58 protein-coding genes are annotated in these 54,452 nt (G+C 67.5%); 36 read left to right on the forward strand and 22 right to left on the reverse strand.

What is annotated here, in order from left to right; genetic code table 11:
* Positions 1-139: 139 nt before the first annotated feature.
* Entirely contained in the window at positions 140-961 is an 822-nt protein-coding gene (ppsR, locus tag AB7E83_RS18640; RefSeq protein ID WP_428572129.1) for a posphoenolpyruvate synthetase regulatory kinase/phosphorylase PpsR, read from the reverse strand.
* A 182-nt stretch (positions 962-1,143) separates the two neighbouring features.
* Between ppsR and ppsA the strand changes: the two genes are divergently transcribed.
* Entirely contained in the window at positions 1,144-3,537 is a 2,394-nt protein-coding gene (ppsA, locus tag AB7E83_RS18645; RefSeq protein WP_428572131.1) for a phosphoenolpyruvate synthase, read from the forward strand.
* Positions 3,538-3,646: 109 nt separating this feature from the next.
* Positions 3,647-5,722 (forward strand): VC_2705 family sodium/solute symporter, encoded by a 2,076-nt coding sequence (locus AB7E83_RS18650; protein ID WP_428572132.1) that lies wholly within the window; start codon positions 3,647-3,649, stop codon positions 5,720-5,722.
* A 24-nt stretch (positions 5,723-5,746) separates the two neighbouring features.
* Here AB7E83_RS18650 and AB7E83_RS18655 read toward each other — a convergent pair whose 3' ends face one another.
* Entirely contained in the window at positions 5,747-6,265 is a 519-nt protein-coding gene (locus AB7E83_RS18655; RefSeq protein ID WP_428572134.1) for a hypothetical protein, read from the reverse strand.
* Between the two features lie 164 nt (positions 6,266-6,429).
* On the opposite strand from AB7E83_RS18655, the gene AB7E83_RS18660 reads away from it, so the two are divergent.
* The 4 genes from AB7E83_RS18660 to AB7E83_RS18675 all read left to right on the forward strand — a co-directional run bounded on the left by AB7E83_RS18660 (position 6,430) and on the right by AB7E83_RS18675 (position 9,788).
* Positions 6,430-6,726: a hypothetical protein gene (locus AB7E83_RS18660; protein WP_428572136.1), complete on the forward strand. Its 297-nt coding sequence runs from the start codon at positions 6,430-6,432 to the stop codon at positions 6,724-6,726.
* Positions 6,717-7,301, forward strand: a complete 585-nt coding sequence (locus AB7E83_RS18665) for a tetratricopeptide repeat protein (protein WP_428572138.1) — start codon at positions 6,717-6,719, stop codon at positions 7,299-7,301. The genes AB7E83_RS18660 and AB7E83_RS18665 overlap by 10 nt, the downstream gene beginning before the upstream one ends.
* Before the next feature lie 96 nt (positions 7,302-7,397).
* The gene (locus AB7E83_RS18670) at positions 7,398-7,655 is read left to right on the forward strand and encodes a DUF4212 domain-containing protein (RefSeq protein ID WP_428572140.1); all 258 of its coding nucleotides are present in this window, start codon (positions 7,398-7,400) and stop codon (positions 7,653-7,655) included.
* A 3-nt stretch (positions 7,656-7,658) separates the two neighbouring features.
* Positions 7,659-9,788 (forward strand): sodium:solute symporter family protein, encoded by a 2,130-nt coding sequence (locus tag AB7E83_RS18675; protein WP_428572141.1) that lies wholly within the window; start codon positions 7,659-7,661, stop codon positions 9,786-9,788.
* An 81-nt stretch (positions 9,789-9,869) separates the two neighbouring features.
* On the opposite strand, the gene AB7E83_RS18680 is transcribed toward AB7E83_RS18675, so the two are convergent.
* On the reverse strand, positions 9,870-10,247 hold the full coding sequence (locus AB7E83_RS18680) for a hypothetical protein (protein ID WP_428572143.1): 378 nt from the start codon (positions 10,245-10,247) through the stop codon (positions 9,870-9,872).
* A gap of 120 nt (positions 10,248-10,367) precedes the next feature.
* On the opposite strand from AB7E83_RS18680, the gene rpsF reads away from it, so the two are divergent.
* From rpsF to AB7E83_RS18710, 6 genes are all read left to right on the forward strand, one after another.
* The gene (gene rpsF, locus AB7E83_RS18685) at positions 10,368-10,733 is read left to right on the forward strand and encodes a 30S ribosomal protein S6 (protein ID WP_428572145.1); all 366 of its coding nucleotides are present in this window, start codon (positions 10,368-10,370) and stop codon (positions 10,731-10,733) included.
* An 8-nt stretch (positions 10,734-10,741) separates the two neighbouring features.
* Positions 10,742-11,026 carry a primosomal replication protein N gene (priB, locus tag AB7E83_RS18690; protein WP_428572146.1) on the forward strand — a complete coding sequence of 95 codons (285 nt, stop codon included), beginning with the start codon at positions 10,742-10,744 and terminating at the stop codon, positions 11,024-11,026.
* Between the two features lie 21 nt (positions 11,027-11,047).
* Positions 11,048-11,329, forward strand: a complete 282-nt coding sequence (gene rpsR, locus AB7E83_RS18695; RefSeq protein ID WP_428572148.1) for a 30S ribosomal protein S18 — start codon at positions 11,048-11,050, stop codon at positions 11,327-11,329.
* 13 nt (positions 11,330-11,342) lie between these two features.
* Positions 11,343-11,795: a 50S ribosomal protein L9 gene (rplI, locus tag AB7E83_RS18700; protein ID WP_428572150.1), complete on the forward strand. Its 453-nt coding sequence runs from the start codon at positions 11,343-11,345 to the stop codon at positions 11,793-11,795.
* Positions 11,796-11,940: 145 nt separating this feature from the next.
* Positions 11,941-13,341, forward strand: coding sequence for a replicative DNA helicase (dnaB, locus tag AB7E83_RS18705; protein WP_428572152.1), 1,401 nt, complete (start codon positions 11,941-11,943; stop codon positions 13,339-13,341).
* Between the two features lie 85 nt (positions 13,342-13,426).
* A complete protein-coding gene (locus AB7E83_RS18710; RefSeq protein ID WP_428572154.1) occupies positions 13,427-13,828 on the forward strand; it encodes a hypothetical protein in 402 nt (133 codons plus the stop codon).
* A 14-nt stretch (positions 13,829-13,842) separates the two neighbouring features.
* Here the strand turns inward: AB7E83_RS18710 and AB7E83_RS18715 are convergent, their stop codons facing one another.
* From AB7E83_RS18715 to AB7E83_RS18725, 3 genes are all read right to left on the reverse strand, one after another.
* A complete protein-coding gene (locus tag AB7E83_RS18715; RefSeq protein ID WP_428572156.1) occupies positions 13,843-15,555 on the reverse strand; it encodes a PhoH family protein in 1,713 nt (570 codons plus the stop codon).
* A 198-nt stretch (positions 15,556-15,753) separates the two neighbouring features.
* On the reverse strand, positions 15,754-16,230 hold the full coding sequence (locus AB7E83_RS18720; RefSeq protein ID WP_428572158.1) for a peroxiredoxin: 477 nt from the start codon (positions 16,228-16,230) through the stop codon (positions 15,754-15,756).
* A gap of 124 nt (positions 16,231-16,354) precedes the next feature.
* The gene (locus AB7E83_RS18725) at positions 16,355-16,729 is read right to left on the reverse strand and encodes an Mth938-like domain-containing protein (RefSeq protein ID WP_428572160.1); all 375 of its coding nucleotides are present in this window, start codon (positions 16,727-16,729) and stop codon (positions 16,355-16,357) included.
* 112 nt (positions 16,730-16,841) lie between these two features.
* Between AB7E83_RS18725 and AB7E83_RS18730 the strand changes: the two genes are divergently transcribed.
* The 7 genes from AB7E83_RS18730 to moaE all read left to right on the forward strand — a co-directional run bounded on the left by AB7E83_RS18730 (position 16,842) and on the right by moaE (position 23,412).
* Complete coding sequence (locus AB7E83_RS18730) at positions 16,842-18,068, forward strand: pyridoxal phosphate-dependent aminotransferase (protein ID WP_428572162.1); 1,227 nt, start codon at positions 16,842-16,844, stop codon at positions 18,066-18,068.
* 5 nt (positions 18,069-18,073) lie between these two features.
* The gene (locus tag AB7E83_RS18735) at positions 18,074-19,384 is read left to right on the forward strand and encodes a homoserine dehydrogenase (protein WP_428572250.1); all 1,311 of its coding nucleotides are present in this window, start codon (positions 18,074-18,076) and stop codon (positions 19,382-19,384) included.
* Entirely contained in the window at positions 19,384-20,820 is a 1,437-nt protein-coding gene (thrC, locus tag AB7E83_RS18740; protein ID WP_428572164.1) for a threonine synthase, read from the forward strand. Before AB7E83_RS18735 ends, thrC begins: the two co-directional genes overlap by 1 nt.
* A 38-nt stretch (positions 20,821-20,858) precedes the next feature.
* Positions 20,859-21,392, forward strand: a complete 534-nt coding sequence (gene mobB, locus AB7E83_RS18745) for a molybdopterin-guanine dinucleotide biosynthesis protein B (protein WP_428572166.1) — start codon at positions 20,859-20,861, stop codon at positions 21,390-21,392.
* Positions 21,393-21,453: 61 nt separating this feature from the next.
* Positions 21,454-22,683, forward strand: coding sequence for a molybdopterin molybdotransferase MoeA (locus AB7E83_RS18750; protein WP_428572169.1), 1,230 nt, complete (start codon positions 21,454-21,456; stop codon positions 22,681-22,683).
* A complete protein-coding gene (moaD, locus tag AB7E83_RS18755; protein ID WP_428572171.1) occupies positions 22,680-22,931 on the forward strand; it encodes a molybdopterin converting factor subunit 1 in 252 nt (83 codons plus the stop codon). The genes AB7E83_RS18750 and moaD overlap by 4 nt, the downstream gene beginning before the upstream one ends.
* A 7-nt stretch (positions 22,932-22,938) precedes the next feature.
* Positions 22,939-23,412 (forward strand): molybdopterin synthase catalytic subunit MoaE, encoded by a 474-nt coding sequence (gene moaE, locus AB7E83_RS18760; RefSeq protein WP_428572173.1) that lies wholly within the window; start codon positions 22,939-22,941, stop codon positions 23,410-23,412.
* Positions 23,413-23,424: 12 nt separating this feature from the next.
* Here the strand turns inward: moaE and AB7E83_RS18765 are convergent, their stop codons facing one another.
* Positions 23,425-24,672 (reverse strand): class I SAM-dependent methyltransferase, encoded by a 1,248-nt coding sequence (locus AB7E83_RS18765; RefSeq protein ID WP_428572175.1) that lies wholly within the window; start codon positions 24,670-24,672, stop codon positions 23,425-23,427.
* A gap of 84 nt (positions 24,673-24,756) precedes the next feature.
* Positions 24,757-25,341 carry a hypothetical protein gene (locus AB7E83_RS18770; RefSeq protein ID WP_428572177.1) on the reverse strand — a complete coding sequence of 195 codons (585 nt, stop codon included), beginning with the start codon at positions 25,339-25,341 and terminating at the stop codon, positions 24,757-24,759.
* A gap of 85 nt (positions 25,342-25,426) precedes the next feature.
* On the opposite strand from AB7E83_RS18770, the gene clpB reads away from it, so the two are divergent.
* The 3 genes from clpB (at position 25,427) to AB7E83_RS18785 (ending at position 28,535) form a co-directional block, all read left to right on the forward strand.
* Positions 25,427-28,048 carry an ATP-dependent chaperone ClpB gene (gene clpB, locus AB7E83_RS18775; RefSeq protein ID WP_428572179.1) on the forward strand — a complete coding sequence of 874 codons (2,622 nt, stop codon included), beginning with the start codon at positions 25,427-25,429 and terminating at the stop codon, positions 28,046-28,048.
* 1 nt (position 28,049) lies between these two features.
* Positions 28,050-28,322, forward strand: coding sequence for a hypothetical protein (locus AB7E83_RS18780; protein ID WP_428572181.1), 273 nt, complete (start codon positions 28,050-28,052; stop codon positions 28,320-28,322).
* Between the two features lie 78 nt (positions 28,323-28,400).
* A complete protein-coding gene (locus tag AB7E83_RS18785) occupies positions 28,401-28,535 on the forward strand; it encodes a DUF3096 domain-containing protein (RefSeq protein WP_428572183.1) in 135 nt (44 codons plus the stop codon).
* On the opposite strand, the gene AB7E83_RS18790 is transcribed toward AB7E83_RS18785, so the two are convergent.
* Positions 28,516-29,310 carry an SDR family oxidoreductase gene (locus tag AB7E83_RS18790; protein ID WP_428572185.1) on the reverse strand — a complete coding sequence of 265 codons (795 nt, stop codon included), beginning with the start codon at positions 29,308-29,310 and terminating at the stop codon, positions 28,516-28,518. The two genes, AB7E83_RS18785 and AB7E83_RS18790, sit on opposite strands and share 20 nt — an antisense overlap.
* Positions 29,311-29,538: 228 nt before the next feature.
* Here AB7E83_RS18790 and AB7E83_RS18795 point away from each other — a divergent pair, with 228 nt between their 5' ends.
* The gene (locus tag AB7E83_RS18795) at positions 29,539-29,880 is read left to right on the forward strand and encodes a hypothetical protein (RefSeq protein ID WP_428572187.1); all 342 of its coding nucleotides are present in this window, start codon (positions 29,539-29,541) and stop codon (positions 29,878-29,880) included.
* A 99-nt stretch (positions 29,881-29,979) separates the two neighbouring features.
* Here the strand turns inward: AB7E83_RS18795 and AB7E83_RS18800 are convergent, their stop codons facing one another.
* The 4 genes from AB7E83_RS18800 to AB7E83_RS18815 all read right to left on the reverse strand — a co-directional run bounded on the left by AB7E83_RS18800 (position 29,980) and on the right by AB7E83_RS18815 (position 32,108).
* The gene (locus tag AB7E83_RS18800) at positions 29,980-30,168 is read right to left on the reverse strand and encodes a hypothetical protein (RefSeq protein ID WP_428572189.1); all 189 of its coding nucleotides are present in this window, start codon (positions 30,166-30,168) and stop codon (positions 29,980-29,982) included.
* Positions 30,165-30,359, reverse strand: a complete 195-nt coding sequence (locus AB7E83_RS18805; protein WP_428572191.1) for a hypothetical protein — start codon at positions 30,357-30,359, stop codon at positions 30,165-30,167. The genes AB7E83_RS18800 and AB7E83_RS18805 overlap by 4 nt, the downstream gene beginning before the upstream one ends.
* A 171-nt stretch (positions 30,360-30,530) precedes the next feature.
* Positions 30,531-31,187 carry a peroxiredoxin gene (locus AB7E83_RS18810; RefSeq protein ID WP_428572193.1) on the reverse strand — a complete coding sequence of 219 codons (657 nt, stop codon included), beginning with the start codon at positions 31,185-31,187 and terminating at the stop codon, positions 30,531-30,533.
* Between the two features lie 75 nt (positions 31,188-31,262).
* On the reverse strand, positions 31,263-32,108 hold the full coding sequence (locus AB7E83_RS18815; RefSeq protein WP_428572195.1) for an AraC family transcriptional regulator: 846 nt from the start codon (positions 32,106-32,108) through the stop codon (positions 31,263-31,265).
* A gap of 94 nt (positions 32,109-32,202) precedes the next feature.
* Between AB7E83_RS18815 and AB7E83_RS18820 the strand changes: the two genes are divergently transcribed.
* From AB7E83_RS18820 to AB7E83_RS18835, 4 genes are all read left to right on the forward strand, one after another.
* A complete protein-coding gene (locus AB7E83_RS18820; protein WP_428572198.1) occupies positions 32,203-33,444 on the forward strand; it encodes an MFS transporter in 1,242 nt (413 codons plus the stop codon).
* Between the two features lie 128 nt (positions 33,445-33,572).
* Complete coding sequence (locus AB7E83_RS18825; RefSeq protein WP_428572200.1) at positions 33,573-35,183, forward strand: ExeA family protein; 1,611 nt, start codon at positions 33,573-33,575, stop codon at positions 35,181-35,183.
* Positions 35,183-36,055 carry a general secretion pathway protein GspB gene (locus tag AB7E83_RS18830; protein WP_428572202.1) on the forward strand — a complete coding sequence of 291 codons (873 nt, stop codon included), beginning with the start codon at positions 35,183-35,185 and terminating at the stop codon, positions 36,053-36,055. Before AB7E83_RS18825 ends, AB7E83_RS18830 begins: the two co-directional genes overlap by 1 nt.
* Before the next feature lie 144 nt (positions 36,056-36,199).
* Entirely contained in the window at positions 36,200-36,754 is a 555-nt protein-coding gene (locus AB7E83_RS18835) for a bactofilin family protein (protein WP_428572204.1), read from the forward strand.
* Positions 36,755-36,788: 34 nt separating this feature from the next.
* On the opposite strand, the gene AB7E83_RS18840 is transcribed toward AB7E83_RS18835, so the two are convergent.
* From AB7E83_RS18840 to AB7E83_RS18865, 6 genes are all read right to left on the reverse strand, one after another.
* Positions 36,789-37,340 carry a hypothetical protein gene (locus AB7E83_RS18840; protein WP_428572206.1) on the reverse strand — a complete coding sequence of 184 codons (552 nt, stop codon included), beginning with the start codon at positions 37,338-37,340 and terminating at the stop codon, positions 36,789-36,791.
* Between the two features lie 103 nt (positions 37,341-37,443).
* The gene (locus AB7E83_RS18845; protein ID WP_428572208.1) at positions 37,444-38,322 is read right to left on the reverse strand and encodes a sugar phosphate isomerase/epimerase family protein; all 879 of its coding nucleotides are present in this window, start codon (positions 38,320-38,322) and stop codon (positions 37,444-37,446) included.
* Positions 38,322-39,545 carry a dihydrodipicolinate synthase family protein gene (locus AB7E83_RS18850; protein WP_428572210.1) on the reverse strand — a complete coding sequence of 408 codons (1,224 nt, stop codon included), beginning with the start codon at positions 39,543-39,545 and terminating at the stop codon, positions 38,322-38,324. Before AB7E83_RS18850 ends, AB7E83_RS18845 begins: the two co-directional genes overlap by 1 nt.
* A gap of 2 nt (positions 39,546-39,547) precedes the next feature.
* Complete coding sequence (locus AB7E83_RS18855) at positions 39,548-40,711, reverse strand: Gfo/Idh/MocA family protein (protein ID WP_428572212.1); 1,164 nt, start codon at positions 40,709-40,711, stop codon at positions 39,548-39,550.
* Positions 40,711-41,688, reverse strand: coding sequence for a tripartite tricarboxylate transporter substrate binding protein (locus tag AB7E83_RS18860; protein ID WP_428572214.1), 978 nt, complete (start codon positions 41,686-41,688; stop codon positions 40,711-40,713). The genes AB7E83_RS18855 and AB7E83_RS18860 overlap by 1 nt, the downstream gene beginning before the upstream one ends.
* A gap of 102 nt (positions 41,689-41,790) precedes the next feature.
* Positions 41,791-42,441, reverse strand: a complete 651-nt coding sequence (locus AB7E83_RS18865; RefSeq protein ID WP_428572216.1) for a TetR/AcrR family transcriptional regulator — start codon at positions 42,439-42,441, stop codon at positions 41,791-41,793.
* Between the two features lie 39 nt (positions 42,442-42,480).
* On the opposite strand from AB7E83_RS18865, the gene AB7E83_RS18870 reads away from it, so the two are divergent.
* The gene (locus tag AB7E83_RS18870; protein ID WP_428572218.1) at positions 42,481-44,190 is read left to right on the forward strand and encodes a thiamine pyrophosphate-binding protein; all 1,710 of its coding nucleotides are present in this window, start codon (positions 42,481-42,483) and stop codon (positions 44,188-44,190) included.
* 84 nt (positions 44,191-44,274) lie between these two features.
* Here the strand turns inward: AB7E83_RS18870 and AB7E83_RS18875 are convergent, their stop codons facing one another.
* The gene (locus tag AB7E83_RS18875) at positions 44,275-44,727 is read right to left on the reverse strand and encodes an SWIB/MDM2 domain-containing protein (protein WP_428572220.1); all 453 of its coding nucleotides are present in this window, start codon (positions 44,725-44,727) and stop codon (positions 44,275-44,277) included.
* Positions 44,728-44,987: 260 nt separating this feature from the next.
* Here AB7E83_RS18875 and AB7E83_RS18880 point away from each other — a divergent pair, with 260 nt between their 5' ends.
* Positions 44,988-45,485: an Lrp/AsnC family transcriptional regulator gene (locus AB7E83_RS18880; protein ID WP_428572222.1), complete on the forward strand. Its 498-nt coding sequence runs from the start codon at positions 44,988-44,990 to the stop codon at positions 45,483-45,485.
* Between the two features lie 21 nt (positions 45,486-45,506).
* On the opposite strand, the gene AB7E83_RS18885 is transcribed toward AB7E83_RS18880, so the two are convergent.
* Positions 45,507-46,439, reverse strand: coding sequence for a DMT family transporter (locus tag AB7E83_RS18885; RefSeq protein ID WP_428572224.1), 933 nt, complete (start codon positions 46,437-46,439; stop codon positions 45,507-45,509).
* Positions 46,440-46,686: 247 nt separating this feature from the next.
* On the opposite strand from AB7E83_RS18885, the gene aceA reads away from it, so the two are divergent.
* The 3 genes from aceA to AB7E83_RS18900 all read left to right on the forward strand — a co-directional run bounded on the left by aceA (position 46,687) and on the right by AB7E83_RS18900 (position 50,332).
* Positions 46,687-48,015: an isocitrate lyase gene (gene aceA, locus AB7E83_RS18890; protein WP_428572226.1), complete on the forward strand. Its 1,329-nt coding sequence runs from the start codon at positions 46,687-46,689 to the stop codon at positions 48,013-48,015.
* Positions 48,016-48,082: 67 nt separating this feature from the next.
* Positions 48,083-50,068 carry a hypothetical protein gene (locus tag AB7E83_RS18895; RefSeq protein WP_428572228.1) on the forward strand — a complete coding sequence of 662 codons (1,986 nt, stop codon included), beginning with the start codon at positions 48,083-48,085 and terminating at the stop codon, positions 50,066-50,068.
* Between the two features lie 69 nt (positions 50,069-50,137).
* The gene (locus tag AB7E83_RS18900) at positions 50,138-50,332 is read left to right on the forward strand and encodes a hypothetical protein (protein WP_428572230.1); all 195 of its coding nucleotides are present in this window, start codon (positions 50,138-50,140) and stop codon (positions 50,330-50,332) included.
* Between the two features lie 143 nt (positions 50,333-50,475).
* On the opposite strand, the gene AB7E83_RS18905 is transcribed toward AB7E83_RS18900, so the two are convergent.
* Complete coding sequence (locus tag AB7E83_RS18905) at positions 50,476-50,889, reverse strand: hypothetical protein (RefSeq protein WP_428572232.1); 414 nt, start codon at positions 50,887-50,889, stop codon at positions 50,476-50,478.
* A 301-nt stretch (positions 50,890-51,190) separates the two neighbouring features.
* On the opposite strand from AB7E83_RS18905, the gene thrS reads away from it, so the two are divergent.
* The 4 genes from thrS to rplT all read left to right on the forward strand — a co-directional run bounded on the left by thrS (position 51,191) and on the right by rplT (position 54,445).
* Positions 51,191-53,098 carry a threonine--tRNA ligase gene (gene thrS / locus AB7E83_RS18910; RefSeq protein ID WP_428572234.1) on the forward strand — a complete coding sequence of 636 codons (1,908 nt, stop codon included), beginning with the start codon at positions 51,191-51,193 and terminating at the stop codon, positions 53,096-53,098.
* 12 nt (positions 53,099-53,110) lie between these two features.
* On the forward strand, positions 53,111-53,716 hold the full coding sequence (gene infC / locus AB7E83_RS18915; RefSeq protein WP_428572252.1) for a translation initiation factor IF-3: 606 nt from the start codon (positions 53,111-53,113) through the stop codon (positions 53,714-53,716).
* Between the two features lie 144 nt (positions 53,717-53,860).
* Positions 53,861-54,064: a large ribosomal subunit protein bL35 gene (gene rpmI / locus AB7E83_RS18920; protein WP_428572235.1), complete on the forward strand. Its 204-nt coding sequence runs from the start codon at positions 53,861-53,863 to the stop codon at positions 54,062-54,064.
* Between the two features lie 21 nt (positions 54,065-54,085).
* Positions 54,086-54,445 carry a 50S ribosomal protein L20 gene (gene rplT, locus AB7E83_RS18925; protein WP_428572236.1) on the forward strand — a complete coding sequence of 120 codons (360 nt, stop codon included), beginning with the start codon at positions 54,086-54,088 and terminating at the stop codon, positions 54,443-54,445.
* The last annotated feature ends 7 nt before the right edge of the window (positions 54,446-54,452 follow it).

Here is a 54,452-nt window from a genome sequence, read left to right on the forward strand (position 1 = left end):
TTCGAGGACCGGGATGGGGGTGGCCCCTGCAGCGAAGTAAAGGAGGAGGAGCGCGCACGCGCGCGACGGGGGACATTCGCGGAAGGGGTCGCCCCCGTCCCGGTCCGGGGCGCGCCACTCCCTTCTGTCGCCCACACTCCTAGTAGTCCAGGCGCTCGGGCCGGATCTCCTGCAGGATGGTCGTGGCGATTTCCTCGATCGACTTGGTGGTCGTCGACAGCCACCGGATGCCTTCTCGCCGCATCATCGCCTCGGCTTCGGCGACCTCATGGCGGCAGTTGTCGAGCGCGGCGTACTTCGAGTTCGGTCGCCGCTCGTTTCGAATTTCCGCAAGCCGCTCCGGCTGGATCGTGAGGCCGAAGATCTTCCGGCGGTGCGGCGCCAGCGCGGGCGGCAGTTGCCTGCGCTCGAAGTCGTCGGGAATCAGGGGGTAGTTCGCCGCCTTCAGGCCGTACTGCATGGCCAGGTACAGCGACGTCGGCGTCTTGCCGCTGCGGCTCACGCCGACCAGGATCACGTCGGCGTGCTCCATGTCGCGGTTGGACTGGCCGTCGTCGTGCGCCAGGCTGTAGTTGATCGCTTCGATGCGGTCGTGGTATTCCTTGCTCTTGCTCACGTCCGAGAAGCGGCCGACCCGGTGGCTCGACTTCATCTCCAGCTCGATCTCGAGGGGCCGCACGAAGGTGCCGAACATGTCGAGCACCATCGCCTTGCAGCCCTGCTCGATGACCTGGAGCACCTCGACGTTGACGAGCGTGGTGAAGACGACGGGCCGCCGGCCCTCGGCTTCGGCGGTGTGGTTCACCTGGCGAACCACCTGGTGCGCCTTGTCCACGGTGTCGATGAAGGGCAGCCGCACGTGGCGCGGCTTGAATTCAAACTGGGCGAGGATGGCATTGCCGAAGGTTTCGGCCGTGATGCCGGTGCCGTCGGAGATGAAGAAGACCGTGCGCGTGTGCATGAATCGGGACCCGAATCCGTACAATTCAGCCATTATCCGAATTCCGGATACCCCCGAATTCACGGACGCCCCGCCCCCATGCCCCGCCACCGCCCACAAGCACAACCACAAAGCAGGTTGGCCGGCCCGCGTGCGTCCCTGCGCTGCGGCGCCGACCCGGTTTCAACTTCTGGAGCTTTTTCATGTCTGCCCTCTTCGCACCGGCCGCCCTGGTCGTACCCTTTGAGAACCTGAGAATGACCGACGTCGAGGCGGTCGGCGGCAAGAACGCCAGCCTCGGCGAGATGATCTCCCAGCTGCCCCAGGGCGTGCGCGTGCCCACCGGCTTCGCGACCACCGCCCACGCCTTCCGCCAGTTCCTCGCCCACGACGGTCTCGCCGACCGGATCAACGCCAAGCTCGACGCGCTCGACACCGAGGACGTCCGCGCGCTCGCCGCCGCCGGCGCCGAGATTCGCGGCTGGGTCGAGGCGCAGCCCTTTCCGAAGGACCTGGAAGAGGCGATCCGTTCGGCCTTCGCGACGCTGAGCGCGGGCGACCCCCGGGCGAGCTTCGCCGTCCGTTCCTCGGCCACCGCCGAGGACCTGCCCGACGCATCGTTCGCCGGCCAGCAGGAGACCTTCCTCAACGTGACCGGCATCGACGAGGTGCTGCACAAGATGAAGGAAGTCTTCGCGTCGCTCTACAACGACCGCGCGATCAGCTACCGCGTCCACAAGAACTTCGCGCATGCGGACGTCGCCCTGTCGGCGGGCGTGCAGCGCATGGTGCGCTCCGACCTCGGCACGGCCGGCGTCATGTTCACGATCGACACCGAGTCCGGCTTCGAGGACGTCGTCTTCCTCACCGCGAGCTACGGCCTGGGCGAGACCGTCGTGCAGGGCGCGGTGAACCCGGACGAGTACTACGTCCACAAGCCGATGCTGCGCGCCGGCAAGCGCGCGGTGATCCGCCGCAACCTCGGCTCGAAGCTCGAGCAGATGGTGTTCGCCTCGGCCGAGGAAAAGGCCGCCGGCGGCAAGCTGGTGAAGACCATCGACGTGCCGCTCGAACAGCGCAACCGCTACTGCCTGTCCCAGGACGACGTGGAACAGCTCGCGCGCTATGCCCTCGTGATCGAGGAGCATTACGGCCGCCCGATGGACATCGAGTGGGGCAAGGACGGCGTGGACGGCAAGCTCTACATCCTGCAGGCGCGGCCCGAGACGGTGAAGAGCCAGCAGCAGGGCAAGGCCGAGACGCGCTACAAGCTCAAGGGGCGCGGCGCGGTGCTCGCCGAGGGCCGCGCCATCGGCCAGAAGATCGGCACGGGTCCCGTGCGCCTGGTCCACAGCCTGAACGAAATGGACAAGGTGCAGGCCGGCGACGTGCTCGTCACCGACATGACCGATCCCAACTGGGAGCCCGTGATGAAGCGCGCGAGCGCCATCGTCACCAACCGGGGCGGGCGCACCTGCCACGCGGCCATCATCGCGCGCGAGCTCGGCATTCCGGCGGTGGTGGGCTGCGGCGACGCGACCGAGCGGCTGAAGGACGGCACGCTCGTCACCGTGAGTTGCGCCGAGGGCGACACCGGCTTCATCTACGACGGCCTGCTCGAGACCGAGATCACCGAAGTGCAGCGCGGCGAAATGCCGCCCATCGCGGTGAAGATCTGCATGAACATCGGCAACCCGCAGCTCGCCTTCGACTTCGCGCAGCTGCCCAACGAAGGCGTGGGCCTCGCGCGCCTCGAGTTCATCATCAACAACAACATCGGCGTCCACCCGAAGGCGATCCTCGAGTACCCGAACATCGACGTCGACCTCAAGAAGGCCGTGGAGTCGGTGGCGCGCGGCCATGCGTCGCCGCGCGCGTTCTACGTCGACAAGGTCGCCGAGGGCGTGGCGACGATCGCCGCGGCGTTCTGGCCGAAGCCGGTGATCGTGCGACTGTCCGACTTCAAGAGCAACGAATACCGCAAGTTGATCGGCGGCAGCCGCTACGAGCCGGAAGAAGAGAACCCGATGCTCGGCTTCCGCGGCGCGGCGCGCTATGTGAGCGAGGATTTCCGCGAGGCATTCGCCATGGAGTGCGAGGCGCTCAGGCGCGTGCGCGGCGAGATGGGCCTCGTGAACGTGCAGGTCATGGTGCCCTTCGTGCGTACGCTCGGCCAGGCCGACCGCGTGACGAAACTGCTGGCCGGGCAGGGCCTGGAGCGCGGCAAGGACGACCTGAAGCTCATCATGATGTGCGAGGTGCCGAGCAACGCGATCCTCGCCGACGAATTCCTCGAATACTTCGACGGGTTCTCCATCGGCTCGAACGACCTCACCCAGCTCACGCTGGGCCTCGACCGCGATTCCGGGCTCGAATTGCTCGCGGCCGACTTCGACGAGCGCGACCCGGCCGTGAAGGCGATGCTCTCGCGCGCCATCGCCGCGTGCCGCAAGCAGGGCAAGTATGTCGGCATCTGCGGCCAGGGGCCCAGCGACCATCCCGATTTCGCGGCCTGGCTGGCCGACGAGGGCATCGGCTCGATCTCGCTGAATCCCGACAGCGTGATCGCCACCTGGCAGCAGCTGGCGTCGCGCTAGTTCTTGTCCCTCTCCCGCGCCGCGGGAGAGGGCTGCCTCGCGGATAACCCTCTGCCGCCCAGACGCCCCCCGGTGCGATGATGTCGCCCGAGGAGCGCAACAGCAGAGGATGGCCCCACCCGGAGACTACGCGGCTTACAAGCGACGCCTCGCGCGCATCCTGGCCCGGTATGTCATGGGCCTGTGCATCGTGCTCGGCTGCCTCGCCTGGGCCGAGCAGCTGGGTCTCTCGCGCCAGTGGCTCGGCCCCTTCTTCCTGTTCGCGACGGTGATGATGTACGCGGCCATTGGCATCCATAGCCGCACCAGCGACGCCGAGGAGTACTACGTCGCCGGCCGGCGCATCCCGCCCCTGTTCAACGGCATGGCCACGGCGGCCGACTGGATGAGCGCGGCCTCGTTCATCAGCCTCGCGGGCGGGCTCTACCTCCAGGGCTTCTCCGGCACGCCCACGCAGCCGGGCGGGCTCGCGTACGTGCTCGGATGGACGGGCGGGTTCTGCCTCGTCGCGCTGCTCGTCGCGCCCTACCTGCGCGCGATGGGCCTGTACACGGTGCCGGACTATTTCGAAGCGCGTTTCGGCGGCCACTGGCCCCGTCTGATCGCGGCCTTCGCGGCGATCCTCTGCTCGTTCACCTATGTCGTCGCGCAGATCTACGGCATTGGCCTGATCGCCTCGCGCCTCACCGGGGTGCAGTTCGAGATCGGCATCCTGCTGGGGCTCGGCGGCGTGCTGCTGTGCTCCTTTCTCGGCGGCATGCGCGCAATCACATGGACGCAGGTGGCGCAGTACGTGGTGATGCTGCTGGCCTTCCTCATCCCCGTGTCCTGGCTCGCCTACAAGCAACTGGGCAATCCGTTGGCGCCGCTCGTGTATGGCGAGCAGTTGCGCAAGATCGAACAGCTCGAGAAGGCGTTCATCGATTCGCCGGAAGAAAAGCAGGTGCAGGCCGAGTTCCGCCGCCGCGCCGCGGTGTACCAGTCGTGGCTGTCCGAGGCCGAGGCCGCGCTCCAGCGCGAACGTGCCGCCGCGCAGGAGCGTATCCGCATGCTCAAGCAGCAGGACGCGGATTCGGCACGGGTCGTCGCCGCGTACAAGGAACTCGCCGCGCTGCCGAAGGACGCGGATGGGGCGCGCGAGCTCTGGACGCGCCTGATGAACGAGAGCCTGGAGCGCGCGCGGCCGCTCGGCGGCCTGCCGCCCCACGGCCAGCCCTTCGCGGGCCGCCAGGACGGCACGCCCGAGGAACAACAGGCCTTCTCCCGGTCCCGCCTGAATTTCCTGGCGCTCGTCTTCGTGCTCATGCTCGGGACTGCGGGGTTGCCGCACCTGCTCACGCGCTTCTACACCACGCCCTCGGTGTCCGAGACGCGCTACTCCGTGGGCTGGGCGCTCTTCTTCATCGGCCTGCTGTACCTGAGCGTGCCCGCGCTTGCGGTGCTCGTGAAGTACGAGGTGATGTCGCAGCTCGTGGGCAGCAGCTTCGACAACCTGCCCGCATGGATCGTGCAGTGGGCGAAGGTGGACCCTTCGCTGATCTCGGTCACCGACGTCAACGGCGACGGCCGGCTGCAGTTCGGCGAAATCCGGCTGGGCGCCGACATCATCATGCTCGCGACGCCGGAGATCGGCGGCTTGCCTTATGTGGTCTCCGGCCTGGTCGCCGCGGGCGGGCTCGCGGCCGCGCTGTCGACCGCCGACGGCCTGCTGCTCACGATCAGCAATGCGCTCGTGCGCGACATCTATGGCCGCGAGATCGCGCAGCACACGACGGACGAGCAGCGCGTGATCCTCTCCAAGTTCGCGCTGCTGGCGGTGGCGCTGGTCGCGGCGCTCGTCGCGACGCTCAAGCCGGCGGAGATCCTCTCGCTCGTCTCGGCCTCGTTCTCGCTCGCCGCCGCAGGCTTCGTGCCGGCGATGGTGCTCGGGATCTTCTGGCGGGGCGCCACGGGCACGGGCGCGGTCTGCGCGATGCTGTGCGGCCTTGCGGTCACCGTGTACTACATGCTGGCCAATGCGCCGTCGGTCCGCGCGCTGCTGCGAATGCCGGAGCCGAGCCTGTGGTTCGGGATCCTGCCCGCGTCGGCCGGCGTCTTCGGTGTGGCCGCGGGCCTGGTGGCGGGCATTGTGGGCAGTCTCGTCTCGAGCCGAGTCGCGGCGCATCGCGCGCGGGCGATGCGCTGAGCGTCGTGCCGGACGTCCCGCGCGTCAACCCGGTCGGCGGGTCTCGAGTTCGCGCAGGAATTCGTCGGCCGCCGCATCACCCTTGAAGCCGCGCATCAGTCGCTGCGCCTGCTCGATCGCCGCCCCGAAGTCCGCGGCGTTTCGCGCGGACTCGATCTTCATGCACACCGTCTCCGCCCCCGGTCCGAGCGCATCGATCAGGCGGCGCACGGCGAATCGCTGGGCTTCGCGCAGCGGCACGACGGGGCTGGAAGGAGGTGCCACGGAAGTTGCCGGTGGTGCCGGCGGCGGCAGCGGTGATGCTCCGGCGGCCGGCGAGGGCGCGTTCGCGCCGACCTGCTCGACATAGCCGTTGTCTTCGAGGAAGGCGAGACTCTTCTCGTCGCCGAGGGCCAGGGCGAACTTGTGGAGTTCCTCCGCGGACTTGCGGCCGTCGACCACGATGAGCAGCGATCGCGCGCGCGGCGGAATCGCCGCATCGCGCGTGGCGATGGCCTGCTGTCCTCTGGCCGTCTTCCGATAAATCGCGGTCGATTCCGGCATGGTCGCGGCTCAGTGTACGTGGGGCGGGGCACCCGCCGGCCCGAGGGTAATCCCCAGCAGGGTTTGCGCCGAGAAGCAGAGGCCGGTCAGCGGCGGGTCAGTTCTCCGTAAGTTTTCGTTAAGACCATGCCCGCAGGCACGGAGTTGCCGCAGAGGAGACGAGGGTGCTGCTCGCTGTCGAGATCGTGAAGACGCTCGCCGAGATCGCCTTGATGGCGCTCGCGGGGCAATGGGTGCTCGGCCTGCTCGCGGGGGCCAAGCGCGAAGGCAACCTCGTCTACCAGCTCTTCGGCGTGCTGACGCGGCCGCTCGTGACCGGCGCGCGGCTCATCTCGCCCAAGGTGGTGCTCGACCGGCATCTGCCCCTCGTGGCCTTCCTCGTGCTCGTCTTCGTGTGGCTCGCGGCCACCATCGCGAAGATCGACATTTGCGTTCGCATCGGAGTGCATCTGTGCAAGTGACGCAGCGCCTGCGCTGGGCCGGCTTCAAGTGGCGCGCCGTGCTGCAGTTGCTGCTCGGGCGCGAGACCGCCGCGCTGGCGGTCTTCGATGCGATGCTGCGCGAGTTCCCCGGCGACGCCCATGCGATGGCGAGCCGCGCCCACGTGCTCGCGCAGCTCGGTCGCCCCGACGAGGCGCTGGCCGCGCACCGCGCGCTGGTCGAGTCCTGGCCGGGAGTCGGCGCGCACTGGTTCAACCTCGGCTATCTGCTGGAGGCCCGCGAGGACCATGCCGGCGCCGAAGCGGCGTTTCGCCGCGCAACCGAACTGAGCCCCGAGCTCGACCGGGCCTGGTACGGCCTCGGGCTCGTCCTGATCCGCTTCGGCCGCCTCGACGAGGCGATCGACGCGCTGAAGCGCAACACGAAATTGCAGCCCATGAGCCCGTACGGCTGGTACCAGCTGGCGCGGGTCCATGCGAACCGGCAGGAGCCCGAGGAGGCGCGGAAGATCATCCGCCACCTCCAGCGGTTCGAGCCGAAGGTGGCCGCGCAGCTGGAACGCGAGACGGGCATCGCCGTGTCGCGTGGCGGCTGAGCGGCACGACAGCGGCCTGCTTGCAAGCCGGCGACACGCCGGCGGGCCGATCGGAGTGAGGGTGGGGCGCGAGCCCCGACAACAGGAGACAACGGCATGCAACTGACCGAACGGCATCGAGAGTACTGGCAGAAGAACCTCAGGATCACCGGCGTTCTGCTCGCGATCTGGTTCCTCGTGACCTACGGCGTGGGCTACTTCGCCCGCGACCTCAGCTTCAACTTCATGGGCTGGCCCTTCAGCTTCTGGGTCGGCGCCCAGGGGGCGCTCGTCGTGTACGTGGCGATCATCTGGTACTACGCCCGGTACATGAACCGGCTGGACCAGGAATACGGCGTCGCCGAGGAGGAATAAACGATGTTCGCAACCACCACCGGCGGCTCGGCCGCCGCGCAGTCGAGCGCATTCCGCAAGCAGCTGACCAAGGTCTACGGCTTCTACACGGGCGGCTTCCTCGCGTTCGTGGTCGTGCTCGCCATCTGCGAGCAGCTCGGCATGAACCGCGACTGGATCGGCTTCGTCTTCCTGCTCGCGACCATCGGCCTGTATGCCGGCATCGGCATCATGAGCCGCACCACCGACGCGGCCGAATACTACGTCGCCGGCCGGCGCGTGCCCGCGATCTACAACGGCATGGCGACCGGAGCCGACTGGATGTCGGCCGCGTCGTTCATCGGCATGGCGGGCACGCTGTACCTCTCCGGCTACAGCGGGCTGGCCTTCATCATGGGCTGGACGGGCGGCTATGTGCTGGTCGCGCTGTTCCTCGCGCCCTACCTGCGGAAGTTCGGGCAGTTCACCATTCCCGACTTCCTGGGCGAGCGCTACGGCGGCAACCTGCCGCGCTTCATCGGCATCGTGGCGGCCATCCTCTGCTCCTTCACCTACGTGGTGGCGCAGATCTACGGCGTGGGCATCATCACGACGCGCCTGACCGGCGTGGCGTTCGAGATCGGCATCTTCCTGGGCCTGGGCGGCATCCTCGTGTGCTCCTTCCTCGGCGGCATGCGCGCGGTTACCTGGACGCAGGTCGCGCAGTACATCATCCTGATCATCGCGTACCTGATCCCGGTCGTCTGGCTGGGCATCAAGCAGGTCGGCAACCCCGTGCCGCAGCTGTCGTACGGCTTCCAGCTCGAGAAGGTCACGGCGCTCGAGACCAAGCTGATCAGCGATCCGAAGGAGCTCGAGGTCCGCAAGGTCTTCGCCGACCAGGCGAAGGCGCTCGGCGAGAAGATCAAGGATCCGAAGACCGGCCTGGCGGCCGATCGCGCGGCCGCGGAGAAGAAGGTCGCGGACCTCAAGGGCGCCAACGCGGTGCCGGCGCAGGTGGCGGCGGCGGAGAAGGAACTCGCGGCACTGCCGAAGGACGAGGCCGCGGCGGTGAAGGCGTGGACGGCGGCGAAGACGGCCGCGGAAGCGCGCGACAAGCCACTGGCCGGCATGCCGAGGCACGGCGCCATCTATTCGGGCAATCCGAACGGAACGCCCGCGGAGGTGAAGACGTACAACGAGTCGCGGCGAAACTTCCTCGCGCTCATCTTCTGCCTGATGGTGGGCACCGCCGCCTTGCCGCACATCCTGATGCGCTACTACACGACGCCGAGCGTCAAGGAGGCGCGGCAGTCGGTGTTCTGGTCGCTGTTCTTCATCTTCCTGCTCTACTTCACCGCGCCGACGCTCGCGGTGCTCGTGAAGTACGAGATGTTCAGCGGCGTGGTCGGCTCCTCGTTCGACAAGCTGCCATTCTGGATACAGGCCTGGAACAAGGTGGACGCCTCGCTGCTCTCGGTGGTGGACATCAACAAGGACGGCATCCTGCAGCTGGGCGAGCTGCGCATCGGCGGGGACATCGTGGTGCTGGCGACGCCGGCCATCGGCGGCCTGCCCTACGTCATCTCGGGCCTCGTCGCGGCGGGCGGCCTCGCGGCCGCGCTCTCGACGGCGGACGGCCTGCTGCTGACGATCGCCAACGCGCTGTCGCACGACCTCTACTACAAGATGATCGACCCCAACGCGCCCACGGCGCGCCGCGTGATGCTGTCGAAGATCCTGCTGCTCGTCGTGGCCCTCGCGGCCGCGGCGGTGGCGGCGCAGAAACCGGCGGACATCCTGTTCCTCGTCTCGGCGGCGTTCTCGTTCGCGGCGGCGTCGTTCTTCCCGGCGCTGGTGCTCGGCATCTTCTGGAAGCGCGCGACCGGCATCGCCGCATCGCTGGGCATGGCTTCGGGTCTGGGGATCACGCTGTACTACATGGCGACCACCCAGCCGTGGCTGCGCGGCGTGTTCGGCGTGACGAGCCCGGTGGCGGACAACATCTGGTTCGGCATTCAGCCGATCTCGGCCGGCGTGTTCGGCGTGCCGCTCGGCTTCGCGGTGATCATCATCGTGAGCCTGCTGACCAAGGCGCCGGACAAGAAGACGCAGGAGCTCGTGGAGCACGTGCGCTATCCGGAACTCAAGGGTGCGGCGGCCCGCATGGCCTGATCGTTCCCCGGACCCCTCGAGCCCCGGCCCTGCCGGGGCTTTTTTTTCTTGTGCGCGTCGGCCGGCGCCCCGGCGCGGGGCTCAGTCGCCCTGGATCGACCAGCCCTTGTCGCACTTGCGGCAGCAGACGTCGAGCCGGCCGCCGCCTTCGGCAACGACGCGGAAGCGCCCGTATTCGCCGCAGTGGGGACAGTTCGCCTGGTTCGCCGCTTCCTCCGCACGCAGCAGGATGGCCGAATAGCGGTTCATCGCCCAGGCCCCGATCGACGCGCAGGCGAGAATGAGCAGCGTCAGCAGGGCGGGATCGGACTCGTGGCGGCTGAAATCCTCCACGCTGCCGACCACGCCGATGGCCGCGAGGAAACCCAGCACGAGGTGGCCGTGGCTCTTCAGCAGCTGGCGCTCGTACCACTTCCGGAATCCGATGCGGGACACGCTGCGCGCGAGGCTGCTTGGCATGGGAAGCCCTTTCGACGGTTCCCCGTATAATGCCGGGTTTTGCCTTGCCGCACCTGCCTGACGCGCGGGGCGGCTGAAACCCAGGTCGCCCCGCATGGCGGCCGATCCACAAGGAGTCGTATGCGTCACTATGAAATCATCCTGCTGATCCACCCGGACCAGAGCGAACAGGTTCCGGCCATGCTGGAGCGCTACAAGGGCATGATCACCGCCGGCGGCGGCAAGATCCACCGCGTGGAAGACTGGGGCCGCCGCCAGCTGGCCTACCAGATCAACAAGCTCGGCAAGGCGCACTTCCTGTGCATCAACATCGAGGCCGACCAGGCCGTGATGAGCGAGCTGGAGCATGCATTCCGCTTCAACGACGCCGTGCTGCGCCACCTCACCGTGGTGAAGAAGAAGGCCGACACCGGCCCGTCGTCGATGATGAAGACCGTCGAGCGCGAAGAGGCCCGCAAGGCCCAGCAGGCGGAGTTCCAGTCGTAAACCAGGTCGTGCTCGGCGCCCGCATCGCGGAGGCTTCGGCCCTGCGACACACGCCCGCCGGACTGCCCGCCCTCGACCTGCTGCTCGAACACGAGTCGCAGATTGCGGAAGCAGGCGGTACGAGGCAGGTGAAGCTGGCGTTGAAGGCGGTGGCTTTCGGCACGAATGCCGAAACGCTGGCGCGGCAGGCGGTCGGTGCCGGATTCCGTTTCGAAGGATTCCTGGCCGCGCCCCGCAACGGCAAGCACCCCGTGCTGCACATCCGGTCATTCCAGCAAGATCAAAGTTCATAAGATTCACGAGAGGCTCACACCATGGCCACGTTCAAGAAGTTCAACAAGGACAAGCGTCCGAAGCGCAACACCCAGTCGCTGCTGTTCAAGCGCAAGCGCTTCTGCCGCTTCACCGTCGCGGGCGTCGAGGAAATCGACTACAAGGACATCGACACCCTGCGCGATTTCGTCTCCGAGAACGGCAAGATCATCCCGGCGCGCCTCACGGGCACCCGCGCGATCTACCAGCGCCAGCTGAACACCGCGATCAAGCGCGCGCGTTTCCTGGCCCTGCTGCCGTATTCCGACCAGCACAAGATCTGAGGAGCAAAGACAAATGCAAGTCATCCTGCTCGAGAAAGTCGTTAACCTCGGTAACCTCGGCGAAATCGTCAAGGTCAAGGACGGTTACGCCCGCAATTTCCTGATCCCGCAAAAGCGCGCCCGCCGTGCGACCGAAGCCGCCAAGGCCGAGTTCGAGGCCAAGCGCGTCGAGCTCGAGAAGGCCGCCGCCGCCAAGCTCGCCGAGTCGCAGAAGCAGGGCGAAAAGCTCGCCGGCACGACGGTCAAGCTGTCCCAGAAGGCCGGCGTCGATGGCCGCCTGTTCGGTTCGGTCACCAACTTCGACATCGCCGAGGAACTGGGCAAGCAGGGCTACCCGGTCGCCAAGGCGCAGGTGCGCATGCCCAACGGCCCGATCAAGGTCGTGGGCGAGAGCACGGTGCAGGTCGCGCTGCACACGGACGTGGTGGTCGACATCAACGTCCAGGTGCTGGGCGAGACGGCCTGATCGGCCTTTCACCTCTCCTGCCACCGCGCTGTCGGTAGAAGCCGCCTTAGGGCGGCTTTTCCTTTTCTGCGCACCGGATTTCCACAGGTTTCACCCAGCTTTCAGGCTGGCATTTTCCCGGTCCGCACGTCAATATCCCGAGTTCATGGCCGCAGTACTCTCCCCGATCGACGACGACTTCCCCCGCGACAAGCAGGTCGCGCAACTGCGCATCCCGCCGCACTCCATCGAAGCAGAAGCCAGCGTGCTCGGCGGCCTGCTCCTGGACAACGGCGCCTGGGACCGCGTCGGCGACCTGCTGACCGACGGCGACTTCTACCGCTACGAACATCGCCTGATCTACGCAGCCGTCGGCGCGCTGATCAATGCGACGAAGCCTGCGGACGTCGTGACGGTCTACGAGCACCTGCAGGCGCTCGGCAAGGCCGACGAGGTTGGCGGCATCGCATATCTCAACTCGCTCGCGCAGTACGTGCCGAGCGCGGGCAACATCCGGCGCTACGGTGAAATCGTCCGCGAGCGCTCGATCCTGCGCAAGCTGGTCGGCGCCTCGGACGAAATCGCCACGAGCGCCTTCAACACGCAGGGCCGCCCGGTCGACCAGATCCTCGACGAGGCCGAGCAGAAGGTCTTCAACATCGGCGAGGAAGGCTCGCGGATGAAGCAGGGCTTCCAGAGCATGGACAGCCTGGTGGTCTCGCTGCTGGACCGCGTGCAGGAGATGGCGGACAACCCGAACGACATCACGGGCGTGCCCACCGGCTTCTACGACCTCGACCGGATGATGTCGGGGATGCAGGCGGGGGACCTGATCATCCTCGCGGCGCGGCCGAGCATGGGAAAAACGTCCCTGGCGATCAACATCGCGGAACACGTCGCGTTGCACGAAGGCCTGCCCGTCGCCGTCTTCTCGATGGAAATGAGCGCCAGCCAGCTCGCGGTGCGTATAGTCGGCTCCATCGGCCGCATCGACCAGGGGCACCTGCGCACCGGTCGGCTGTCCGACGAGGAATGGCCTCGGCTCACGGAGGCCATCGAGAAGCTGCGCACCATCTCGCTCCACATCGACGAAACGCCCGGCCTCACGGCGAGCGAGCTGCGCGCCAACGCGCGGCGGCTGGCGCGTACCTGCGGCAAGCTCGGACTGATCGTCGTCGACTACCTGCAGCTGATGAGCGCCTCTTCCGGCATGAGCGACGAGAACCGCGCGACTGCCGTCGGCGAGATCTCGCGCGGCCTGAAGATGCTCGCCAAGGAATTGCAGTGCCCCGTGATCGCGCTGTCCCAGTTGTCGCGCGGCGTCGAGTCGCGCACGGACAAGCGGCCGATGATGAGCGACCTGCGCGAATCGGGCGCGATCGAGCAGGATGCGGACGTCATCATGTTCATCTACCGCGACGACTACTACAACAAGGATTCCAAGGAGCCCGGCGTCGCCGAGGTCATCATCAGCAAGCAGCGCAACGGGCCGACCGGAACGGCCAAGCTCGCGTTCATCAAGCCGCTCACGAAGTTCGAGAGCCTGGCCTCGGGCGGCGATTTCTGAGCTCGCGTCGCTGAGTTCTCCTACGGGACGCGCCCGCCCCCGGAGCGATGCTCCAGCCATCCACTCATGGGTGCGGAGTCAAGCGATGGAAAAAACAATGGAGCGGGCCGACGCGTCCGCGGAGTCCGAAGACAAGCCTGCGGTCGTCGAGGCCGTGAACGATGCGGTCGCAGTCGTCGGGGACAAGGTGGGCGACGCGGCCCAGGCCGTCGGCGACAAGGTCGAGGACATCGCCGAAGCGGACGAGCGCCGCGAAGGCTTTCCCGGCGAGCACTGGCTCGTGCTCGCCCTCGGCATCGCGCTGTGGCAGGACACGCGGCGCAACCGCCACTGGGCCGTGCGCACGGCCGGCTCGCTCGGCGCGAGCGTGCTCGTGGCGCGTGCCGCGAGCGGCCGCAAGGGGCTTGCAAAAATCCTGAAATACACCCCGTGGGGCAGTCGCATCCAGAACTGCCCGCCGTGCGAGGTGAAGGCTTCGGGCCGCTGACGACCCAGGACGCCTCAGAGCACGTCGCTCGCGAAGTCAGCCAGCCGCGAACGCTCGCCGCGCGCCAGCGTGATGTGCCCGCTGTGCGGCCAGCCCTTGAACTTGTCGACGGCGAAGGTAAGGCCGGACGAGCCCTCGGTCAGGTAGGGCGTGTCGATCTGCGCCAGGTTGCCCATGCAGATGATCTTCGTGCCGGGACCGGCGCGCGTGATCAGCGTCTTCATCTGCTTGGGCGTCAGGTTCTGCGCCTCGTCGATGATCACGTACTTGTTGAGGAAGGTGCGGCCGCGCATGAAGTTCATGCTCTTGATCTTGATGCGGCTGCGGATCAGGTCGTTGGTGGCCGCGCGGCCCCACTCGCCGGCGCCGCCCTCGGTCTTGCCAAGCACTTCGAGGTTGTCGTCGAGCGCGCCCATCCACGGACCCATCTTTTCCTCTTCCGTGCCGGGAAGGAAGCCGATGTCCTCGCCCACGCTCACGGTCGCGCGGGTCATGATGATCTCGGTGTAGCGCCGGTCGTCGAGCACCTGCGTGAGGCCGGCCGCCAGCGCCAGCAAGGTCTTGCCGGTGCCCGCCGTGCCGGTGAGCGTCACGAAGTCGACCTCGGGATCCATCAGCAGGTTCATCGCGAAGTTCTGCTCGCGGTTGCGCGTGGTCACGCCCCACACCGCGTTCTTGAGGTGGCCGAAGTCCTTGAGCGTCTTGAGCACCGCCGTCTTGCCGCGGATCTCGGTCACGCGCGCATAGAGGCTCGGCTCGCCGGGCGCCTCGAAGTAGACGAACTGGTTGATCAGCAAGCTCGGCACGATGGGGCCGCTGATGCGATAGAACGTATGGCTGCCCGACTGCCAGCTCTCCACCGTCTTGCCGTGCTTCGCCCAGAAGTCGGACGGCAGCGCGAGCGAGCCGGGGTACAGCAGGTCGAGGTCGTCGAGCGTCTTGTCGTTCTGGTAGTCGTCGGTCGCGAGGCCGAGCGCGCGCGCCTTCACGCGCATGTTGATGTCCTTGGACACCAGCACCACTTCGCGCGGCGCGTGCTTGTCGCGCAGGGCCGCGACCACGCCCAGGATCTGGTTGTCCGCCTTGCCGGGCGGCAAGGTGTTCGGCAGCTTGTTCTCGAGCGGCGCGGTCTGGAAGAACAGGCAGCCGCCCGCTTCGACGTGGCCCGTGCTGTCGAGGTTCAGGCCCTGGGCGATGTCGGCGCCCTGGTGACCCGCGAGCGCGTCGAGGGTGCGGCTCGCCTGCCGCGCGTTGCGCGCGACTTCGGTCATGCCCTTCTTGTGGCCGTCGAGTTCCTCCAGCACGATCATCGGCAGGAAGATGTCGTGCTCCTCGAAGCGGAAGAGGCTCATCGGGTCGTGCATCAGCACGTTGGTGTCGAGCACGAAGAGCTTCTTGGGACCGTTCGACTTCTTGCGCTTGGCGGGCACCGGCGCGGCCGAGGCGCGCTTGCGGGCCGCGGGCGCCGGCATGGCGGGCGCGTCGACCTCGGCGTCCTCGACAAACAGGTCCTCGGTGTCCTCCGCCGCGTAGACGGTGGACGGCAGGCCGCCGCCCGCGCGCGGATCGAACTCGTCGGATGCCTGCGGGCCCTCAGGGCGCGGTCCGGCCTCCGCCTGCACGGCCGCCGATTTTCGCGCCGCCTTCTGCGTGGAGCGGGCCGGGGCGTCGTACGCCTGCGGCGAAAGCATGGCGGCGCGCTTGGTAGGGGCGGGGGGAAGAGGCATGGAGGAACGTGCTCGCGGACAGGGGAATCTGGAAACGAAAAAGCCGCAGGGCGGGCCCGGCGGCTTCTGGGAGTCTGACGGTGATGACGCTTGGCGTCGGGGTCAACGGCATGAATTCATTATGCACAGCGACCGTGACGGAACAACGTCGGCCGTCGCCATGTTGTTGCCAAACGTCAGCCGCCGGGCCGGGCTGTGTCAGGCGGCCTTCTTCAGCAGCTTGACGGCCTTGAGGACATCGTCGACGTGGCCGGGCACCTTGAGGCCGCGCCACTCCTGCTTGAGGATGCCGTCGGCGCCCACGAGGAAGGTGCTGCGCTCGATGCCCTTGACCTTCTTGCCGTACATGATCTTGTTCTTGACCACGCCGAACATGTGGCACATCTTTTCTTCGGTGTCGGCGATGAGCTCGAAGGGGAGTTCGAGCTTGGCCTTGAAGTCGTCGTGCGACTTCATGTTGTCGCGCGACACGCCGAACACCACGGCGCCCGCCTTCACGAAATCCTTGTACTTGTCCCGAAACTGCATCGCTTCGGTCGTGCAGCCGGGCGTGTTGTCCTTCGGGTAGAAGTAAAGCACCACAATCTGGCCGACATGCGAGCCATTGGTGACCTTGACGCCGCCGGTGGCGTTCGCTTCGAATTCGGGGAGGGGTTTGTTGACAACGATCGCCATGGGGTCGAATACTCGTCTCTGATTCTGGGTGACGTGGAGATAGCCAGCGTTGCTGCACAGGCACCGCGCGGCCCCCGTAGCAATCCGAGATTTTATCGCGAAACGTCGTTCCGCGCTGTCCCCCTCAGGACGGCTGTTCGAGGAGCAGGGCCACCGCGACGTCCCGGCCCTCCTGCGCGAGGATGTTGTAGGTGCGGCAGGCCGCGGGCGTGTCCATCGTCTCGATGCCGATGCCCGCTTCCACGAGCGGCCGAATCCAGGCCGGCTTGGGAAAGCGCAGGCGCGGACCGCTGCCGAAGATCACCACCTCGACCTTCATGTCGGCCAGCATCGCAAAGTGTTCGGGGCCCAGCGCTTCGAACCCGCCCGCCCACTCCACGCGCTGGCCGCGCGAGCCGATCACCACGTTGTGCGTGATCTTTTCGGAGGCGACGCCGACCCAGCCGGGGCCGTGGGCGCTGATGGTCTGGGCGTCGGAGCGATCGGGCTGCAGCCGCATGGGATGCGAGGGCGGTGGCGTGGAAAGTGAATCGTGCCGCGACGCGGGAGGCCGCGTCGAACTATGGTCAAATTATACGTTTCCGCTACGTGCAACCGCCCACGGAGGGGCTTTGAAAAACGTCCAGAAATCGACCAAGCTGGCCAATGTCCTTTACGACATCCGCGGCCCCATCATGGATGCCGCGCGCCAGATGGAGGAAGAGGGCCACAAGGTCATCAAGCTGAACATCGGCAACCTCGCCGTGTTCGGCTTCGACGCGCCCGAAGAGATCCAGCAGGACATGATCCACAACCTGCCCAATGCGGCGGGATATTCGGACAGCAAGGGCATCTTTCCCGCCCGCCGCGCCGTGGCCCACTACACGCAGCAGCAGGGCATCAAGGGCGTCACGATCGACGACATCTACCTCGGCAACGGCGCGAGCGAGCTCATCGCGATGTCGCTCAACGCCCTGCTCAACGACGGCGACGAGTTGCTGCTGCCCTCGCCCGACTATCCGCTGTGGACCGCGTCGGCCACGCTGTCGGGCGGCACGCCCGTGCATTACATGTGCGACGAGGCAAGCGGCTGGATGCCCGACCTCGACGACATCCGCCGCAAGATCACGCCGGCCACCAAGGGCATCGTCGTCATCAATCCCAACAACCCGACGGGCGCGCTGTATCCCGACGCCGTGCTGCTCGAGATCATCGCCATCGCCCGCAAGCACGGGCTCGTGATCCTCGCGGACGAGGTGTACGACAAGGTGCTGTTCGATGGCGTGAAGCACACCGCCATGGGCAGCCTGTCGACCGACGTGCTCACGTTGACCTTCAACTCGCTGTCGAAGAGCTATCGCTCGTGCGGCTATCGCGCGGGCTGGCTGGTGGTGTCGGGCGACAAGAAGCCGGCGGCCGACTACATCGAGGGCCTCACGATGCTCTCGAACATGCGCCTGTGCGCCAACGTGCCGGGGCAGTTCGCGATCCAGACGGCGCTCGGCGGCTACCAGAGCATCAACGAGCTCATCGAGCCCGGCGGGCGCCTGCGCCGGCAGCGGGACGTGGCCTACGAGCTGATCACCGCCATTCCGGGCGTGTCGTGCGTGAAGCCGCAGGCGGCGCTCTACATGTTCCCCAAGCTCGATCCGGCGATGTACCCGATCGCCGACGACCGCCAGTTCTTCCTGGAACTGCTGCAGGCCACGCGCGTCATGCTCGTGCAGGGCTCGGGCTTCAACTATCCCGACAACCAGCATTTCCGCATCGTCTTCCTGCCGCACGAGGACGACCTGCGCGAGGCCATCGGCCGCATCGCGCGCTTCCTAGAGTCCTATCGCAAGCGTCATTCCTCATGAGCAATCTGAACCCCATCAAGGTGGGCCTGCTGGGCATCGGCACCGTGGGCAGCGGCGTCTTCAACGTCCTGAAGCGCAACCAGGAAGAGATCAAGCGGCGCGCCGGCCGCGGCATCGAGATCGCGGTGGTCGCCGATCTCGACCTCGAGCGTGCGCGCGCCGTCGTCGGCGAGGGCGTGAAGGTCGTGAAGGATGCGCGCGAAGTCATCGCCGACCCGGAGATTGACATCGTGGTCGAGCTGATCGGCGGCTACGGCATCGCGCGCGAACTGATGATGTCGGCCATCGCGGCGGGCAAGCATGTCGTCACGGCCAACAAGGCGCTGCTCGCGGTGCATGGCACCGAGATCTTCGCCGCGGCGCATGCCAAGGGCGTGATGGTCGCGTTCGAGGCGGCGGTGGCCGGCGGCATCCCCATCATCAAGGCGCTGCGCGAAGGCCTCACGGCCAACAGCATCCAGTGGATCGCGGGGATCATCAACGGCACGACGAACTTCATCCTGTCCGAGATGCGCGACAAGGGCCTCGACTTCGACTCGGTGCTGAAGGAAGCGCAGCGCCTCGGCTATGCCGAAGCCGACCCGACCTTCGACATCGAGGGCGTGGACGCCGCGCACAAGGCGACGATCATGTCGGCCATCGCCTTCGGCATCCCGGTGCAGTTCGACAAGGCCTACGTCGAGGGCATCACCAAGCTCGCGGGCCAGGACATCCGCTACGCCGAGAAGCTCGGCTACCGGATCAAGCTGCTGGGCATCGCGCGCCGCATGGACAAGGGCATCGAGCTGCGCGTGCATCCCGCGCTCGTGCCGGCCAGCCGCCTCATTGCCAACGTCGAGGGCGCGATGAACGCGGTCATGGTGCAGGGCGACGCCGTCGGCACGACGCTCTACTACGGCAAGGGGGCCGGCAGCGAGCCCACCGCCAGCGCCGTGATCGCGGACCTCGTGGACATCACGCGCCTGCATACGGCCGACGCCGCGCACCGCGTGCCGCACCTCGCGTTCCAGCCGGACCGGATGAGCGATGCGCCCGTGCTGCCGATGAGCGAGATCGTCACGAGCTATTACCTGCGCCTGCGCGTCGCCGACGAGGCGGGCGTGCTCGCGAAGGTGACGGGCATCCTGGCCGCGGCCGGCATCAGCATCGACGCGATGCTGCAGCGCGAAGCGGGCGAGGGCGAGCGCCAGACCGACCTCATCCTGCTCACGCACAACGTGCGCGAAGGCACGATGAACGAGGCGCTCGCGCAGATGCAGGGCCTGCCGACCGTGCTGGCGCCCATCATCCGCATCCGCAAGGAAGAGTTGGCCTGATGCGCTACGTGTCCACGCGCGGCCATGCCGACCGCAAGCGCTTCTGCGAAATCCTGCTCGAAGGCCTTGCGCCCGACGGCGGCCTGTACCTGCCCGAGTCGTATCCGCGCATCGACGCGGCGACGCTCGCGACATGGCGCGGCCTGCCCTACGCGGAGCTCGCCTTCGAGATCCTCTCGCTCTACATCGACGACATTCCCGCGGACGATCTGCGGGCGATCTGCCGCAAGACGTACACGCGGGAGGTCTTCGGGACCGACGCGATCGTTCCGCTGAAAGCCCTGGATTCCCGCGTTCGCGGGGATGGCGGGGATGTCTACCTCGAAGCCCTGTCCAACGGCCCCACGCTCGCCTTCAAGGACATGGCGATGCAGCTGCTCGGCAACCTGTTCGAGTACGAGCTCGCGCGGCGCGGCGAGGAGTTGAACATTCTCGGCGCGACCTCCGGCGACACGGGCAGCGCCGCGGAGTACGCGATGAAGGGCAAGCGGGGCGTGCGCGTCTTCATGACCTCGCCGCACGGCCGCATGAGCCCGTTCCAGCAGGCGCAGATGTTCAGCCTGCAGGACGCGAACATCCACAACCTCGCGGTCGAGGGCGTGTTCGACGATTGCCAGGACATCGTGAAGGCGGTGTCCAACGACCTCGCGTTCAAGCGCAAGTACCGCATCGGCACGGTGAACTCGATCAACTGGGCACGGCTCGTCGCGCAGGTTGTCTATTACTTCGCCGGATACTTCCAGGCGACGCGCGCCAACGACGAGGCGGTGAGCTTCACCGTGCCCTCCGGGAACTTCGGCAACATCTGCGCCGGCCACGTCGCGCGGATGATGGGATTGCCCATTGCACGGCTCGTGCTCGCCACCAACGAGAACGACGTGCTCGACGAGTTCTTCCGCACGGGCGTCTACCGTGTGCGCGGCAGCGCCGACACGCACGAGACCTCGAGCCCGTCGATGGACATTTCCAAGGCGAGCAACTTCGAGCGCTTCGTGTTCGACCTGCTCGGCCGCGATGCCGCGCGCCTGAAGCAACTGTTCGGCAACGAACTCTCGCGCAATGGCCGCTTCGACCTGAGCAAGGATCCCGCCTTCGCGCGCGCGAAAAGCGAGTTCGGCTTCGTCTCCGGCAAGAGCACGCATGCGGACCGCCTGGCGACCATCCGCGACACGCATGCGCGCTTCGGCATCACGATCGACACGCACACCGCCGACGGCCTGAAGGTCGCGCGCGAACACATGCAGCCCGGCGTGCCGATGATCGTGCTCGAGACCGCGCTGCCCATCAAGTTCGCGGCGACCATCGTCGAGGCGCTGGGCCAGGAGCCGCCGCGCCCGGCGAAGTTCGCTGGCATCGAGGCGCTGCCCAAGCGCGTGACGGTCGTCGCGGCCGATGCTGCGAAGATCAAGGAATTCATCGCCGCGCACTGCGGCTAGCGGCAACACGCAACAGCACTGACGAAAGTAAACCCGGCATGAAGGCAGTTGGATTCGCCGGTTTCTCCGGATCGGGCAAGACGACGCTCGTCGAGCGGCTCATTCCCGCGCTCAGGATGCGCGGCCTGCGCGTCTCGGTGGTGAAGCACGCCCACCACCGCTTCGACATCGACCATGCGGGCAAGGACACCTACCGCCACCGCGAAGCGGGCGCGTTCGAGGTCGTCGCCGCGTCCAGCCGCCGTCTCGCGCTGATGCGCGAGTTCGAGCAGGAGGCCGAGCTCACCGTCCACCAGCTCATCGCGCAGTTGTGGGAGGGCGTCGACTGGGTGCTCGTCGAAGGCTTCAAGCAGAGCGACCTGCTCAAGGTCGAGGTGTGGCGCGGCGATGCCGGCAAGCCCGCGCGCTATCCCGACGACGATTTCATCGTGGCCATCGCCACCGACACACCCGAGCGCCTGCCCGTGCCCACCCAGCGGCCGGTGCTGGACCTGAACGACGCCGACGGCATGGCGCAGTGGCTGGTCGACCAGGGCCACCGCTTCGACTACGACCCCGAAAGGTACTCGTGATCCCCACGTTCGTCACATCGCGGCCGGCGCTGCCGCTGCGGGCCCTTCGCGGAGCCCGGACATGAACGCGACCCGGCCGCCGCTCAGGCCCCTGGACCAGGCACTGGCGGAGCTGCTGTCGCATGCGCAGCTGCTCGCGGGCACCGAATCGGTCTCGACCTTCGATGCCGGCCGCCGCGTGCTCGCGCGCGACCTCGTCTCGCCGCTGCAGGTGCCGCCGAACGACAACAGTTCGATGGACGGCTATGCGGTGCGTTGCGCCGACGTCGCGGCCAACGGCGAAGCCTTGCGCGTGAGCCAGCGAATTCCCGCGGGCGCCTCGCCGGAGCCGCTCGAGCCCGGCACGGTCGCGCGCATCTTCACGGGCGCCCCGGTGCCGGCCGGCGCCGATGCGATCGTGATGCAGGAGGACACCGAGCCGGCGGGCGAGCACGTGGTGCGCTTCCTGCGAACGCCGCAGCCGGGCGAATGGATTCGCCGCAGCGGCGAGGACGTGCGTGCGGGCTCCGTCGTGCTCGCACGCGGCGAGCGCCTGTCGTCCGCCGCGCTCGGGCTCGCCGCGAGCATCGGCATGGGCGAACTGGAGGTCGTGCGCCGCCCACGTGTCGCGCTGTTCTCGACCGGCGACGAACTCGTCATGCCCGGCGAGGTCGCGCCCGCCGACATGAAGCCGGGGGCGATCTACAACTCCAACCGTTTCTTCCTGAGCGAGCTGCTGCGCAATCTCGAATGCGAGGTGAGCGACTACGGCATCGTGCCGGACGACCGCGAGGCGACGGTGGGCGCGCTCGCCCATGCGTCGCGGTCCAGCGACCTCATTCTCACGAGCGGCGGCGTGTCGGTGGGCGAGGAAGATCATGTGAAGCCCGCCGTGCAGCAGCTGGGCTCGCTCGATCTCTGGCAGATCGCGATCAAGCCCGGCAAGCCCTTCGCGTATGGGCGCATCGGCGATGCGCATTTCATGGGCCTGCCCGGCAACCCCGTGTCGAGCTTCGTGACCTTCCTGCTGCTCGTGCGGCCGTTCCTGCTGAAGCTGCAGGGCGCGACGCAGCTCGCGCCGCGCGCGGTGGACATGCCCGCGCACTTCGAGTGGCCGCGCGCCGACCGGCGCCGCGAGTTCCTGCGCGTGCGGCGCAACGGCAACGGCGCGCTGGAGCTGTTCCCGAACCAGAGCTCGGGCGTGCTGACGTCCGTGGCGTGGGCCGACGGCCTCGTGGACAATCCCGCCGGCCGCACCATCGCGCTGGGCGACACCGTGTCCTTCATTCCGCTTGCGGAGCTCCTCGCGTGAGAGTCACCGTTCGCTACTTCGCATCGATCCGCGAGGCCGTGGGGCAGGGCGCGGAGGCGTTCGAGACGCAGGCGGCCACGGCCGGCGCGTTGCGCGACGAGCTCATCGCCCGCGGCGGCGCGTACGCGGCGACGCTGGCGCGCGGGAAATCCGTGCGCATCGCCCTCGACCAGACGATGGCGCAGGAGTCCGCCGAACTGCGCGAAGGCAGCGAGGTCGCTTTCTTTCCGCCCGTGACCGGGGGATAGTCGCCCGATGACCCCGCGCGTTTCCATCCGCAACGAAGACTTCGATATCGGCGCCGAAGTCGCCGCGCTGCGCGCTGGCGACGGCGGCGTGGGTGCGGTCTGTGTCTTCGTCGGCACCGTGCGCGACCGCAATGACGGCAGCAGCGTCCGTTCGATGGAGCTGGAGCACTATCCCGGCATGACGGAGAAGTCGATCGAGGGCATGGTCGACGAGGCCGTCCGGCGGTTCGACCTGCGCGGCGTGCGTGTCATCCATCGCGTCGGTCTGCTGCAACCGCAGGACCAGATCGTGCTGGTGGCCGTCACCTCATCGCACCGGGGCGAGAGCTTTCGCGCCTGCGAGTTCCTGATGGACTACCTGAAGACGCATGCGCCCTTCTGGAAGAAGGAGCAGACGCCCGAGGGCGAACGCTGGGTCGATGCGCGAGTGGCGGACGACGAGGCGCTGAAGCGTTGGGGGCTGCCAAGCGGAAACGCCTGAGCGCGAGCGTCCTCAGCAGATGGCGGGAACGGCCAGAAGCGGCATCGCCCAGGCGCCCGCGGCGATGAGCTGCCGGCGCGATTGCATTTTGCGGCCGAAGGCCAGGAAGAGCGTGCCGATCACCAGCGCCTGCAGCCCCAGGTAGGCGGCAAGTCCTTCGGAGGGGCCGAACTGCATGGCGGGCACGACGTTGTCGAGGAGCACTTCCTCGGCGGCCACCGCGAGCGCATAAGCCGCCAGCAGCCAGCCCCATGTGTGTTGTCGTGTCCCGGCTGGCGGGGAGGTGGCGGGATCGCCTTGCGGTGGATACATGGCGTCGAGCAACGCCTTGCCTGTCGTGCCGCGCCTGAGGGCCCAGGTCTCGGACATCCAGCGTGTCAGCCGATCCGCCGCCCGTCGCCACGGGTGGGCCGAGAGCGCATGCGACCACGACGTGTGGGCCTTCACGACGGCCGCGACCTGCGCGTGGTTGCCGGGGATGCGCAACGCCGGCGCCCCGTCCGTGCAGGCAGCCGCCGGCGCGAAGATCATGGTGATGTTTCCGCCGTCGGCGGAGCGCTCGAACGCCACCTGCTCCAGCCCGGCCTTGGCGCCGAGCCGCGCGAGCGTGGCGGCGCAGAAGGTGTAGAGGTGCGCTTCGTGGAAGCTGCTGCGCGGCGACTGGCAGGTGGCCTCGACGTTGGGCACTTCGACGACGAGGCGGCCCTCCGGGCGCAGGGCCGCGCGCAGCTGGCCCAGGACGGCGCCGGGATCTTCCGTGTGCTCCAGCACATGCCAGATCGTGATGACGTCGAAACTTTCCGCGGGCAGGCCGACGTCGCCGACGAAGCCGACGCGGACGTCGAGGCCGTATTCCTCGCGCGAATGTTCGGCATAACCGCGGTTGGGCTCCACGCCCGTCACGTCGTGGCCGAGACGCTTCAGCAGGTAGGCGAACTCGCCGCCGCCACTGCCCACATCGAGCACGCGCCGGGCCGGACCCAGCACGCGGGCGCATTTCTCGAGCCGGTCGAGCGCCACCCGGCCGGCGCGCAGGACGTGCCGGGCGCGGGGCCTGTACGTCCCCTTGTACGCGAGCCGGTAGTCGTGTTCGTAGAACTTCCTCGCTTCATGGGGGCGGGGGTCGGACCAGACCAGGCCGCAGCCGGTACAAGCCACCGAACGCAGGGGCTGGCCACTGCGGCTGCGAGTCGAAAGCACGGTCACCGTGTCGGTGCCGCAGAGATTGCAGGGCAGGGCGGCCAGTTCGACGAGGGTCATCGCTGTACATCGGGTGGAAAGCTCGGCAGTTTACAGATGGACATGCGAACGGACCATCGGGCGCAACCGCCCGGCCGGCGCGGGTCAGTTCAGATAGCGCGGCTTGCGCAGGCCGGTGCTCTGATCGTCCTCGGTCACCGAGGGCTCGCCCGCCGGCGCCGCGGCCGGCGAGAACGCGTCCCGCCATCCCGACTGATTGAGCGACTGCTCCAGCAAGTGCATCAGCCCCTGCATGAGCTTGGCTTCGAGTTCCATCTGGAAGCTGCGCGGCGAGCCGTTCGCCGGGCGCTCGTTGAACGACAGCCGCAAGGGCCCGTTGGGCAGCGGGGTCGCGTCCACGTCGGTGATGAGGAGGGGCTCCTCGCCCAGGGGGAGCTTCGAGCGGGTCTCGTTGTACGGGGTCTCGAAGTCGGCGCTGCGCAGGAATTCCTCCTTGCGGAATTCGGCCAGCATCTTCCTGAGCTCGTCGTCCGCCGTCTGCAGGGACGCGCCCGCGGACTCGAGCTTGAGCAGATGGTCGGTCAGCATGCGCGACAGGAGCGGCCACAGGCCCATCATCAGGCGCCGCGTCAGCCACAGTCGCATCTCCTCGGCATCGGTGGTGTTGATGCGCATGAGGATGCGGTCCTGCTCCGGCAGGTAGGTCACCGACATCTGGTGGATGTGCATGCGCCGATTCTAAGTCGCGCCATCGAAACAACCCTTGAATTCGTCGGGTCAATGCCTACCTTCGGTGCAACGGAGAAACAGAAACATGCGTCTCGACAAACTCACCACCAAGTTCCAGGAAGCCCTGGCCGAGGGCCAGACCCTTGCGCTCGGCAACGACCACGCCTACATCGAACCCGAGCACGTGCTCGTCGCCATGCTGCGGCAGGAGGACGGCCCCCGCGCGCTCCTGCAGCGCGCCGGCGTCAACGTGCCCGGCCTGCTGGCCGCCGCCGAAGGCGCGATGCACAAGCGCGCCCAGGTCCAGGGCCAGGAGCAGGTCCAGGTCGGGCGCGACCTCGGCATCCTGCTTCAGGCCGCCGAGAAGGAAGGCCTCAAGCGCAACGACCAGTTCATCGCGAGCGAGCTCTTCCTGCTCGCCGTGGCCGACACCAAGCAGGACATCGGCCGCATCGCCCGCGAGAACGGGCTCACCCGCAAGTCGCTCGAGTCCGCCATCGACGCCGTGCGCGGCGGCCAGGCGGTCGACAGCGCCGATGCGGAAGCCAACCGCGAATCGCTGAAGAAATACACGATCGACCTCACCGAGCGCGCGCGCAAGGGCAAGCTCGATCCCGTGATCGGCCGCGACGAGGAGATCCGCCGCGCGATCCAGGTGCTGCAGCGCCGCACCAAGAACAACCCAGTGCTCATCGGCGAGCCGGGCGTCGGCAAGACAGCCATCGTCGAAGGCCTGGCGCAGCGGATCGTGGCCGAGGAAGTGCCCGAGTCGCTCAAGGGCAAGCGCGTGCTGTCGCTCGACATGGCCGCGCTGCTCGCGGGCGCCAAGTACCGCGGCGAGTTCGAGGAACGCCTGAAGAACGTGCTGAAGGAACTCGCGCAGGACGAGGGCCAGACCATCGTTTTCATCGACGAGCTGCACACGATGGTGGGCGCGGGCAAGGCCGAAGGCGCGATGGACGCGGGCAACATGCTCAAGCCCGCGCTGGCGCGCGGCGAGCTGCATTGCGTGGGCGCGACCACGCTCGACGAATACCGCAAGTACATCGAGAAGGACGCCGCGCTCGAGCGCCGCTTCCAGAAGATCCTGGTGGGTGAGCCGACGGTGGAGGCCACCATCGCCATCCTGCGCGGCCTGCAGGAAAAATACGAGGTTCACCACGGCGTCGAGATCACCGACCCGGCCATCGTCGCCGCGGCCGAGCTCTCGCACCGCTACATCACCGACCGCTTCCTGCCGGACAAGGCCATCGACCTGATCGACGAGGCCGCGTCGAAGATCAAGATCGAGATCGATTCCAAGCCCGAGGTGCTCGACCGGCTCGACCGCCGCATGATCCAGCTGCAGATCGAGCGCGAGGCCGTGCGCAAGGAAAAGGACGAGGCGTCGCAAAAGCGCCTGGGCCTGATCGAAGAGGAGATCGCGCGCCTGCAGAAGGAGAGCGCCGACCTCGAGGAGATCTGGAAGTCCGAGAAGGCGCAGGCGCAGGGCAGCGCGCAGATCAAGGAAGAGATCGACCGCCTGCGCCACCAGATCGAGGAGTTCACCCGCAAGGGGGACTTCAACAAGGTGGCCGAGCTGCAATACGGCAAGCTGCCGGGGCTGGAAGCGCAGCTGAAGCAGGCGCAGGACGCCGAATCCGCCAAGGGCAAGAGCGGCAAGCCGCAGCTGCTGCGCACGCAGGTCGGCGCCGAGGAGATCGCCGAAGTGGTGGCGCGCGCGACCGGCATCCCCGTGTCGAAACTCATGCAGGGCGAGCGCGAGAAGCTGCTCATGATGGAGGACAAGCTGCACGAGCGCGTGGTCGGCCAGGACGAATCGATCACCGCGGTGGCCGATGCCATCCGCCGTTCGCGCGCGGGCCTGTCCGACCCGAACCGGCCGACCGGCTCGTTCCTCTTCCTCGGCCCCACCGGGGTGGGCAAGACGGAGCTGTGCAAGGCGCTGGCGGGCTTCCTGTTCGACAGCGAGGAGCATCTCATCCGCGTCGACATGAGCGAGTTCATGGAGAAGCACTCGGTGGCGCGGCTGATCGGCGCGCCTCCCGGCTACGTGGGCTACGAGGAGGGCGGCTTCCTGACCGAAGCCGTGCGCCGCAAGCCCTACAGCGTGATCCTGCTCGACGAGATCGAGAAGGCGCACCACGACGTGTTCAACGTGCTGCTGCAGGTGCTCGACGATGGCCGCCTCACCGATGGCCAGGGCCGCACCGTGGACTTCAAGAACACGGTCATCGTCATGACCTCGAACATCGGCTCGCACATGATCCAGGCGATGGTGGGCCGGCCGTACGCGGACGTGAAGGAAGCCGTGTGGGACGAGTTGAAGAACCACTTCCGCCCGGAGTTCCTCAACCGCATCGACGAGACGGTGGTGTTCCACGGCCTCGACGCCCAGCACATCGCGAAGATCGCCAAGATCCAGCTGCGCGTGCTCGAGCAACGCATGGCGAAGATGGACCTGCACCTGCAGGTCTCGCCGGCAGCCCTGGAGGAACTCGCGAAGGTGGGCTTCGATCCGGTGTTCGGCGCGCGGCCGCTCAAGCGCGCGATCCAGCAGCGCATCGAGAACCCGCTGTCGAAGCTGATCCTCGAAGGGCGCTTCCCGCCGAAGAGCGACATTCCGGTGGAGGTCGATCCGGTGCGAGAGCCGGGCGTCTTCCACTTCGGCGAGAAGACCGCGCGCCGCGTCGAGGCGGCGGGCTGAGGTGGGGGAGTTCCTCGACCTCGTCCAGTGGCCCGCCATGGTCGCCAGCGTGCTGGCGGCCTGGCTCGTGGCCTCCAACAACCCCAGGCGCCGCAACATCGGCTTCTGGGTCTTCCTGTTCAGCAACGTGCTGTGGGTGGCCTGGGGCTTGCACACGAAGGCGTGGGCGCTCATCACGCTGCAGGTGATCCTCGCCGCGATGAACGTTCGCGGAGTGCGGAAGACGGAGAAAGCCGAAAAATCGGAGAAAGCCGGGAACGCGGGGCAGGGCTGAGCGCCCCCGCCCCCGCAGCCACGCTTGCTGTGTTAAACCGTGTGTTCGACGACCTCGCGAACACCGGAGCACAAGCACATGCAGTACGTCCAGCACATCGGCCCCGTCGCCGCGCTCATCTCGGGCATCCTCATCCTCGTGATGCCCAGGCTGCTTAACTACATCGTGGCGCTCTACCTCATCGTGATCGGCGTCACGGGCCTTTTGAAGTAGGTGCCGCGCCCATGTGCTGGGCGTAGAGCTTCTGCATGCCGCCCAGCCAGCGGTCGTAGTCCTGCCCTTTCATGGCGAAGTACTTCGCCACCTCGGGGTGCGGCAGGACGAGGAATTTCTCCTCGCGCATCACGCGCACGATGTCCTCGGCCACCTGCTCCGGCGTGAGCACGCCGTCGTGGCCGGCCGAGCCCGAGCCGTCCTTCGTCATGTCCGTCGCCACGGACTGAGGGCACAGGCACGACACGCGCACGCCCTGGCGGCCGTAGGCGATGCGCAGCCACTCCGCGATGGCGACGGCCGCGTGCTTGGTCACGCCATAGGGTGCGGTCTCCACGATGTTCAGCAGTCCGGCGGCCGAGGCCGTGACGAGGAAATAGCCTTCGCCGCGCTTCGTCATCTCGGGGATCACCGCCCGCGCGGCCCACACGTGCGCCATGCCGTGGACCTGCCACATCTTCTCCCACAGCGCATCCTCGAGGTCGATGCCGCCCATCTTGCCGAGGAAGCCGGCGTTGGAGAAATAGATGTCCACCTGCCCGAAGCGCTCGCGCGCGGCGGCAACGAGCGCCTGGATGTCGGCTTCGCGGCTCACGTCGCATTGCACGGCGATGGCCTGCGTGCCGATGGAACGCGCGACGCCTTGCGCGCGTTCGAGGTTCATGTCCGCGACCACGACGCCGCGCGCGCCCTCGGCCGCGAAACGCTGCGCCGCCGCGGCGCCGATGCCGCTCGCGCCGCCGGTGACGACCGCGACTTTCCCGTGAATGTCCATGAGTGCCTCCAGAGTGCGCCGAGTATCGCGCGCGGCGGGGCGGGCGCAGCCACGCAGGCGACACGCGGGGCCCTGAGCGTGTCGCGGTCAACGGCCGAGTAGCGCGCCGCTGGCGTCGCGTCCTCCCGGATTCCGACACGCGCCGCACGCCGTTGCCTACGGCCCAGCGCAGCGCCCCGCGCCACCATTCGTTCATTCAAGACACGCGAACACTACGGAGCATTCGACATGGCCAAGGAAATGGACTGGGACCTCGACGGTGAAGACACGGTCGTCGTGGAAGCCTACGTGAACCCGCAGGAGCAGGACACGTACTGGCAGCAGGCCCATGCGGGCGAACAGTACTTCCGCCGGGAACTCGGCTACGAGGACTATGCCCCCGCCTACTGCGTGGGCTACATCGGCTATGCGCAGTACGGCGGCAATGGCGGCACCTACGACGATGCCGAGAAGTCGCTTTGCGCGAACTGGGTCCGAATCAAGGGCGATGCGCGCCTGTCGTACGACGAGGCCCGGCTGGCGATGCGCGCAGCCTGGGATCGCGCCGCAGCTCAGGCCGCCGCACGCTGAGGCGACGTTCTAGACGGGAACAGCCGGGCTTCGAGCCCGGCTTTTTCGTGGCGCTGGCGTCGAATGGAATTGCTGTTTTTGGATGGGGGGCGCGAATCGTCAGCGCTTCTCGTCGTCGGCGGGCGGCGCGTTCTCGGGCGCAACCGCGTCGGGCTCCGCGCTCAGCTTGCGTTTGCGGATGAGCGCGAGCAGTGCGGTCTGGGCGCCTTCGCCGGAGCCGGCGGGCTGCTGGGTGTTGGGAAACGGACGCAGCTGGCCGCCCGTCTCATCGGCGTCGGGGGCGCTCATTTCGTCACGCTCCCGGCGCGGTTGGCGCTGTCGTCCTCGCCGGCCTGGTGACGGTGCTGGCGGTTCTGGGATTTCATCGTGGCAAGCGCGCTGGCCGCGCCCTCGCCCGAATGTCCGGATTCGCCGCCGCTGCCCTGGGGCTGTTCCTGCTGCTGCCTTTGCTGCTGGTTGGTGTCGCTCGTACCGCTCATCTCGAAGTCTCCGTGAGAATGATCCACCCACCTTTCAATGGGTAGATTGCATTCTGGGCGAGACCCCAAAGCTCTTCATTGCGGCGATGCCGCGACGCGGTGTAGGACGAATCTGAACGCGAGTCCTCCGCGCCCGCTGCCGAGCTGCCAGGACGGCAGGCCCGTCTCCTGCTACTGCGGCGACTTCGTCACGCGCAGATAGGGCTTGACCGTCTTCCAGCCCTGCGGGAACAGCGTCTTTGCGTCCTCGTCGGAGACCGAGCCCGCGATGATCACGTCGTCGCCGGGCTTCCAGTTGGCCGGCGTCGCGACCTTGAACTTCGCGGTCATCTGCATGGAGTCGAGCACGCGCAGGATCTCGTCGAAATTGCGGCCCGTGGTCATGGGGTAGGTGAGCATCAGCTTGATCTTCTTGTCGGGGCCGACGATGAAGACGGAACGCACGGTCTGGTTGGTCGCGGCCGTGCGGCCGTCGGTCGTGACGTCCTCGGCCGGCAGCATGTTGTACAGCTTGGAGACCTCGAGCTTCGCGTCCGCGATGATCGGGTAGTTGACCTTCGCGCCCTGGGTCTCCTCGATGTCGCCGAGCCAGCGGCTGTGGCTGTCGACCGGGTCGACCGACAGGCCGATCAGCTTTGCATTGCGCTTCGTGAACTCGGGCTCGATCCGGGCCATGTAGCCCAGCTCGGTCGTACACACGGGCGTGAAGTCCTTCGGGTGCGAGAACAGGACGGCCCACTGGTCGCCGATCCACTCGTGGAAGCGGACGGTGCCCTGGGTGGTCTCGGCCGTGAAGTCGGGGGCGATGTCGTTGATGCGAAGGGACATTGTTTTTTCTCCTTGAGGATGCGGGTTCGCCGTCGATGATGCGCCGCGCGCGGAGACCCTGTCAACGCATGAAATTCATGCCGCGTCGCGCGCCGCGCGGCCCGGCTGGAAGCGGCTGGGCGGCGCACCCATCGCCGACTTGAACATCGCAGTGAAGGCGCTGTCGCTGTCGTAGCCCGCCGCCGCGGCCACATGGCTCACGGCCATTCCGCGGGCGAGCAGCGGCAGCGCATGCGCCAGCGCGGCCTGCTGGCGCCACTGCTGGTAGCTCGTGCCGAGTTCGTCGCGGAAGAGCCGCGCCATCGTGCGCTCGCTCGCGCCCGCGTCCGCCGCCCACTCGGCGAGCGTGGCGCGCTGCGAGGGCGAGCGCAGGATGGCCTCGCACAGGCCGCGCAGGCGCTTGTCGCCGTGCTGCGCATCGGGCAGCGGCACGCCGAGCGACTGCGTCGCGGCCCGTGTCAACTCGTCGAGTACGAGACCGGTGAGCAGCGACTCGCGATGTTCCGCCAACGGCGCGTCGAGCGGCGCATCCAGCGCCTGGATCAGTTCGCGCAGCAGGGCCGAGACGACGATGACGCGGCTGCCCGCCCAGCCCGCGGGTGTGACGGACTCATCCATGTAGAGCGTGCGGAACTGCGCGTCCTCCAGCACGTGGATCGAGTGCCGCGCGCCGGGCGCGATCCACACCGCGCGCGACGGCGGCACGATGCAGGTGGCCTGCTCCAGGCTCACCTGCAGGATGCCGCTCGCGCAATACGCGAGCTGCGCCCATCCATGGTGGTGAGGCTCGAAGTGCGTGTCGGCCGGCATGGAGCGCGCCCGCACGCGCACGGGCCGCGCCGCATGGGGACGGAACGGGTCGATGTTCCCGAGCGGCTGGAGCTGGGCGGGGGCGGATGTGGAGGCGGGGGTGCGGCGCATCGGGAGGGAAGGGCAACCGGGTTTGGCCGATTTTCGCCGATTCCTGTCGTTTCATCGCATTTCAGAAAGGGCGCGCAGGCCTACGATCCAGCCCATGAGCAGCATCAGCAGCACGCTTCCCGCCGCCGGGGCGCCGACCTTCCGCCAGGACGCCACCCTCATCGGCCTCGTCGGGGCGGGGCATCTCGTCAGCCACTTCAGCCAGCTCTGGCTCGCGCCGCTGTTTCCGTGGCTGAAGGACGAGTTCAACGTGAGCTACACCCAGCTCGGCCTGCTGCTCACCGTCTTCTTCGTGGTCTCCTGCCTGGTGCAGGCCGCCTCCGGCTTCCTGGTCGACAGGCACGGGCCGCGCCCGGTGCTGTTCGGCGGACTCGCGCTGCTCGCGGTTGCGGGCTTCGGCTACGCGATCAGCACGAGCTACTGGGGCCTGATGGCCTTCTCGGTCGTGGCGGGGCTGGGCAACGGCGTGTTCCATCCGGTCGACTACACGCTGCTGAACAAGAAGGTGAGCACGCCGCGCCTCGGCCACGCGTACAGCCTTCACGGCGTGACCGGCAGCCTGGGCTGGGCGCTTGCGCCCGCGATGCTGGTGCCGCTCACGATCGCATTCTCGTGGCGCGTGGCCGTGGCCTGCGCGGCCGGCGTCGCGGTCTTCGTGCTGCTCGTCATGTGGATCAATGCGCGCAAGCTCGCGCTCCCCGCACAGCCGGCCGCCGCGAAGCCGTCGGGCGCACCGCAGGAGCACACGCTCGCCTTCATGCGCATTCCCGCCGTATGGATGTGCTTCGCCTTCTTCTTCGTCTACGCGATGATCCTGAGCGTGGTGCAGGCCTTCGCGCCCGCCGCCGCGCGCGAACTGCATCAAGTGCCCGTGGCGCTCGCGGCGATGTGCCTCACGGCCTACATGATCTGCGCCGCGGGCGGCGCGGTCGTGGGCGGCTTCCTCGTCGCCGATCCGTCGCGGGCGGAACGGATCGTGGGCATCGGCTTCGGCACGGCCGCGGTGATCGCCCTCGGCATCGCCACGCTGCCCTTGCCGGCCCTCGTGGTGCCGGTGATGTTCGGCGCGATGGGCGTGGCCTCCGGCCTCGCGGGCCCTTCACGGGACATGATCGTGAAGCGCTCGACGCCCGAAAACGCGAGCGGGCGTGTGTACGGCGTCGTGTACTCGGGCCTCGACATCGGCCAGGCCTTCGCGCCGCTCATCTTCGGCGTGCTGATGGACGCGGGCCGCTTCCAGGGCGTGTGGCTGGGCCTCGTGCTGCTGCAGGGCCTGCTGATCGCGAGCGCGTTCAATGTGCGGCGCGTGCGCCGTACGGTGGCCGTGCCCGCCTGAGCCGGCGCCCCCCGACCCGCGTCCGCGCCGTCCGTCCCGCACTCGCGCCGTCATTCCCGCGAAGGCGGTAATCCAGGGCTCCCCTGCCTGCGCAGGCCGCCGCCGGCCGCGCGGTATCCTTGCGACCCATGTACGCCGCCTACTTCGGCCTGCGGCAAGAGCCGTTCTCCATCGCGCCCGATCCCCGCCTGCTCTTCATGAGCGAGCGGCACCGCGAGGCGTTGGCGCACCTTCTGTACGGCCTCGGCGGCGGGGGCGGCTTCGTGCTCCTCACGGGCGAAATCGGCACCGGCAAGACGACCGTGGTTCGCTGCTTCACCGAGCAGGTGCCCGCCAACTGCAACCTCGCCTACATCTTCAACCCCAAGCTCACGGTGCTCGAATTGCTCGAGACCGTGTGCCACGAGTTCGGCATCGACGTCGCGCCGTTGCGCCACGGCACGGTGAAGGACTTCGTCGACACGCTCAATGCGTACCTGCTCGACGCGCACGCCGCTGGGCGCAACAACGTTCTGGTGATCGACGAGGCGCAGAACCTGTCGCCCGACGTTCTGGAGCAGCTTCGCCTGCTCACGAACCTCGAGACGACCGAGCGCAAGCTGCTGCAGATCATCCTGGTCGGCCAGCCCGAGCTGCGCGAGATGCTCGCGCGCCCCGAGCTCGAGCAGCTCGCGCAGCGCGTGATCGCGCGCTACCACCTGCAGGCGCTCTCCGAGAACGAGACCGCGCAGTACATCCGCCACCGCATGGAAGTCTGCGGCCTCAAGGGGCCGCTGCCCTTCGACCGGCGTGCGCTCAAGCGCGTCCACGAGATCGCGCGCGGCGTGCCCCGGCGCATCAACCTGCTGTGCGACCGCGCGCTGCTCGGCGCGTTCGCGAGCGAGCAGACCGTGGTCGGCCGCGCCATCGTCGACCAGGCCGCGCGCGAGGTGTTCGACGAGAAGCCACCGCGCTCCCACATGAACTGGCTCAAGCCCGCTTTCACGCTCAGTCTCGGTCTGGCGGCCGGTGCGGGCCTGTGGGCGGCCGTCAACCGCGTCGCCGAGATGGATGCCCCGGCGGCCGTGCGCGCTTCGCAGGTGCCGGCGAGCGGCGCGGTCGCCGCGCGGGTCGCGTCCTCCGGTGCGCGAACCGCCGCCGTGCCGGGCCCGTTCGCCGTGCTGCGCGAAATCGATGCCGCCTGGCGGGAACTGGCGCCCGCCTGGAAGGTGAAGGCGGGCGATGGCGACCCGTGCAGCACGCTCGCGCGCGAGCAGGTGCAGTGCTGGTTCCCGAAGCCGACGCCGCTCGCGCTGATCCGCCAGCTGGGGCGGCCGGGCATCGTCACGCTCGATGCGGCGAGCGGTCAACCCTCGTATGCGATCCTCGTGGGACTCACCGACACGCAGGTCACGCTGCGCGCGGGCGGCGGCGAGCAGACGCTGGCGCTCGCCGCGTTCGGCGCGCGATGGCAGGGCGATTTCGCGACGCTGTGGAAAGCGCCGCCGGGCTACGTCGGGCGCATGGAAGACGACGCCACCGGAACCACGGTCGACTGGGTCGCTGCGAGTCTCGCCAAGGCGAAGGGCGTCGCGCCGCGCAAGACCCCGGCCCGACTGAGCCCTGCGCTCAAGGCCGACGTGCGCGAGTTCCAGCTCGCGCAGAACCTGCCTGCCGATGGGCGGCCCGGGCCGCTCACGTACATGCAACTCAATCGCGCGACCGGCATCGACGAGCCGCGGCTGCGCACGGAACCCTGATGTCCTACATTCTCGACGCCCTGCGCAAAGCGGACGCACAGCGCGTGCGCGACCCGGCGCACGGCATCCACGCGCAGCCGCAGGTCGCGGCGTCGACACGCGAGGGCCGCGACTGGAAGCAGCCGGCTGCGGTGGCGGCGCTCGCTGCCGCGGTCCTGCTCGTGGCGATCGCGTTGTGGCCGCGGACCCCCGCCGTGCCTTCGTCGGGGGGGCCGTCCGCGGCCACCTCCGATGTGCCTCGGGCGCCGGCGCCCGGGGCGCTCGCGCCCGGTATTTCATCGGCGCCTGCGGTGGCAACGCCAGGCGCGCAGGTACGGGCGCCGGTGCCGACGACGGCGAACGCTGCGCCGCGCGTCGCAGCGCCGGTTGCACCGCCTCCGCCGGCCGCGCGTGCCGAACGCGCGGTCCGCAACCCCGCGAATCCGCAAGTCGCCGCCGCGACGTTGCCATCGCCATCGCCATCGCCATCGCCATCGCCCGTGGTAGGTATGCCCGCGCCAGCACCCGCGGTCCCGCCGCCCGCTCCCTTGCCGAACGCGGCACCCGTAGCGCCCGCGCCGTCGACCCCGGCGGTGGCGAGCGCGCCTCCCGCTGGACGAGCACCGGCCGCCGTACTCACCGCATCCGCGCCCTCGGGCAGAGATCGCGTGATGACGGTCGCCGAACTCCCCTTCCAGTTGCAACGCGAATTGCCGCGCCTTGCCATCAGCGGCGGCGTGTATTCGGACAATCCGTCGCAGCGGATGCTGATCGTGGGTGGGCAGGTTGCGAACGAGGGCACGGAGCTCGCGCCGGGGCTGGTGCTCGACCAGATCCGGCCCAATGCCGCGGTCATGAAGTTTCGCGGCTATCGGTACTCGGTTCCCTTTTGAGTAGGGCTGTGTAGGGAAGGGCCACCGCGCGCTTTCCGAACTTCTCGCACGATGTTACGCAACTTGCGCGTACGGATGAACTTGTAGACGCTTCGATGCGTAGCATCGGTTCCTCACTCAACCCGCTCCCGAGGAAATCACCCGATGGCACTGCAATCTCCGTTCTTCAACAACAACAACCACCGGCGCGACGCCGAGCCCGTGCGCCCGCCTTCGCAAAGCCCGAACGCGGCGGCGCTGGCTGCCGCGCAGCAGCCGCCGCCGGCCGCGCCCGTGGCGTCGGGGAATGCCGCGGCGCCCGCGACGAAGGAAGGGGAGAGCAAGCTCACCGTCGGCCCCAACATCAAGCTCAAGGGCGTGGAGATCACCGACTGCGACACCCTCGTCGTCGAAGGCTCGGTCGAGGCGACGATGGACTCGCGCGTGATCCAGATTTCCGAGCGCGGCGCGTTCAAGGGCTCGGCGGAGATCGACATCGCCGAGATCCGCGGGCAATTCGACGGCAACCTCACGGCGCGGCAGAAGCTCGTGATCTATTCGACCGGCAAGGTGACCGGCCGCGTGCGCTACGGCAAGGTCGTGATCGAGGAAGGCGGGCAGTTGTCGGGCGAGATCGAGTTCGGGGCGAGTGGGACGCCGAGCCGGATCGGCGCGAACGCAGCAGAGGTGCAGTCCTTCAGGAATTCGGCCGTCGGCTGACAACCCACCCCGCCGGACGGTGCGGGACCGCGCGTCAGGCCCGCAGCAGCGCGAAGATGCGGGTCGCCAGCCCGGGGCGGGTGCGATCCGGCGTCTTTTGCAGGTTCGCGCTGTCCCACACCGGTGCTTCGTCGCGAAGCGTGACTTCCATCGCGTGGAGCAAGCGCGTCTTGTCTTCGTCCATGTCGGACGCGATGAAGTGGTAGGTCTGCGAATGCCGCTCGAAGGCGAACCGCACCTCGGCCGCGCCATCGAGCGCCGCATGCTTGCCCAGCGCCTGCAAGACGCCGGGGTCGGCGAGTCGGAACGACACCACGATTTCGGCCTCGTCCGCATGGACCAGCCGGCCGCTCACCCACCCGCGGTACTTGCCTTGTCCGCACTGCACGCGGATCGCGGGACACTTCTCGGGTCCGTGGTGATGGAGGACCGCCAGCAGCGCATCGAGGCGGCGGCGGCGTTCGGCGCCGCTGAAGACGGAGTACTTGCTGGCGTCGTCGACGCGCAGGCCCCTGGGCGCGAGCGGGTGACGCGGCGCGGCGTGCCCGGACACGGGCTGGAAGCGGGGCGCTGAGACGGATTCCATGGTGAGGCTTTCGACGTATGCGCACAGCATGCGTCCAATGCCGCGCGGCCGCGATCATCCAGAGGTCTTGTCCGGTCCCGTCCCTTCCGGGTCCGGCCCGGCGTCACACGGCGCTGCGGTGCCTTTCGATGCAGGCGGCGAGCGTGTCGCCCGCGTCGCGCTGCCACCAGTTTCCTGTGGAGAAAATCTCGACCTCGCTGTAGCCCGCGAAACCCTGCGCTTCGACCCAGCCGCGAATCCGCGGAATGTCGATGACGCCGTCGCCCATCATGCCGCGGTCGTTCAGCAGGTCGGTCGTCGGCGTGAGCCAGTCGCACACGTGGAAGGCGAGCAGGCGTTCGCGGCCGGCGCGCTCGATCTGCGCGCGCAGCTTCGGGTCCCACCACACGTGGTACACGTCGACGGCGACGCCGAGGTCGCCCTTGCGGGACGGGTCGAGTTCGTCGCAGACGTCGAGCGCCTGCTCCATCGTGTTGATACAGGCGCGGTCGGCCGCGTACATCGGATGCAGCGGCTCGATGGCGAGCGGCATGTTCGCCTGGCGCGCGTACTCCAGGAGTTCGGCGATGCCGTCGCGCACCTGCGTCCGCGCGAACGCGAGATCCTTGTGCGCGGGCTTGCCCTGCAATGCGCCGGGCAGCGCGCCGACCACGAGCACGAGGCAGGGCGCGCCGAGTTCCGCGGCCTCGTCGACCGCGCGCCGGTTGTCGTCGCGTGCGGCCTGCAGGCCGGCGGCGTCGGTCGCGGGGAACATGCCGCCGCGGCAGTAGCCCGAGAGCGCGAGTCCGTGCGCCTTGACGAGCCGGGAGATCGTGCCGAGGCCGGCCGCCGCGACCTGGTCGCGCCAGGGCGAGATCGCGCGGATGCCGCGGCGCGCGCAGGCCTCGATGATCTCGGTGAGGGGCAGCTCCTGCCCGCGGCTCTTGCGCACCGTGGCCGTGTTGATCGACAGCCAGTCGTGGTCCTGCGAAAAGTCGCGCATCATTCGACGCCGTGCAGCGCGAGCAGCGTCTTCATGCGCTTCGTCGCCAGCTCCGGTTGCTCCAGCAGGTTCGCCGCGTCCGCGAGGCGGAAGAGTTCGGCGAGATGCACGAGGCTGCGCGTGCTCTGCTGGCCGCCCACCATCGTGAAATGCTTCTGGTGGCCGTTCAGCCAGGCCATGAACACCACGCCCGTCTTGTAGAAGCGCGTCGGCGCCGCGAAGATGTGACGCGACAGCGGCACGGTGGGGCCGAGGATCGCATGGAAGCGTTCGACATTGCCCCGTGCGAGTTCGCCCAGCGCCGCGCTGGCGGCCGGCGCGATCGCGTCGAAGATGCCGAGCAGCGCGTCGCTCCTGCCGTGCGTGGGCTCGCCGCCGAAGCCGTCGCCCGCGATCAGCTCCGCGTAGTTGAAGTCGTCGCCCGTGTACATGCGCACGCCCGGCGGGAGCCTGCGGCGCATCGCGATCTCCTTGTGCTTGTCGAGCAGCGAGATCTTGATGCCGTCCACTTTCGATGCATGCGCGGCGATGATGCCGAGCGCGGTGTCCATCGCCGCATCGACGTCGCTCGAACCCCAGTAGCCCGCAAGCGCGGGATCGAACATCTCGCCGAGCCAGTGCAGCACGACGGGCTGCTTCGCCTGCGACAGGATGCGGCCGTAGACCTTCTCGTAGTCGGCGGGCGAGCTGGCGACGCGCGCGAGCGCACGGCTGGCCATCACGATCAGCTTGCCGCCGAGTTTCTCGATGGCTTCCATCTGCGCTTCGTACGCGCGGATCACGTCGTCGGTGGTCTTCGCGTTCTCGGGCGGGAGATGGTCGGTGCCGCAGCCCGATGCCACGAGCGCGCCCGGAAAATCGCGGGCGGCGTCGAGCGAGCGCGCGATGAGTTCGAGCGACGTCGGCCAGTCGAGCCCCATGCCGCGCTGCGCCGTGTCCATCGCTTCGGCCACGCCGAGGCCCAGCGACCACAGGTGCCGGCGGTAGGCGATGGTGGCGTCCCAGTCGACCGCGGAGGCCAGCCATGGGTCGATGGCCGCCAGCGGGTCGGCGACGACGTGCGCGGCGGAGTAGGCGATGCGGTTGAATCGCGGTGCGTCGTTCCCGCGAAGGCGGGAATCCAGGGCGCCCCGGGTCCCCGTGTTCGCGGGGATGACGGAGCCCTCGAGCGCGTAAGTCTCCAGCGCGCCCGAGGCGGAAGGCAGTTGAATCGACAGCGCCACGATCACACCTCGAGCTTCGGTACATCCACCCAGCGCCGCTCCTTCCAGGACTGCAACGCGGCCTCGACCAGCTGCACGCCCTTCGCGCCCTCGGGCAGCGTCCACTTGTACGGCGCGTTCTCCACGACGTGGCGGATGAAGTGCTCCCACTGGATTTTGAAGCCGTTGTCGTAGAACTCCGTATCGGGCACTTCCTGCCACTGGTCGAAGAAGTTCATCGGCTGCTTCACTTCCGGGTTCCAGATGGGACGCGGCGTCGTCACGCGGCTTTGCGCGCGGCATTCGGTGAGCGTCGCCACCGCGGAGCCATTCGTGCCGTCGACGTGGAAGGTCACGAGGTCGTCGCGTCTCACGCGCGTGGACCACGACATGTTGATCTGCGCGACGATGGGCTCGCCATCGTGGCCGGTGAGTTCGGCGATGGCGTAGGCGGCGTCGTCGGCGGTCGCCTTGTAGGGCTGGCCCGCCTCGTCCCAGCGCTGCGGGATGTGCGTCGCGCCGAGGCAGGTGATGGATTTCACTTCGCCGAAGAGGTTGTCGAGCACGTAGCGCCAGTGGCACATCATGTCGAGGATCATTCCGCCGCCGTCTTCCGCGCGGTAGTTCCAGCTCGGGCGCTGGATCGGCTGCAGGTCGCCCTCGAACACCCAGTAGCCGAACTCCAGGCGCAGCGACAGCATGCGGCCGAAGAAGCCGGCGCGGCGCAGCATGTCGAGCTTGCGCAGCCCGGGCAGGAACAGCTTGTCCTGCACGGCGCCATGCTTGAGGCCGGACTGTCCCGCGAGACGCGCGATCTCGACCGCCTCGTTGAGGTTGGTCGCGATGGGCTTTTCGCAGTAGACGTGCTTGCCCGCGCGGATCGCCTTGGCGAGCAGGGTGGGGCGCATCTGCGTCGTGCCCGCGTCGAAGAAGATCGTGTCGTCCTTGTTCGCGAGCGCCTGGTCGAGGTCGGTGCCCCAGCGCTCGATGCCGTGCGACCTGGCCAGCGCCGCGATCTTCTCGGCGTTGCGGCCGATGAGGATCGGGTCGGGCATGACCTTGTCGCCGTTGGAGAGCGTCACGCCGCCCTGGTTGCGGATCGCGACGATGGAGCGGATCAGGTGCTGGTTCATGCCCATGCGTCCGGTGACGCCGTGCATGACGATGCCAAGTCGTTTTGTTGCCATTATTTCTGCACCTCCAGGCCGGCGGCCTTCACGAGCGCCGCGTTGGACTTGATCTCGCCCGCGATGTAGGCGTCGAACTGCGAGGGACTCAGCGTCCAGGCGTCCGCGCCGAGCGTGTTGAAGCGCTCCTTGACCTCGGGCGTATTGAGCGCCTTCACCACTTCGTCGTGCAGGCGGTTGACGATGGCGGCCGGCGTCTTCGCGGGCGCCATCATGCCGATCCAGAAGTTGAATTCGGAGCCGGGCACGCCGGCCTCCGCCGTGGTGGGCACCTGCGGCAAGGCGGCGGCGCGCTTGGGCGAGCCGACCGCGAGCGCGACGAGCTGGCCGTTGCGGATCTGGCCGATGACAGGCGCAATGGGCGAGAAGTAATAGTCGACGCGGCCCGACATCACCTCGGTCACGGCTTCGGCCGAGCCCTTGAACGGGATGTTGGTCGCTTCGATCTTCGCGGCGAGCTTGAACTTCTCGGCGTTCAGGTGCGTGGCGCTGCCCTGGCCCGCCGACGCGAAGTTGACCTTGCCCGGATTCGCCCGCGCATAGGTCAGCAACTCGCCCAGCGTCTTGATGTTCTTCGAGGGCGACATCACCAGCACGTTGGGCGTCGAGGAAATCGGCGTCACGCCCACGAAGTCCTTCTCGGTGTCGAAGGGCAGCTTCGCGAACGTGTGCGGGCTGACCGTGTGCGAGGACGAATGGACCATGATCGTGTAGCCGTCCGGTGCGGCGGCCGCCACCGCCGCCTGGCCGATGGTGCCGCTGGCGCCGCCGCGGTTCTCGATCACCAGTTGCTGGCCCATGCTCTGGCCCATCTTGTCCGCGATGGCGCGGGCGATGATGTCCGTGGTGCTGCCGGCGGGGAACGGCACGATCACGCGGATCGGCTTGGTCGGGTAGGCGCCCTGCGCGTGCGCGGCCAGCGGCGCGAGCAGGGCGGCGGCCGCGAAGGCGGCCAGGGTACGGCGGGGGAACTGCATCGATGTCTCCTTGTGGCGGATGGGACGGACGGAAGCTCTTAATTAACTGATTGGTGAATTATAGGGAACGGCTGGCCTGGCGCAAGGCCTTGCGTCCGCGGCTCAGCCGGCCAGCAGGTAGCCCAGGATCACCTCGGTCATGTGCGACAGGCGCTCGTTTCGGGCCTTGGGCGTCATGAGGTCGCGGCCGAAGATCGCCGACAGCGTGTGCGTGTTCGAGAGGTAGAAGTACGAGAGCCCGGCGATCGACACGTAGAGCTGCACCGGGTCCACGCCGCCGCGGAAGGTGCCCTCCTGCCGTCCGCGCTCGACGATGCCGGCGAGCGTCTCGACCAGCGGCGAGTTGAGCTCGCGCGCGCGCTCGGAGCCTTGCAGGTGACGCCCCTTGTGCAGGTTGGCGCTGTTCAGCAAGGTGAGGAACTCGGGGTGTTCGAGGTAGTAGTTCCAGGTGAACTCGACCAGCCGCCGCACCGCGTCGACCGGCGGCAGGTCCAGCAGGCGCAGCCCGCGCTCCTGCTCGCGGATGTCGCGGTAGGCCTGCTCCAGCACGGCGCCGAACAGCCGCTCCTTGTCCTCGAAGTAGTAGTAGATGAGGCGCTTGTTGAGGCCGGCGCGCTCGGCGATGCGGTCGACGCGCGCGCCGCCCAGGCCGAACTCGGCGAATTCGTCGCGGGCCGCGGCTAAGATCATCAGCTGAGAGCGATCCGCATCGCGCTGGCGTTCTTCCGTGGCGGGCAGGGTGTCTCGGGCCATGGGCGAATAATTCACCAAATGGTTAACAGAGTCAAGCTCATGTCCTCTCCTTCGTCATCCGCGCCGGGCCAGCTCGCCGGCCACCTCCTCGTCGAATGCCTGGTGGCGCAGGGCGCCTCGCATGTCTTCGGCGTGCCCGGCGAGAGCTACCTGGCGGTGCTCGACGGCTTTCACCAGTACCGCGAAAAGATCCAGTTCGTGATCTGCCGGCAGGAAGGCGGCGCCGCCTACATGGCCGAGGCGGCGGGCAAGCTGACGGGGCGTCCCGGCGTGTGCTTCGTGACGCGCGGGCCGGGGGCGAGCAACGCGACCATCGGCGTCCACACGGCCTTCCAGGATTCGACGCCCATGGTGCTGTTCGTCGGCGACGTCGCCAGCGACCAGCGCGACCGGGAAGCCTTCCAGGAAGTCGAGTACATGAGCTTTTTCGGCCCGAGCACGAAAGGCATGGCCAAGCGCGTGGAACGCATCGACGACCCGGACCGCATTCCCGAATACGTGTCGCGCGCGTTCGCCACGGCGATGAACGGGCGACCGGGCCCGGTGGTGCTGATCCTGCCCGAGGACATGCTCGTCAAGCCGACGAGCGCGCGGCCGCTGCCTCGCGTGGAAGCCGTCGAGTCCTGGAGCGACCCCGGCGCGCTGCGAAAACTGCGCGAGATGCTGCTCGCTTCGCGCAAACCCTTCGTGATCGCGGGCGGCGGCGGCTGGACGCCGCAGGCGGCGCAGGCGCTGCAACGCTTCGCCGAAAACTGGAAGCTGCCGGTCGGAAATTCCTTCCGTTTCCAGGACACCTTCGACAACCACCATCCCCTGTACGCGGGCGACGTCGGCATCGGCATCGCGCCGAAGCTCGCGGCCCGCATCAGGGAAAGCGACCTGATCATCGCCCTCGGCCCGCGCCTGGGTGAGATGACGACCAGCGGCTACACGCTGCTGAAGCCGCCGAAGGCGGCGCAGAAGCTCGTGCATTTCCATGCCGACCCGCACGAGTTGCACCGCGTCTACCAGGCCGACCTGGCGATCTGCTCGACGATGAACGCCGCCGCGCGCTCGCTGGAGGTGCTGACCGCGCCGCCGGAGGTGCCGTGGTCGGACTGGGCCGAGGCGGCGAATGCGGACTATCGGGCGAACCTCGTGCCGCAGGCGCTGCCCGGCGACATCGACATGCACGCGATCGTGACGACGATCGAGCGGCTGCTGCCCGCCGATGCCGTGCTGACCAATGGCGCGGGCAACTTCGCGTCGTGGATCCACCGCTTCTACCGGCATCACGGGCTGGCCAAGGGGCTGAAGACGCAGCTCGCGCCGACCAACGGGTCGATGGGCTACGGCGTGCCCGCGGGCATCGCGGCCAATCTCGTTTCGGGCCGGACCGCGTTCACCATCGCCGGCGACGGCGACTTCCTGATGAACGGGCAGGAGCTCGCAACGGCATCGCAGTTCGGCGCGAAGTCCATCATCGTGCTGCTGAACAACGGCACGTACGGGACGATCCGCATGCACCAGGAGCGCGAGTACCCCACGCGCGTACACGGCACGGAACTGGTCAACCCGGATTTCGTGGCCTTGGCGAAGGCTTATGGATTCGAGGGCGCGCGCGTCACGAAGACGGCGGAGTTCGAACCCGCGTTCGCCGCGGCGCTCGAGCGCGGGCGCGGGACGCTGATCGAGGTGATGCTCGATGCGGAAGTGCTCACGACGCGAGGCACGCTGAGCGGGATCCGGGCGAGCGCTCTGAAGAAGTAGACGGCCTGTCCGCGCCAGCCGACATCGTCCGCGCAAATAAAAAGGGCCGCGATTGCGGCCCTGTCTCAAGCGCAGGAAACCCGCTTACTTGACGTGCTTGCCGATCAGGCCGGCCATCTCGAACATGGACACCTGGGCCTTGCCGAAGAGTTCCTTCAGCTTGCCGTCGGCGTTGACCATGCGCTTGTTGGCGTTGTCCTGCAGCTTGTTCTTCTTGATGTAGGCCCACAGCTTCGACACGATTTCCGTGCGCGGCAGGGGCTGGGTTCCCACCACGGCCGCGAGTTGCGGGCTGGGGCTCAGGGGCTTCATGAACGCGGCGTTGGGCGTGCGCTTCTTGGCGGGCGCCTTCTTCGCGGCGGCCTTCTTGGCGGGTGCCGCCTTCTTCGCCGGAGCAGCCTTCTTGGCGGGGGCCGCGGCCTTCTTCGCCGGTGCGGCCTTCTTCGCCGGTGCCGCCTTCTTCGCGACGGCCTTCTTTGCGGGGGCCGCCTTCTTCGCGGGGGCCTTCTTCGCCGGAGCCTTTTTTGCAGTTGCCATGATCATTTCCTTCTAGAAGTTTTTGAACCACCAGCGCAATACTTCGCCACGCCGGCACTGCGGATGCTAATGGAGAAAAAGGGGCTTTCCAAGCGAAAAACGAGGTTTTTTGCGGTCCCGTGTTGTTTTTTTCAAGGCGGGGCGGTGCCCGCCGCGACCGTCCGTCGCCGCTGGAGCGCGCACCGGCCTTGCCTCGACGGGAAGGGGGATGCATCATTCAAGGTGAAAATGAGCATCTGCCTATATTTCCAAGGTCAATCATGATTTCAACCGAGGTTCCAGAGCTGGATGCGGCCGACGATCTGCTGCTTGCGGAGCTGCAGCGCGACGGCCGCATCACCATGGTCGAACTCGGGCGGCGCGTGGGGCTGAGCCAGCCGGCCGTCACCGAACGCGTGCGCAAGCTCGAAATGGGCGGCTTCATCCGCGGCTACCGGGCGGTGGTCGACTACAAGCGCCTCGGCTACGGCCTGCGCGCGCTGGTGGGGCTGGGCCGGGTGGACTACGCGCGCGTGGTGAAGCTGATCGAGCAGACGCCGGAGGTGATCAACGCCTTCGACGTGACGGGCGAGGAGAGCTGGATCCTGGAGATCGCGGTGATCGACGTCGAGCACCTCGACGCGGTCGTGACCCGCTTCGGGCTGCTCGCGCCGGCCTCCACGTCGATCATCCTGAGCATGCCGCGCGAGCACGCGGTGGTGCTGCCGGCGCGGCGGGAGAACATCAAGCCTGCGGTGCGGAAGGTGTCGGGGCGGTAACCGGCTCCCGCACCTTCTCCCTCACTCGCTTGCGGGAGAGGGTGCTGCTGCCCTTCGCGGCGCCGTCGCCAGCACCACCCCCGCCAGCGCGACCGCGAACGCCGCGATCTGCAGCCCGCCCAGCCTCTCTCCGAGCACGACGACGCCGACGACGGCCGCGGAGACCGGCAGCATGACCGTGAACACGCCGCCTTGCGACGCCGGCACCGCCTTCAGGCCCGTCATCCAGAGCCACACCGTCCAGATGCTGGCGGCGAGCGAGTAGAAGAGAAGCAGCAGCCACATGGCCGGCGGGACCGTGCCGAAATCGAAGCGCCAGGCCGCATACAGCCCGAAGGGCGTGGCGAGCGCGAAACCCCACAGGTTGATCAGCGCCGTGATGCGCTTGGGCGCCAGCGCCCCGGTCAGGGCCTTCCCGATCACCGAATACGCGGCCTCGCAGAGCACGGCGGCGAACACGAGGGCGTTGCCCAGCCATGCCTTCGCGTCCGCCGCCGCGCCGGTGCCATGAGCGCTGTCCGGCTTCGCGATGGCAAGCAGGCCGATGCCGACCGCCGCGCACACCACGGCGCCCCAGACCCGCGGCGCGATCCGTTCCCGCAGGAACGCCCAGCTCATGGGCGCGACCACCGCGGGAATCGACGCCATGATGACCCCGGCCGACACCGCGCTCGTCATGCTCACGCCGTACAGCATGCAGATGGAGAACAGGAAGTTGCCGAGAAAGGATTCGAGGAAGAGGAGCCTCTTCGTCCGCCCCGACATCGGCGGTTCGTCCGCGGGCCTGCGCAGCCAGTGCAGCATCGCCAGGCCGCCGATGCCGAAGCGCAGCCACGCGAGCAGCAGCACCGGGATGGCCGCGACGAGCGGCTTCGACAATGCGACATAGCCGCCCACCAGCGACATGCTGAGTGCGAGGCAGGCGTAGGCGAGGGGTCGGCTCGGCACGAACATTGCGGCGCATCTTCTCATTTCATCCGACGCGAAATGAATTTCGCATTGCAGGATGGCGAAGTGCTGCGCCGCCGCATTTTTTCTTGATATGAGAAAGTAGCTCCCACATCATGAAATAAAACTCCCAAGTTGTTGAAATGGAAAGAGAAAATTTTGTGTCTTGTATAAGACACAAGAGCCCCCGCAAGTCTTCTACAAGACTTACAGTCACTCCATCACGAATTCGTCATCAACCCCGGAGAAGACCATGAGCAACTGGACCCACCTGAGCCGCGAGCAGCAGATCGCCCAACTCGAGAAGGACTGGGCGGAAAATCCGCGCTGGAAGGGCATCAAGCGCGGCTACAGCGCCGCCGACGTCGTGAAGCTGCGCGGCTCGCTCGCCATCGAGCACACGCTGGCCCAGCGCGGCGCCGAGAAGCTGTGGAACCTGATCAACACCGAGCCCTTCGTCAACACGCTGGGCGCGTTGACGGGCAACCAGGCCATGCAGCAGGTCAAGGCCGGCCTGAAAGCCATCTATCTGTCCGGCTGGCAGGTCGCGGGCGACGCGAACAGCAACGGCGAGATGTACCCCGACCAATCGCTGTATTCGGTGGACTCGGTGCCGAAGGTCGTGAAGAAGATCAACGGCACGTTCAAGCGCGCCGACGAGATCCAGTGGAGCGAAGGCAAGTCCACGGGCGACGAGGGCTACATCGACTACTTCGCGCCCATCGTGGCCGATGCGGAAGCCGGCTTCGGCGGCGTGCTCAACGCCTTCGAGCTGATGAAGGCCATGATCGAAGCCGGCGCCGGCGGCGTTCACTTCGAGGACCAGCTGGCCTCCGTCAAGAAGTGCGGCCACATGGGCGGCAAGGTGCTCGTGCCGACGCGCGAGGCGGTGGCCAAGCTCGTGGCAGCGCGGCTCGCGGCCGACGTGATGGGCACGCCGACCGTGCTGCTGGCCCGCACCGACGCGGAAGCCGCGGACCTGGTGACGAGCGACGTCGACCCGATCGACCAGCCCTTCTGCACGGGCGAGCGCACGGTCGAAGGCTTCTACCGGACGAAGAAGGGCTTCGACCAGGCCGTGAGCCGCGGTCTCGCCTACGCCGAGTACGCCGACCTGATCTGGTGCGAGACCGGCACGCCCGACCTCAAGTTCGCCAAGGACTACGCCGACGCGATCCACGCGAAGTTCCCGGGCAAGCTGCTCGCGTACAACTGCTCGCCTTCCTTCAACTGGCGCAAGAACCTGGACGACGCGACCATCGCGAAGTTCCAGAAGGAGCTGGGCGCGATGGGCTACAAGTTCCAGTTCATCACGCTGGCCGGCTTCCACAGCCTCAACTACTCGATGTTCGAGCTGGCCCACGGCTATGCCCGCAACAACATGAGCGCCTTCGTCGAGCTGCAGCAGAAGGAATTCGCGGCGGCCGAGCGCGGCTTTACCGCCGTGAAGCACCAGCGAGAGGTGGGCACGGGCTACTTCGACGCGGTCACGACGACCATCGAGGCGCAGGCCTCGACGGCGGCGCTGAAGGGTTCGACGGAGGACGAGCAGTTCTTCGACGAGCACAAGAAGGCGGCCTGAGGCCAGGCGCCGGGGGGAGACCTTGGTGTGATGCCTCCGGCGGGGCGGGACTTCCAGAATGTCCCGCATGCCCCCGGATACCATCATCCCCAGAGTCAGTCCCCTCCACCAGCACTCGACTTCGGCCGCGGGTCCGTCCGCAGTTCCGTCATCGCACACGGCCGCCGCAGGCGGCAGTGCGCGGACCGGGCCTTCGCCTGCGCTCCGATTCGCGCTGGACGCGATCCCCGGCCAGGCGGTCGCCGCGCAGGCCCGCGACGCGCCGGCATCGCATGCCGCCCTGTTCCGCGAAGGCTTCGAAATTTCGTATCGGGGCGGGATGCGGAACTTCTGGTTCTCCGAACTTCATAACCATGCGCCGGCCAACCTGGAGTCGATTGCCGAGTTGATCGCCGCGGCCGACGCGACGCTCGAGAAGTACGCCCCCGAAGCCGGTGAGTGGCGCGCGCGCGAACAGGCGCCGCGCATCGTCTTCGACCGCGAGGTGGGACACAACTATCCACGCATGGCCCGGTACTTTTCGGTGAGCGACGCCGTGCTGGCGGATCTGGCGCGGCGCCCCGCCGCCACCGATTTCGTGCTGCGCAACATCCTCGGCGACATGCACGTCCCGCGGCCCGAAACGCGAGCCGTCCACCTGTTCAGGGAGGCGATGCGCAGCGGTCGGGTCGTTCCGCGCATGCTGCGCTTCGTCGATCCGCTCTTCGACCTGCGCCGGTTTCTCGACCGCACGCGCGAGAACCCCGCATCCATCCGCATCTTCAGCGGCGGCTCGTCCCATTCCCTGGGTCACCGCGCCAACCAACGGGTGAACTACTACCCCTGGAACACGACGAGTTTCAACCCGACGCCCCAGGCCTACCAATCCAAGGTGTTCAACGCGACTTCGCAGGGCGACATGTACGCCGGATTCGCCCGCGGCCACGGCGCTTCGCCGGACGATGTCGCGCTCATGCATTCGGAATTCCTGGCGAATCCCTTCTGCCAACGCGAGCGGATCGCCGGCCATTTCAACGAGCACGGCTTTGTCATGTACGAAGTCCCGTTGCGGGATGGATTGAACGTGAGCTTCATTGCGCCCGAATCGATGCTCGCCAGCGTGCAGGCCTTCGCCGCCAAGCACCCCGGCCGCGTCACGGTGTTCTGCAAGGGCCTCGATGGTTGTCCGCAGCCGGCGGGCTTTCCCAAGCTCTATCGCGAGCTCGTTCGCCGCCTGCGTTCGGAGGCCGGGGTCGCTCGCGTGCTCGTCGGGACCGCGCCCACGCGCTCGCGCGACCTCGCGCTCGTTACCGAGGCGGTGCGCGGCGGGCTCGATGCCTCCCGGCGCCCCGCGGGTCCGCCGGAGGTCGCCCTGTACAAGGGATGGGGCGCGGTCCCCGATTCGCAGACCGAAAAAAAGATTGCCGCGCGCGAGTACCGAGAGGGCGTGATCGCCGAGTTTCTCGCCAGCTTCGCTTCCGCGCAGCCGCCGCTTGGCGACGACGACGCGCGGCGCTTCCAAGGCGCAATGGCCCTTCACAAGGTCACGCCGAAGTTCATGAATTTCGCGGAGCCGAAGCGCGCCGACATGCGCCGATTCCTCACCGGCACCGAACCCTTCGCCGTCGCCAGCGTCGACCTGGTCCACGCCGTTGGCGCCTGGCTGCGCGAGCGGGGATTCGCGATGCCGTGGGCCGCACGCGCGGAGGCCGTGTCCCGCGCGGCCGGGACGGGCGGCCTCGACGGCATGGAGCTCGCCGAGGATCTCGGCGTGCGGACGATCTTCGTGGCGCAAAGCGAGTTGTGGACGCGCGAGATGACGGCCGAGCGCTTTCGCGAGCACTACAACGACGAAGGCCTTGCCGTCATGGAGATTCCCTGGCACGTCGATGACGCCGCCGCCGGTGGCGACGGCATCCTGGTGAGCGTGCTGGCGCCCGCATCGGCGCTGCCCGTGCTCCAGCAGTTCGCTGCGGCTCACCCGCAGGTGCGGCTCTACTGCGCCGGGATTGCGGGATGCGCCCCGTTGGATTCGGGCCATCGGCCCGACCTTGGCACGGACCGCGAGCTGTAGTCCACGACTTCAGCCTTGCCAACGCGCAGGCACGCTCGTAAAGTGCGCCTGTCACACCCCGGGGGTCTCATGGCCGCTGACAACGAGAAGACTGGCGTCTTCGACGCATCCCAGCTCAACCAGGCGAAGTGCCCGGACTGCGGCGGCACGGGAGAACTGCGCTTCGACAGCGAGAACATCAACGAGAACTTCGAGGTCGAGAAGCAGACCATCATCGCGCCGTGCGAGAAGTGCGGCGGCACGGGATTCCTGAAGGCTGTCTAGGCAGAGGACTGCGCCGCCCGTTCACAGGTCTTCGCGAGGCCGTGGGCAATCTGGCCGGTCCCCGCATGCGATCGCGACGGCTGCGCCGATTTCGCTTTTCGCATGAAGCAGGGGACGCAGTCCTCGCGGCGATGCGACGACGATCACGTCGGACCGCGGCCGCTCGATGGTGGCGATGACGCGGCCGGCATCCAGGTGATGTTCGTAGAGCCCCACACGACATCGGCGATGTCTCTCACGGCCTGGGTTCCGCGCGCATGCTGCGTCCCGACGAGGACGTGGTCGAAACCATCCTCCGCCAGGCCTTGGGCAACGCGACTCGTGGGACCGAATTCGTTGGGGCACGGGCCGAACGGAAGCTTGTCCGGGGCGTGGGCGGCCTCGACGCCCTGCTGAAGCGCGGCAACGGGACCCAGGATTCTCACGAAGGTTCGCAGGAACGAGTTGATTGCCGACGAAAGGCCGCCGCCCGATGAGCCATGGACGATGCTCGGCGTGCAAGCAGGGAAAGGTCGCGCGGCAAGGGAAATCGGCAGAGATGCGCGATCGATGTTCATCCGGTACCTCGGGGCAGTGACGTTTGCCGTGAGCACGGCCACTCTTGGAATTCTCGGCCGTGAAACGGGCAACTCGACTCAGACGGACGTCTCCATCGCAGCGTCGCGGTAGAATCAAGCGATCTCCCCGCACAGCAAGAGCGAGAAAGGCACCCCGGTTATGACACCGCGAACTACGACCGAAAGGTTCACGACCCCCTGAGGTCGCGAAGTCGCGCACACTGAAACAACCCCGGTTCCAGCAGACGAAAGGCGCGGCTCACGACCGCGCCTTTTTGTTTTCTCGAAGCTCGAAACGAACATGATCCAAGTCACGCTCCCCGACGGTTCCCAGCGCGAATACCCCGGCCCGGTCACGGTCGGCGAGGTCGCGGCCTCCATCGGCGCCGGCCTCGCCAAGGCCGCGCTCGCCGGCAAGGTCGACGGCAAGGTGGTCGACACGGCATTCACCATCGACCGCAACGCGAAGGTCGCCATCGTCACGGCCAAGGACCCCGAGGGGCTGGACGTCATCCGCCACTCGACGGCGCACCTTCTGGCCTATGCGGTCAAGCAGCTCTTCCCCGACGCGCAGGTCACCATCGGGCCGGTGATCGAGAACGGCTTCTACTACGACTTCGCGTACAAGCGGCCTTTCACGCCCGAGGACCTGCAGGCCATCGAGAAGCGCATGGGCGAACTGGCCGCGAAGGACGAGCCCGTCACGCGGCGCGTGCTGCCGCGCGACGAGGCGGTGCAGCACTTCCTCGCGCAGGGGGAGAAATACAAGGCCGAGATCATCGGCAGCATTCCGGCCGGCGAAGACGTGTCCCTCTACGCCGAGGGCGGCTTCGAAGACCTCTGCCGCGGCCCCCACGTCCCGAGCACGGGCAAACTCAAGTTCTTCAAGCTCATGAAGGTCGCGGGCGCGTACTGGCGCGGCGACAGCAAGAACGAGATGCTGCAACGCGTCTACGGCACGGCCTGGGCGACGAAGGACGAGCTCCAGCAGTACCTCACGATGCTGGAGGAAGCCGAGAAACGCGACCACCGCAAGCTCGGCCGCGAGCTCGACCTGTTCCACGTCGACGACGTCGCGCCCGGCGTCGTGTTCTGGCATCCCAAGGGCTGGGCGATCTGGCAGCAGGTCGAGCAGTACATGCGCCAGGTCTACAAGGACACGGGCTACCAGGAAGTGAAGGGCCCGCAGATCCTCGACCGCAGCCTCTGGGAAAAGACGGGCCACTGGCAGAACTACCGCGAGAACATGTTCACGACGGAGTCGGAGAAGCGCGACTACGCGCTCAAGCCGATGAACTGCCCGGGCCACGTGCTGATCTTCAAGTCGCAACTGCGCAGCTACCGCGAGCTGCCGCTGCGCTACGGCGAATTCGGCCAGTGCCACCGCAACGAGCCCTCGGGCGCGCTGCACGGCATCATGCGCGTGCGCGGCTTCACGCAGGACGACGGCCACGCCTTCGTCACCGAGGACCAGATCCTGGATGAATGCGTGGCGTACACGGCGAAGCTGCAGCAGGTCTACAAGGACTTCGGCTTCCACGACATCCTCTACAAGGTCGCGACGCGGCCGGAGAATCGCGTCGGCTCGGATGAGCTGTGGGACAAGGCCGAGCATGCCGTCATGGAGGCGCTGCGCCGCTCCGGCGTCGACTTCATCGTGTCGCCCGGCGACGGCGCGTTCTACGGCCCGAAGATCGAATACACGCTGAAGGACGCGCTGGGCCGCCAGTGGCAGTGCGGCACGATGCAGGTCGACTTCAACACGGCGGAGCGACTGGGCGCGGAGTACGTGACGGAAACGAGCGGCCGGGCGCACCCCGTCATGCTCCACCGCGCCATCGTGGGCAGCCTCGAGCGCTTCATCGGCATGCTCATCGAAAACCATGCCGGCGCACTGCCGGCGTGGCTCGCTCCGGTGCAGGCAGTGGTGATGAACATCACCGGCGCACAGCAGGATTACGCTTCGGATGTTGCCAAAGCTCTGCAAAATCAAGGGCTTAGGGTCGACCTCGATCTGCGTAACGAGAAAATCACGTATAAAATACGCGAACATTCGTTGCAGAAGCCTCCTTTTCTCCTCGTCGTGGGCGAAAAAGAGAAGGCGGCGGGTACGGTCGCCGTTCGCGCCCGTGGCAACCAGGACCTCGGTGTCATGTCCCTCGAAGCGTTCTCCCAGAAGATCGCTTCCGACATCGCCGGGAAAATTTGAACGTACACAAGGATATCGACCATCGCTACAGAATTTCGCGACCGCCGCCACCGCGAGGAACGCAAGCACCGCCTCAACCGGGAAATCATGGCCCCGGAAGTCCGGCTCTCCGGGCCGAACAACGAGCCCCTGGGCATCGTGAGCCTGCAGGATGCTTTGCGTATGGCGGGTGAGCACGACGTCGATCTCGTGGAGATCGCGCCGACGGCACAGCCCCCTGTCTGCCGCCTGATGGACTACGGAAAGTTCAAGTACCAGGAGCAGAAGAAAGCGGCGGAAGCGAAGGCCAAGCAGACGGTCATCGAGATCAAGGAAGTGAAGTTCCGCCCCGGAACGGATGACGGCGACTACAACATCAAGTTGCGCAACATCCGCAGGTTCCTGGCGGAGGGCGACAAGTGCAAGATCACGCTGCGCTTCCGGGGGCGCGAGATCACGCACCAGGAAATCGGCATGGCGCTGCTGCAGCGCCTGCGCGACGACCTGGCGGACACCATCGTGGTGGAGCAGTTCCCCAAGCTGGAAGGCCGGCAGATGATCATGATGATCGCGCCGGGCAAGAAGAAGATCGCGCCCGCGAAACCGGCGGACGCGACGACCACGCCGACCACGGCGTAAGCAGGTTCGTGATCCAGCGGTTGGTCGCCGCTGGTGAACAAGTGGCGAATTCGAAACTCGCCACGCACCCAGTGGCTCGGGGCCATCAAGGCACGAAGATTTCTTCGTGACGCCTCACGAGCACATAAAAGAAGGAGCATTCACATGCCCAAGATGAAGACCAAGAGCGGAGCCAAGAAGCGCTTCCGCGTTCGTCCCGGCGGGACGGTCAAGCGCGGACAGGCCTTCAAGCGTCACATCCTGACGAAGAAGTCCACCAAGAACAAGCGCCACCTGCGCGGTGCGGTCGCTGTGCATGAGACCAACATGGGTCACATGGCGCAGATGCTGCCCTTTGCCGGCCTCTAAGACGAAGAAGGAGAACACACAATGCCTCGCGTCAAACGTGGTGTAACGGCACGCGCCCGTCACAAGAAGGTCCTCGCCCTCGCCAAGGGTTTCCGCGGCCGCCGCGGCAACGTCTTCCGCATCGCCAAGCAGGCGGTGATGAAGGCGGGCCAGTATGCGTACCGCGACCGCCGCGCCAAGAAGCGCGTGTTCCGCCAACTGTGGATCGCGCGTATCAACGCGGCAGCCCGTGCCAACGGCCTGACCTACAGCCAGTTCGCCAACGGTATCCGCAAGGCCGGTATCGACATCGACCGCAAGGTCCTTGCCGACATCGCCTATCACGATCCTGCGGCGTTCACCGGCATCGTGGAGCAAGTCAAGGCCAAGCTGGCTGCTTGAGTTCGCG

Source organism: Ramlibacter sp. (assembly GCF_050250995.1).
In the GTDB taxonomy this organism is placed as follows: domain Bacteria; phylum Pseudomonadota; class Gammaproteobacteria; order Burkholderiales; family Burkholderiaceae_C; genus Ramlibacter.

Bases quoted from the DNA above. Each gene is read 5' to 3' on its own strand.
- ppsR (WP_428572129.1), bottom strand. From the start codon at position 961: ATGCACACGCGCACGGTCTTCTTCATCTCCGACGGCACCGGCATCACG.
- ppsA (WP_428572131.1), top strand. From the start codon at position 1,144: ATGTCTGCCCTCTTCGCACCGGCCGCCCTGGTCGTACCCTTTGAGAAC.
- AB7E83_RS18650 (WP_428572132.1), top strand. From the start codon at position 3,647: ATGGCCCCACCCGGAGACTACGCGGCTTACAAGCGACGCCTCGCGCGC.
- AB7E83_RS18655 (WP_428572134.1), bottom strand. From the start codon at position 6,265: ATGCCGGAATCGACCGCGATTTATCGGAAGACGGCCAGAGGACAGCAG.
- AB7E83_RS18670 (WP_428572140.1), top strand. From the start codon at position 7,398: ATGCAACTGACCGAACGGCATCGAGAGTACTGGCAGAAGAACCTCAGG.
- AB7E83_RS18675 (WP_428572141.1), top strand. From the start codon at position 7,659: ATGTTCGCAACCACCACCGGCGGCTCGGCCGCCGCGCAGTCGAGCGCA.
- AB7E83_RS18680 (WP_428572143.1), bottom strand. From the start codon at position 10,247: ATGCCAAGCAGCCTCGCGCGCAGCGTGTCCCGCATCGGATTCCGGAAG.
- rpsF (WP_428572145.1), top strand. From the start codon at position 10,368: ATGCGTCACTATGAAATCATCCTGCTGATCCACCCGGACCAGAGCGAA.
- rpsR (WP_428572148.1), top strand. From the start codon at position 11,048: ATGGCCACGTTCAAGAAGTTCAACAAGGACAAGCGTCCGAAGCGCAAC.
- rplI (WP_428572150.1), top strand. From the start codon at position 11,343: ATGCAAGTCATCCTGCTCGAGAAAGTCGTTAACCTCGGTAACCTCGGC.
- dnaB (WP_428572152.1), top strand. From the start codon at position 11,941: ATGGCCGCAGTACTCTCCCCGATCGACGACGACTTCCCCCGCGACAAG.
- AB7E83_RS18710 (WP_428572154.1), top strand. From the start codon at position 13,427: ATGGAAAAAACAATGGAGCGGGCCGACGCGTCCGCGGAGTCCGAAGAC.
- AB7E83_RS18715 (WP_428572156.1), bottom strand. From the start codon at position 15,555: ATGCCTCTTCCCCCCGCCCCTACCAAGCGCGCCGCCATGCTTTCGCCG.
- AB7E83_RS18720 (WP_428572158.1), bottom strand. From the start codon at position 16,230: ATGGCGATCGTTGTCAACAAACCCCTCCCCGAATTCGAAGCGAACGCC.
- AB7E83_RS18725 (WP_428572160.1), bottom strand. From the start codon at position 16,729: ATGCGGCTGCAGCCCGATCGCTCCGACGCCCAGACCATCAGCGCCCAC.
- thrC (WP_428572164.1), top strand. From the start codon at position 19,384: ATGCGCTACGTGTCCACGCGCGGCCATGCCGACCGCAAGCGCTTCTGC.
- mobB (WP_428572166.1), top strand. From the start codon at position 20,859: ATGAAGGCAGTTGGATTCGCCGGTTTCTCCGGATCGGGCAAGACGACG.
- AB7E83_RS18750 (WP_428572169.1), top strand. From the start codon at position 21,454: ATGAACGCGACCCGGCCGCCGCTCAGGCCCCTGGACCAGGCACTGGCG.
- moaE (WP_428572173.1), top strand. From the start codon at position 22,939: ATGACCCCGCGCGTTTCCATCCGCAACGAAGACTTCGATATCGGCGCC.
- AB7E83_RS18765 (WP_428572175.1), bottom strand. From the start codon at position 24,672: ATGACCCTCGTCGAACTGGCCGCCCTGCCCTGCAATCTCTGCGGCACC.
- AB7E83_RS18770 (WP_428572177.1), bottom strand. From the start codon at position 25,341: ATGCACATCCACCAGATGTCGGTGACCTACCTGCCGGAGCAGGACCGC.
- clpB (WP_428572179.1), top strand. From the start codon at position 25,427: ATGCGTCTCGACAAACTCACCACCAAGTTCCAGGAAGCCCTGGCCGAG.
- AB7E83_RS18785 (WP_428572183.1), top strand. From the start codon at position 28,401: ATGCAGTACGTCCAGCACATCGGCCCCGTCGCCGCGCTCATCTCGGGC.
- AB7E83_RS18790 (WP_428572185.1), bottom strand. From the start codon at position 29,310: ATGGACATTCACGGGAAAGTCGCGGTCGTCACCGGCGGCGCGAGCGGC.
- AB7E83_RS18795 (WP_428572187.1), top strand. From the start codon at position 29,539: ATGGCCAAGGAAATGGACTGGGACCTCGACGGTGAAGACACGGTCGTC.
- AB7E83_RS18800 (WP_428572189.1), bottom strand. From the start codon at position 30,168: ATGAGCGCCCCCGACGCCGATGAGACGGGCGGCCAGCTGCGTCCGTTT.
- AB7E83_RS18805 (WP_428572191.1), bottom strand. From the start codon at position 30,359: ATGAGCGGTACGAGCGACACCAACCAGCAGCAAAGGCAGCAGCAGGAA.
- AB7E83_RS18810 (WP_428572193.1), bottom strand. From the start codon at position 31,187: ATGTCCCTTCGCATCAACGACATCGCCCCCGACTTCACGGCCGAGACC.
- AB7E83_RS18815 (WP_428572195.1), bottom strand. From the start codon at position 32,108: ATGCGCCGCACCCCCGCCTCCACATCCGCCCCCGCCCAGCTCCAGCCG.
- AB7E83_RS18820 (WP_428572198.1), top strand. From the start codon at position 32,203: ATGAGCAGCATCAGCAGCACGCTTCCCGCCGCCGGGGCGCCGACCTTC.
- AB7E83_RS18825 (WP_428572200.1), top strand. From the start codon at position 33,573: ATGTACGCCGCCTACTTCGGCCTGCGGCAAGAGCCGTTCTCCATCGCG.
- AB7E83_RS18830 (WP_428572202.1), top strand. From the start codon at position 35,183: ATGTCCTACATTCTCGACGCCCTGCGCAAAGCGGACGCACAGCGCGTG.
- AB7E83_RS18835 (WP_428572204.1), top strand. From the start codon at position 36,200: ATGGCACTGCAATCTCCGTTCTTCAACAACAACAACCACCGGCGCGAC.
- AB7E83_RS18840 (WP_428572206.1), bottom strand. From the start codon at position 37,340: ATGGAATCCGTCTCAGCGCCCCGCTTCCAGCCCGTGTCCGGGCACGCC.
- AB7E83_RS18845 (WP_428572208.1), bottom strand. From the start codon at position 38,322: ATGCGCGACTTTTCGCAGGACCACGACTGGCTGTCGATCAACACGGCC.
- AB7E83_RS18855 (WP_428572212.1), bottom strand. From the start codon at position 40,711: ATGGCAACAAAACGACTTGGCATCGTCATGCACGGCGTCACCGGACGC.
- AB7E83_RS18860 (WP_428572214.1), bottom strand. From the start codon at position 41,688: ATGCAGTTCCCCCGCCGTACCCTGGCCGCCTTCGCGGCCGCCGCCCTG.
- AB7E83_RS18865 (WP_428572216.1), bottom strand. From the start codon at position 42,441: ATGGCCCGAGACACCCTGCCCGCCACGGAAGAACGCCAGCGCGATGCG.
- AB7E83_RS18870 (WP_428572218.1), top strand. From the start codon at position 42,481: ATGTCCTCTCCTTCGTCATCCGCGCCGGGCCAGCTCGCCGGCCACCTC.
- AB7E83_RS18875 (WP_428572220.1), bottom strand. From the start codon at position 44,727: ATGGCAACTGCAAAAAAGGCTCCGGCGAAGAAGGCCCCCGCGAAGAAG.
- AB7E83_RS18880 (WP_428572222.1), top strand. From the start codon at position 44,988: ATGATTTCAACCGAGGTTCCAGAGCTGGATGCGGCCGACGATCTGCTG.
- AB7E83_RS18885 (WP_428572224.1), bottom strand. From the start codon at position 46,439: ATGTTCGTGCCGAGCCGACCCCTCGCCTACGCCTGCCTCGCACTCAGC.
- aceA (WP_428572226.1), top strand. From the start codon at position 46,687: ATGAGCAACTGGACCCACCTGAGCCGCGAGCAGCAGATCGCCCAACTC.
- AB7E83_RS18895 (WP_428572228.1), top strand. From the start codon at position 48,083: ATGCCCCCGGATACCATCATCCCCAGAGTCAGTCCCCTCCACCAGCAC.
- AB7E83_RS18900 (WP_428572230.1), top strand. From the start codon at position 50,138: ATGGCCGCTGACAACGAGAAGACTGGCGTCTTCGACGCATCCCAGCTC.
- AB7E83_RS18905 (WP_428572232.1), bottom strand. From the start codon at position 50,889: ATGAACATCGATCGCGCATCTCTGCCGATTTCCCTTGCCGCGCGACCT.
- thrS (WP_428572234.1), top strand. From the start codon at position 51,191: ATGATCCAAGTCACGCTCCCCGACGGTTCCCAGCGCGAATACCCCGGC.
- rpmI (WP_428572235.1), top strand. From the start codon at position 53,861: ATGCCCAAGATGAAGACCAAGAGCGGAGCCAAGAAGCGCTTCCGCGTT.
- rplT (WP_428572236.1), top strand. From the start codon at position 54,086: ATGCCTCGCGTCAAACGTGGTGTAACGGCACGCGCCCGTCACAAGAAG.